Origin of the sequence: Allobosea sp. ASV33 (assembly GCF_016428755.1) — a bacterium.
GTDB lineage: Bacteria > Pseudomonadota > Alphaproteobacteria > Rhizobiales > Beijerinckiaceae > Allobosea.
Map to the genome: position 1 here is coordinate 1 of NZ_JAELTI010000014.1, position 56672 is coordinate 56672.

Here is a 56672-nt window from a genome sequence, read left to right on the forward strand (position 1 = left end):
CCCCCCCCCCCCCCCCCCCCCCCCCCCCCCCCCCCCCCCCCCCCCCCCCCCCCCCCCCCCCCCCCCCCCCCCCCCCCCCCCCCCCCCCCCCCCCCCCCCCCCCCCCCCCCCTCTTAATGACACGCCCCCCACCGAGATCTACACCGAAGGTTAATCGTCGGCAGCGTCAGATGTGTATAAGAGACAGATCCTGCCCTCGCCCATCACCCAAACGGGGCGGCCGTCCGGAGGTATGCTGGAGGTTGGGTGAGGGTCGGCGCCTGCGGGCGGGGGTTACGCCCTGCTCCCGGGAGGCTTCGGGGCACCGCCCTGGGGACACTACGGTCCCTGTGCGAGGAGCTAGCTGGAAGGCTCGGCCGGTGACGGACGGGCATGGCGACGGCGCGACGACCCGCTGAGGGAAACTGGCGCCGAAACCCGCCCATCCTGAACCACCTTTGCCCGATAAGCGCGGCCCGGAGCCAAAAGTCGCCGGAGGCGGAGCGCCACGGGGCGTGCGACGGGTGGCTCAATCCCGCCGCGCCGCAGCCTGGCTCAACGGTTGCGGATATCCCTCGCGCCTCGCGGCGCTCCGCCAGCCCCGCTCGTCCCCGCCGCGCATCCGCGCGGGCGGATGATCCTGCGTGCCTGACCCTAGGGAGACCCGCCATGCCGAAACGCCAAACCCCCCCCCGCCGCTATCCCGCCGATCACCGATTTCGAGAGCTGCCAGAGGGCGCGGCCGCTGATCCTGCGCCGTTTCGCCGACATTCTCGGCGTCTGGGAGGTTTGCGCGAACAAGGCCTGCAGCCGGGCGCGCAGTTGCCAGGGCCAGGACACGGCCTGCCTGCGCGCCTTCATGCAGGCGATCCCCGACCAGGACCGCCGGGAGATACGCTACGCGCTGGACAACCGCGCGGCCGGGCTCTCTCCCGGCGAGGCGATGGAGCAGGCGCAGGCCCGCGTCGCCGGGGAGATCGCACGGGACGGCGAATGACGGGCCGGCGCCCTTACGGAGCCACACGCGGGAACCCCTCTCCTGTAAGGAGAGGGGTAGGGGTGAGGTGCAGGCCCTAAGACCAGTCGAGCGCGGCAGCAGCAGCGGTGAGGTCGTGGCCAAGGCGTCCAACGGCTTACACCTCACCCTGCCCTCTCCTTACAGGAGAGGGTTCTCCGGTCGCGCTTCCCGCGCCCGATCGGTCACCCCCCCTCAGAACCGGTCGATGATCGTCACGCCCGTACCCTCGAAGCGGTCCATCGCCATCAGGGCGGGGATCGATTCGGCGAGGTCGATGCGGCGGCCGACGAGCTGCTGCGGCGTGAGCTTGCCGGCGCTGATCATGTCGAGCATCGCGCCATAGCGATGCGCCTGCATGCCGTGGCTGCCGAGGATTTCGAGCTCGTGGGCGATGACCTGCGCCATCGGGATCGGCGGCGTCGCCTGCTCCGCCAATAGCAGCCCGACCTGGATATGCTTGCCGCGCTTGCGCAGATTCGCCACCGAGTTGAAGCAGGTCTGGGGGTGGCCGAGCGCATCGAGCGAGACATGGGCGCCGCAGCCGGTGACGTCGCGCACGGCGGCGACAACGTCGGCTTCCGTTTTCGCGTTGATCGTCACCGCGGCGCCGACCTCGCGGGCGAGCTTCAGCTTGTCGTCGGAGATGTCGACGGCCACGACATTCGCGCCGAGCGCATTGGCGATCATGATCGCCGAGAGGCCGACGCCGCCGCAGCCATGCACCGCGACCCATTGCCCGCCCGAGACCTTGCCCTGGTCGACCACGGCGCGGAACGAGGTCACGAAGCGGCAGCCGAGGCTCGCGGCTGTGGCGAAATCGATCTCCTCGGGCAGGCGCACGAGGTTGAAATCGGCCCGGTCGATCCGGACATATTCGGCAAACGAGCCCCAATGGGTGAAGCCGGGCTGAAACTGGTCGTCGCAGACCTGCTGGTTGCCGGAATGGCATTGCGGGCAGGAGCCGCAGCCCGCGACGAAGGGCACGGTAACGCGGTCGCCCTCGCGGAAGCGCACGACGCTGCGGCCGACCGCGGCGATGACGCCGGCCAGCTCATGGCCCGGCACATGCGGCAGGCGGATATCGGGATCGTGGCCGACCCAGCCATGCCAGTCGCTGCGGCACAGGCCCGTCGCCTCGACCTTGATGATGACGCTGTGCGGCTCCGGGGTCGGGTCCGGCAGGATGCGCAGTTCGGGGGCCTGCCCGAAGGCTTCGTAGACGACGGCTTTCATGGGGCGGGCCCTCCTTGGTCAATCGCCCGTGTCATGGGGCAGCGCGGCGGGAAGCGTCAACCGCGACGCGCTGCGGCGGTGAGACGCCCTTAAGATTCCGCGCCTAGGGTGCATTCGCGTTCGGCCCGCCCTGCCGGCGGGCGTTTCGAAGACGGCCGCGAACCATTCATGAGCGACAGCGTCCACGGCGCGACGATCAGCGACAGCCACCGAGCCGCGGCCGAGCCCGGCATGCTCGGCGGCGTCCTCGCCGGCTGCGGGCTGTTCGTCCTGATGCTGTCGCTGCAGCCCTTCGCCGGCGTGCCGGAGCAGACGACGCCGGGCGAATCGACCGGAAACATCGTCAACCAGATCGGCTGGTTCGGGCTGGGCCTCGTCTTCCTCGTGGCGATGCTCGGGCTGACCCAGCGCGACGTGCTGGCGCGGCTTGGACTCGGCCGCTGGGCGATCGTCTTCGCCGTCGCGGCTTTGTCGACGCTGCAATCCTTCGATCCGACCGGCTCGCTGCGCGGTCTGCTGTTGACGGCCATCGTGATGATCGTCGTCGCCGGCGTGCTCGTCCTGCCCCGCGACGAGCGCAGTTTTGCCGTAGCGGCAGTCAATGCCTGCCTCGTGCTGCTGCTGCTGGTCTACGCGATGCTGGTCGTGGCGCCGCAGCTGGTGGTGCACAGCGCGGAAGGCGCCGAGGGCGTGCATGTCGGCGACTGGCGCGGGCATCTCCCGCACAAGAATTTCGCCGCGCCGGTGTTCTCGATCGTGGCGATGATCGGAATTTACGGCTGGCGCAGCGGCCTGCGTTGGCGGGGCGCGCTGATCGTCGCGCTGGGCGTCGTCTTCGTCCTCAACAGCGGCTCCAAGACGACGCTCGGATTCCTGCCGCTCGCGATCGGCGTGGTGGCGCTGGGGCGGATATTCGGGCGGCCGGGGCTGACGGTGCTGGTCCATCTCGTGCTGGTCGCGCTAATCGCAGCGCTGACCGTCGGCTCGGTGATGTCGCCGACCTTTTATGCGCTGCTCAAGGCCGTGATCTCCGACCCAACCTTCACCGGCCGCGACGAGATCTGGAAATTCGCCCTGCAGCGCATCGCCGAGAAACCGTGGCTGGGCTACGGCTATGCCAGCTTCTGGCAGACGCCGGCCGTGACTGGGCTGGAGGAGAATTTCGAGGCGAGCTGGGACATCCGCGGCATCGGCTCCGGCCATGACAGCTATCTCGATGCGGCGCTGACCTTCGGCGTGCCCGGTGCCGTGGTGATGATCTTCATCCTGATGGGCCTGCCGCTCCTCGATTACCTGCGGGCCTGCCGCGTCGCGGCCAACCGCCGTCTCGCCGATCTCTTCGTCATGATCGTGATCTTCATGACCTATATCGGCATGCTGGAATCGTTCCTGCTCAACCGGGCCGATCCGCTCTGGGTGCTGTTCGCGCTGGCGGTGACCGGCATCGGCCTGACCGCACGGATGCGGGCGAAGCCATCCGCATCCTGAACGTCCGCCCACTGGACAAGCCCGCCTTGTCCGGGGAAACAGCAGCCGGCCCGAACATATGCCGAGCGAGACATCCATGACCGATTCCCCGATTTCCCTTGGCCTCATCGGCGCCGGCATCATGGGCGAGCGCATGCTGCGCGCGGCGCTCGACCAGCCGGCGACGGCGCTACGCGTCTCCGGCATCTGGGACCCTTCCGCGGAGGCGATGGCACGGATTGGCGCCGTGCTGCCCTCGGTGGCACAGCAACCGGACGCCGCGGCCCTGATCGCGGCGAGCGATTGCGTCTATATCGCTTCGCCGCCCTCCTCCCATCTCGGCCATGCCCGTGCGGCCCTCGCCGCGGGCAAGGCCGTGTTCTGCGAGAAGCCGCTGGCCGTCGATGTCGAGGATGCCCGCGCGTTCGTGAGCGAGGCCGGTGACCGCGGCGCGGTGAACTTCCCCTTCGCGTCCTCGCCTGCCGTCGCGCGGCTGCGGGAATGGATCGAGTCCGGCGCGGTGGGCACGCCGCAGCGCGTGTCGATCGAGGTCGCCTTCGCGAATTGGCCGCGCTCCTGGCAGGTCGATGCCGCCGGCTGGCTCGACCGCACGGCGCAGGGCGGGTTTACCCGCGAGGTCGTCTCGCATTTCCTGTTCCTGACCCGCCGCATCGCCGGGCCTTTTTCCGATCTCGCAGCCAAGGCCGCCTATCCCGAAGCCGGCAAGAGCGAACGCCGGATCGAGGCGACGCTGAGCGCGGGCGCCCTGCCCGTCAGCCTGAGCGGCAGCGTCGGCACGACCCCGAAGGACGACCATAACGTCTGGACGCTGGAAGGGGATAAGGGGGCGGTCCGGCTCTGCGACTGGTCGCGCGCCGAGCGTCGCCTCGCCGATGGGAGCTGGCAGCCCGACCCCGACGCGCTCTCCCAGAACGAGGCGCGCCCGCTGGCGCTGCGCCGCCAGCTCGAAGGCGTGGCCAAGCTGACCCGCGGCGAGCCGCATCATCTCGCGACCGTGCGCGAAGCGTTCGATGTGCAGGACATCGTCGAGACGATCCTGAAAAGCACCTGAGGCGCGAACGGCATCCGAGCGGCCTTACCGCACGAGGCGCAAGGCCGCTCGTATGGCACAAATTTGCGACAAATCAGCCGAAAACCCGCTCCTTGGGATAATTCCACTCTACCGTGCAGATAATTCGAAAAAACCGACTACCTAATGTGAATTGAGCCGCACCCCGCCCATAGCGTAAAACCTCTGTTCGAAAGACCGAACGGGGATGGGCGTTATCGTGGCAGTTCTGAACGTCATCGATCGACAGGGCCGGAGCCATGAACTCGAAGCCGTCGAAGGCTGGCGGGTCATGGAAATCCTGCGCGACTACAAGGTCGGCATCGAGGGCGTCTGCGGCGGTTCCTGCGATTGCGGCACCTGCCATGTCATCGTCGCGCAGGAATGGGCCGAGAAATTGCCCGAGCCGCGCGACGAGGAGATCGACGCGCTGGACGAGTTACCATTGATCGAGGCGACCTCGCGCCTCTCCTGCCAGATCATCTGGGCCGACGATCTCGACGGACTGACGCTGACGCTGGCGGAGGCCGCGTGATGGCGGCTCAAGCGAAACGCGTTCCCCTGCCCGCGATCCTGCTCGCCAACGACCTGCTCGACGGCGATGTCGTCTTCGCCTTCGCCGACGGCGCCGGCCCGCTGGCCTGGACGCGGGACCCGGCGCTCGCCCTCGTCGCGACTGACGACGCTGCCGCCGACCGGCTCGAAGCCTTCGCTGCCGCCGAGCTCCGCGGCAACAGGGTCGTCGACGCCTATCTCGTGGACGTTGCCATCGAGAGCGGCAGCCCGGTTCCCCGCCATTTCCGCGAGCGCTTCAAGACGCTCGGCCCCAGCAATCGTCCCGATCTCGGCAAGCAGGCCGGAGACGGCATCGCCTCCGCGCCGAAGGGCTGATTTCATGTATCGTTACGATGAATTCGACGAGCGTTTCGTCCGGGAGCGGGTGGCCCAGTTCACCGATCAGGTGGCGCGCCGGCTCGACGGCTCGCTGACCGAGGACGAGTTCAAGCCGCTGCGCCTCAAGAACGGCGTCTATCTCCAGCTCCACGCCTATATGCTGCGAATCGCCGTGCCCTATGGCACGCTGAATTCGCGGCAATTGCGTCAGCTCGCCCTGATCGGCGAGCGCTATGACCGTGGCTACGGCCATTTCACCACGCGCCAGAACCTGCAGTTCAACTGGCCGAAGCTGCGCGACGTTCCTGAAATCCTCGGGCTGCTCGCCGATGTCGAGATGCATTGCATCCAGACCTCCGGCAACTGCATCCGCAACGTCACGGCCGACCATTTCGCCGGTGTCGCGCAGGATGAGATCGAGGACCCGCGCCCGACCGCCGAATTGATCCGGCAATGGTCCTCGGCCCATCCCGAATTCGGCTACCTGCCGCGCAAGTTCAAGATCGCTGTGACCGGCGCCGAAGCCGACCGGGCCGTGATCAAGGCGCACGATATCGGCCTGCGCCTGCGCCGCCATCCCGACACGCACGAGACCTGCTACGAGATCAGCGTCGGCGGCGGCCTTGGCCGCACGCCGATGATCGGCAAGGTCGTGCGCGACTACCTGCCCAAGAAGGACCTGCTCGCCTATCTCGAGGCGATCATGCGGGTCTATAATCTCGAGGGCCGGCGCGACAACAAATACAAGGCCCGCGTCAAGATCCTCGTCCACGAGATCGGCGCCGAGGAATTCACCCGCCGCGTCGAGGCCGAATTCGCGCAGCTTGACGGCCCCTCGATCAATGCCGATCCGGAAGAGGTCGCGCGCATCGCCGCCTATTTCGCGCCGCCGGCCTATGAGACGCTGCCGGCCGTCAGCAACACGCTGGAGGCGGCAAAGGCCGCGAACCCGGCCTTCGCCCGCTGGGTCGAGGTCAACACGGTTCCGCACAAGGCGCCGGGCTATACGGCGCTGACGATCTCGCTGAAGCCTCAGGGACAGGCGCCGGGCGACGCGACTAGCGAGCAGATGCGCCGCGTCGCCGATCTGGCCGAGCGCTATTCCTTCGACGAATTGCGCGTGACCCATGCCCAGAACCTCGTGCTGCCGCATGTGCGCCAGCGCGATCTCTTCGCGATCTGGCAGCAGCTCGGCGAGGCAGGGCTCGCCACCGCCAATGTCGGGCTCGTCACCGATATCATCGCCTGCCCCGGCCTCGACTACTGCGCGCTGGCGACGGCGCGCTCGATCCCGGTCGCGCAGGCGATCCAGAGCCGCTTCGCCGACGAGGCCCGCCAGCGCGAGATCGGCCCGCTCGGCATCAAGATCTCCGGCTGCATCAATGCCTGCGGCCATCACCATGTCGGCCATATCGGCATTCTCGGCCTGGAGAAGCGCGGCATCGAATCCTACCAGATCACGCTCGGCGGCGATGCTACCGAGAACGCAGCGATCGGCGAGATCCTAGGACCCGGCCTCGCCGCCGAAGAAGTGCCGGACGCGATCGAACGGATCGTCGGCGTCTATCTGGCCGCCCGCGCCGAAGGCGAGAGCTTCATCGACACTATCCGCCGCATCGGCCTCGCGCCCTTCAAGGCCGCCTTCCAGGAGACTGCCCGTGCCGCTGCTTGACCGGACCGGAAGCGCCGAGGACCGCTGGACGCGCAGCGAGGGCGCGGCGATCGGGAATATCCCGGCCGCGCTCGTGCCCTGGGAAGTGCTGGTCGAAGCGCTCGATGCGCAGGAGGCCGAGCAGGTGATCGGCGTGATCCTGCCGAATTCCGTGCCCTTCTTGGCTCTGGCCCCCTTCCTGCCGCGGCTGGCGCTCGTCGCCATCACCTTCCCCGCCTATGCGGACGGCCGCGGCTTCAGCCTCGCCCGCCAGATTCGCCGCGCCGGTTTCGCGGGCGAGATCCGCGCCAGCGGCCCGCTGATCGCCGACCAGTTCGCCTATGCCCTCTCCTGCGGCTTCGACACGATCGAGCTGCCGGAGGCGAACGCCGCGCGCCAGCCGGTGCCGCAATGGCTGCATGCCAGGGATTCGTTCAGCGCCACCTATCAGCGCGGCTATGGCGAGACCGACCGCAACATCCTCGACCAGCGCCGGGCGGCGAGAACCGCGCGCCCCCTCGCAGCGGAGTGAGCATGACGATCTCGACCGCGACCCATCGTTCCATCGAGCGTTCCCGCCCTTCCGTGGCCGTCGATGAAGACGGCCCGGACGACGCTTTCGAGATTCTGCCTGCAAGCGAGGCACGCGGGCGCTGGTTCGATCTCGGCTTTCGCCTTATCATCCTGGCACTGGCCGCGCTGTGGCTGCTGATGCCGCCGGCCGGCGGCGGGCACCGCGCGGCAGACGAGAAGGCCGTAGCGACGACACGATGACCGACAGACAGCCCCAATCCACCGCGGCGCGGATCGAGCCGCTGGCGACGCTGCCGCTCTTCCACAAGCTGGGCGGGCGCAAGGTCGTGCTCGCCGGTGCAACCGAAGGCGCGCTGTGGAAGGCCGAATTGCTCGCGGCGACCGGGGCCGAGCTCCATGTCTTCGCCGCTGGCGAAGAGGCGCTGTTTGCGGGGCTGGCGCAGGGCGAGATCGGCCATCGCATGCATATCCATGCCCGCACCTGGCAGGCCGACGATCTCACCGATGCGGCGATCGCGGTTGCCGATATCGACGATGCCGATGCGGTCCGCGCCTTCGTCGCGGCGGCGCGGCAGGCCGGCGTGCCGGTCAATATCGTCGACAAGCCCGAGCATTGCGATTTCGCGTTCGGTGCGCTGGTCAACCGCTCGCCGCTGATCGTCGCGATCTCGACCGATGGTGCCGCGCCAGTCTTCGGCCAGGCGATCCGCACCAAGATCGAGGCGCTGCTGCCGCCCGGACTGAAGAACTGGGCGCAAGCGGCCGCCGACTGGCGCCCGGCAGTCCAGGCCCGCGAACTGCCCTTCGCGCTGCGACGCGCCTTCTGGGAACTCTTCGCCGGCAAGGCCATGGCCGAGCCGGAGCGCGCGCCGAATCGAGACGACGAGGCCGAGCTGTTCGCGAAGCTTTCCCGGATCGAGGCCAACCATGACGGCAAGGGCCGCGTCACGCTGGTCGGCGCCGGCCCGGGCGACCCGGAGCTTCTGACGCTGAAGGCGATCCGCGCCCTGCAGAGCGCCGACATCATCCTCTATGACGATCTCGTCTCGCCGGGCGTGCTGGAGCTGGCGCGGCGCGAGGCCAAGCGCATGCTGGTCGGCAAGACCGGATACGGCCCCTCGGTGAAGCAGGGCGACATCAACGCGCTGATCGTCTCGCTGGCTGTCCAAGGCAAGCATGTCGTGCGCCTCAAAGGCGGCGACCCCGGCATTTTCGGCCGCGCCGGCGAGGAGATCGAGGCCTGCCATGCTGCCGGCATCCCGGTCGCGATCGTGCCGGGCATCTCGGCAGCGCAGGGTGCGGCCGCCTCGCTTGGCCTGTCGCTGACCCATCGCGACCATGCGCGGCGCCTGCAATTCGTCACCGGCCATTCGCGCAAGGGCGATTTGCCCGAGGATCTCGACTGGCGCGCCATGGCCGATCCGGCCGCCTCGACCGTGATCTACATGGCGCGGGCCACCCTGCCCGGCTTCCGCGAACGCGCCATCGCCGCGGGTCTTGACCCGCAGACGCCGGCTGTGGCCGTGCTCGCCGCGACGCGCCCCGATGAGCAGCGTGTCGCCGCGACGATCGCGGACCTGCCGGAGCGGCTCGGCGAATTGCCGGCGAGCGGCCCCGTCCTCGTCCTGCTCGGCCATGCCTTCGGCCCGGCGCTTGCTGCCGCCAACCTGACCGAAGATCGCCGCCGGGCCTGATCGCGCCCGGCGTCGCCGCAGGGTGGAACGCCATCGCCGGAGATGCGTTTTCTCCTCCGGCGCCCGAATTTGGAAGGCGCCCATTGCGTTAGGTCATTGAGACAAGGACGACAATTCAGTACGTTTCGTTTGTTTTTCAGAACGGATCGAGGCTTCGAGCCTCGCCGTGAACGCAACGGAGCCCTGACATGACACGACCCGTGTTTCCCCGCCTTCTCCGGGCCGGCCTTGTTCTGGGGGCCTTCACGCTCTGCTTCGGCGTCGTCGCCGGAGCCCGCGCCCAGACCGAGCTCCTCAACGTCTCCTACGACCCGACCCGCGAGCTCTATCGCGATATCAACGCGGCTTTCATCGCCGAGTGGAACGCGAAGAACCCGGACAAGAAGATCAGCACCATCCGCCAGTCGCATGGCGGCTCGGGCGCGCAGGCCCGCACCGTGATCGACGGGCTCAATGCCGATGTCGTGACGCTGGCCTTGGCGGGCGATATCGACGCCGTCGCTGAGCGCTCGAAGAAGCTGCCGCTCGACTGGCAGAAGCGCCTGCCGCATAATTCCTCGCCCTATACCTCGACAATCGTCTTCCTCGTCCGCAAGGGCAATCCGAAGGCGATCAAGGACTGGGGCGATCTCGTGAAGCCGGGCGTGCAGATCATCACGCCGAATCCGAAGACCTCGGGCGGAGCCCGCTGGAACTATCTCGCCGCCTGGGCCTATGCCGAGAAAGCCTTCAACAAGGACGAGGCGAAGGTGCGCGACTATATCGGCAAGCTGCTCGCCAATGTCCCGGTGCTCGACACCGGCGCGCGCGGCGCGACCACGACCTTCACCCAGCGCGGCATCGGCGATGTCTTCCTGTCCTGGGAGAACGAGGCCTTCCTCGCCTTGAAGGAATTCGGCGCCGACAAGTTCGACATCGTGGTGCCGAGCCTGTCGATCCTGGCCGAGCCACCGGTCGCGCTGGTCGATGCCAATGTCGACGCCAAGAAGACCCGCGAGCAGGCGCAGGCCTACCTCGAGTTCCTCTACACGCCGAAGGGGCAGGCGATCATCGCCCGCAATTTCTACCGCCCCCGCAATCCCGAAGCCGCCGACGCCAAGGACATCGCCAATTTCCCCAAGGTCGAAATGGTGACGATCGACGACGCCTTCGGCGGCTGGAAGAAGGCGCAGCCGACCCATTTCGGCGATGGCGGCACCTTCGACCAGCTCTACAAGCCGGCACGCTGAGGACCTGTCCATGACGGCGGCGACGACGACCTTCCGCTGGCGCGAGCCGAGCATCCTGCCCGGTTTCGGGCTGGCGCTCGGCATCACCGTGACGGCGTTGTCGCTGATCGTGCTGATCCCGCTGGCGGCGCTGTTCCTGAAGGCCGCCAGCGCCGGCCCCGCCGATATCTGGGCGGTAGCGAGTTCGCCGCGCACGCTCGCCGCGCTGAAGCTCTCCTTCACGGCGGCCCTGTTTGCGGCGCTGGTCAACGCGGTTTTCGGCCTGATCCTGGCTTGGGTTCTGGTGCGCTACGACTTTCCGGGCCGGCGCCTGATCGACGCCGCCGTCGACCTGCCCTTCGCCCTGCCGACGGCGGTCGCCGGCATCTCGCTGGCGGCGATCTACGCACCGAACGGCTGGGTCGGCTCCCTGCTGGCACCGCTTGCCTTCAAGATATCCATCCCCTTCACCGATCTCTCCTTCGGCTTCGACGGCAAGGTTGCCTATACGCCGCTCGGCGTGATGGTGGCGCTGATCTTCATCGGCCTGCCCTTCGTCGTGCGCACCGTGCAGCCGGTGCTGGAAGAGCTGCAGAGCGATGTCGAGGAAGCCGCGGCGCTGCTCGGCGCCAGCCGCTCCCGCACGATCTTCCGGGTCGTGCTGCCGCAGGTCCTGCCGGCCCTGATGACCGGCTCCATCCTCGCTTTCGCGCGAGCCGTCGGCGAATACGGTTCGGTGATCTTCATCGCCGGCAATGTGCCGATGGTCTCGGAGATCGCGCCGCTGCTGATCGTGATCCGGCTGGAGCAGTTCGACTATGCCGGCGCTGCCGTGGTCGCGACGATGATGCTGCTGATCTCCTTCACGCTGATCCTCGGCGGCAACCTGATCCAGGCCCGCGCCCGCCGGAGGTTCGGCGATGTCTGACACGACCCTGCCCTCCGCCTCGGCCTCGACGAAGCCTCGCGGCACCAGCCGGGCGCGCGGCGAAAGCCCCGCCGTGCAGATCGTGCTGATCGCGGTTTCGCTCGCCTTCCTGCTGCTGTTCCTGCTGCTGCCGCTGGTCACGGTCTTCGTCGAGGCCGCCGCCAAGGGCTGGGAGGCCTATCGCGCCGCGATCACCGAGCCCGATGCGCAAGCCGCGATCCGTCTGACATTGCTGGTCGCGGCGATCGCGGTGCCGTTCAACGTCGTCGTCGGTATTGCCGCCGCCTGGGCCATCGCCAAGTTCGAATTCCGGGGCAAGGATCTGCTCATCAGCCTGATCGACCTGCCCTTCTCGGTTTCGCCGGTGATCTCGGGCCTCGTCTTCGTACTGCTCTTCGGCGCCCAAGGTTATTTCGGGCCGTGGCTCCAGGCCAACGACCTCAAGATCGTCTTTGCCCTGCCCGGCCTGATCCTGGCCACGGTCTTCGTCACCTTCCCGTTCGTGGCGCGCGAGCTGATTCCGCATATGCAATCGCTCGGCTCGTCCGACGAGGAGGCGGCGATGACGCTCGGTGCCTCGCCCTGGCGCGTCTTCTTCTCGGTGACGCTGCCGAACGTGAAATGGAGCCTGTTCTACGGCGTCCTGCTCTGCAATGCCCGCGCGATGGGCGAGTTCGGCGCGGTCGCGGTGGTCTCGGGCAAGATCCGCGGCCTGACCAACACGATGCCGCTGCATATCGAGATTCTCTACAACGAGTACATGGGCGCTGCCGCCTTCGCGGTGGCCTCGCTGCTGGCGGGGCTGGCGCTGGTCACCCTCGTGCTCAAGACCCTGCTCGAATGGCACTATGGCGATGTGATCGCCGCCAGCCGCCATCACTGACCCACAGACGAAGGATTTCTCGCCATGTCGGTCGCCGTCACCATCGAGACCATCGAAAAGCGCTTCGAGAACTTCCCGGCGCTGCGGGGCGTCTCGCTCGATATCCAGCCGGGGGAGCTGGTTGCGCTGCTCGGTCCCTCGGGCTCGGGCAAGACCACGCTGCTGCGCCTCATCGCCGGGCTGGAGGAGGCCGATCGCGGCCGCGTGCTGTTCGGCGAGACCGATACGCGCGAGCTCTCGCTGCGCGATCGCCGCATCGGCTTCGTCTTCCAGCAATACGCGCTGTTTAAGACGATGAACGTGGCCGAGAATATCGGCTTCGGCTTGAAGTCCCGGCCGCGGCACGAGCGCCCGAGCAAGGACGAAATCCGCAAGCGCGTCAGCGGTTTGCTGGACCTCGTTCAGTTGCCGGGACTGGAAAAGCGCTATCCGAGCCAGCTCTCAGGCGGCCAGCGCCAGCGCGTCGCGCTCGCCCGCGCGCTCGCCATCGAGCCGCGGGTGCTGCTGCTCGACGAGCCCTTCGGCGCGCTCGACGCCAAGGTCCGCAAGGACCTGCGGGCCTGGCTACGCGAACTGCACGGGCGCACCGGCCACACCACCGTCTTCGTCACGCATGACCAAGAGGAAGCGCTGGAGCTCGCCGACCGTGTCGCGATCCTCAACGAAGGGCGCATCGAGCAGGTGGGCTCTGCCGACGACGTCTACGATCATCCGGCCACGCCCTTCATCTGCGAGTTCCTGGGCGAGGTGAACAAGCTGCCGGTCAAGGTCGTCGGCAGCCAGGCCTTCTTCGGCGACCGGCCGGTGCTCGGCGGATTGTCGCAGAACCAGGGCGGCCCGGCCTCGCTCTATGTCCGGCCGCAGCACCTGCGCATCGTCGACGAGACGCCCCTCGCCTTGCCCGGGACGGTCGAGCATCTGCGCCGGAACGGGCCGATCCGCCGGGCGGAGGTGGCTGTCGAGGGGCTCAAGAAGCGGCTCGAGGTCGATCTCGCCAGCCAGGTTGCACCGGCGATCGGCGAGCGGATTCGCCTGCGCATCACCCATGGAAATCTGTTCGCGGCGGCGTGAGGAACCGGGGCGTCATTCCGGGGCATGGCGCAGCCATGAGCCCGGAACCCAGAACCGATGCCCTTCGGAAAGGAAGCTCCCTTGCTCGCCCTTATTCCGGAGATCGCATCGGTTCTGGGTTCCGGGCTCGATCCTTCGGATCGCCCCGGAATGACGGGAGGTTGCGCAGCACAATTCCCGCCATCGCGGCAGCGTCATGAAGCCGCCCTCGCCTCGGCAGACCCGTCAGGCTATGCCTGTCGCATAGCAGATCACGCCGACAGGAGATCGCGATGAAAGCACGCGCGAAATGGGTTGATGGGATGGCCTTCATGGGCGAATCCGGCAGCGGGCACGCCATGATCATGGACGGCGCGCCGGAATATGGCGGGCGCAATCTCGGCATCCGGCCGATGGAGATGCTGCTGATCGGGCTCGCCGGCTGCACGGCTTTCGATGTCGTGGGGATGATCAAGAAGGGACGCGAAAACATCACCGGCTGCGAGGTCGATGTGGAGGCCGAGCGCGCCACGACCGATCCCAAGGTCTTCACCAAGATCCACCTCGCCTACCGCATCACCGGCAAGGGCCTGTCGCACGCCAGGGCGGAGCGGGCCGTCACATTGTCGAAGGAAAAATACTGTTCGGCTTCGATCATGCTCGGGGCGACCGCAGAGATGAGCTACAGCCTCGAAGTGATCGACGAACTACGGAAGGAGGCTGCTGAATGAGCCGCACTGAATTCGCCGGATTGATCACGCCGGAGGCGCTGGCCGAAAAGCTCGGTGCCGAGAACCTCGTCATCATCGATATCCGTACCGCCGCCGACGGCGCGAAGACCGCCTTCGAGGCCGGTCATATTCCCGGTGCCGTACACTCCGACTATGCCGCCGACGGCTGGCGCGCGAAGATCGGCAATGCGCCGGGCATGCTGCCGCCGCTCGATCATCTCGCCGCGCTGGCGGGGCGGCTCGGCATCAAGCCGCATGACGATGTCGTCATCGTTCCGGCCGGCACGGCTGCAACCGATTTCGCCGCGGCGGCGCGGGTCTACTGGACGCTGAAATTCATCGGCCATGGCCAGCAGGCCATCCTCGACGGCGGCTTCAAGGCCTGGACGGCCGATCCGAAGCGCCCGGTCGAGACCGGCGCCTCCAAGCCGAAGAGCGCGGCCCCCTATCCGGTCGTGGCGCAACAGGCTTTGCGCAGCACGGCGGATTCGACGCTCGTCGCTGCCAGAAGCAAGCAGGCGAGCCTCCTCGATGCGCGGGGCCCCAGCTATTTCGAGGGCCACGAGAAATCGGCGGAGGCCGCGCGCGCCGGCCATATCCCCGGCGCGATCCCGCGCGACTATGCCGGCGCCTTCGAAGGCGGCAAGCTCAAGGCGCCCGGCGAGCTGGCGAAGCTCTACGCGGCCGTGCCGCAGGGTCCGGTGATCTCCTACTGCAATACCGGCCATTCCGCCGCGGCGAACTGGTTCGTGCTGTCGGAGGTTCTGGGCCGCGACGAGGTCGCGCTCTATGACGGCTCGATGACCGACTGGACGCAAGATCCCGACCGTCCCGTCGCGACCGGCAAGGCGGCCTGAACCGCTTTCGATTGCAAATCAGGCTAAAAAGGTTCAAAGGAAGCGCCGATCGCGTGCCACGCGCGCGGCGCTTCCTGACATTCTGGACATAAGCCATCAGCCGATGAACGCCGTCGCGCCGAAAATCTCCTTCGTTTCGCTGGGCTGCCCCAAGGCGCTCGTCGATTCCGAACGGATCATCACCTCGCTGCGCTCCGAGGGCTACGAGCTCTCGAAGAGCCATGCCGGGGCCGACCTCGTCATCGTCAATACCTGCGGCTTCCTCGACTCGGCCAAGGCGGAATCGCTGGAGGCGATCGGCTCGGCCATGGCCGAGAACGGCAAGGTCATCGTCACCGGCTGCATGGGCGCCGAGCCCGAGCAGATCCGCGACGTCTTTCCGAACGTGCTCGCGATCACCGGCCCGCAGGCCTATGAGAGCGTCGTCTCGGCCGTGCATCAGGCGGTGCCGCCGAAGCACGACCCCTTCGTCGATCTCGTGCCCGACCAGGGCGTCAAGCTGACGCCGCGGCACTACGCCTATCTCAAGATTTCAGAGGGCTGCAACAATCGCTGCACCTTCTGCATCATCCCGAAGCTGCGCGGCGACCTGGTCTCGCGGCCGATCGGCGACGTGCTGCGCGAGGCCGAGAAGCTGGCCAAGGCGGGCGTCAAGGAATTGCTGGTGATCTCGCAGGACACCAGCGCCTACGGGCTCGACATCAAGTATGCGCCGTCGATGTTCAAGGATCGCGAGATCCGCACCCGCTTCTTCGAGCTTGCCCGCGAACTCGGCCAGATGGGGATGTGGGTGCGCCTGCACTATGTCTATCCCTATCCGCATGTCGACGAGGTGATCCCGCTGATGCAGGAAGGGCTCGTGCTGCCCTATCTCGACATTCCCTTCCAACACGCCTCGCCGAACGTCCTGAAGGCGATGAAGCGCCCGGCCCATCAGGACCGCACGCTCGACCGCATCCGGAAGTGGCGCGACATCTGCCCGGACCTCGCCATCCGCTCGACCTTCATCGTCGGCTTCCCCGGCGAGACCGAGGAGGATATGGACATCCTCGTCGACTGGCTGAAGGAAGCGAAGCTGGAGCGCGTCGGCGCCTTCAAATACGAGCCGGTCAAGGGCGCGCCCGCCAATGATCTCGGCCTCGCCCTCGTCCCCGAAGAGGTCAAGGAAGCCCGCTGGCACCGCTTCATGAAGGCGCAAGCCGAGATTTCCACCCGCATCGTCAAGGCCAGGGTCGGCAAGCGCATCCAGGTGATCATCGACGAGGCCGGTCCGACCGTCGCCAAGGGCCGCTCGAAATGGGATGCACCGGAGATCGACGGCAATGTCTACGTGGCGAGCCGCCGCCCGCTCAGGGCCGGCGACATCGTTACCGTGAAGATCGAGCGCGCCGACGCCTACGACCTGCACGGCGTCGCGGTCTGAACAGGCACATCCTCAGTTGAAGGTACAGAGCCGTCGGATGACGCGGCCGTTTCGGTCGCGCGCCGTGCCGAGGCTGCTGCAAGAATCGCTCGCCATGACGGTTTCGGCCTGCTCCACCTGCCGGGGCGGCTCGCTGCAGATGCCGCTCGTGCAGCCGGTCTGGGCATAGCGCAGGCGAACCGGACCGGGGACGCGCACGCGGCCCTGCTCGGCACCCTTCAGGATCGCTTCGGCCGGGGTGGCGGCTCCGCCGGTTCCCTTGGCCTGCTGGGCCAGCGCGACGCCCGAAAGGGCGATGACGGCGACGAGGAAAGCGGCGGTCTGAAACTTGGACGACATGAGCGTCGGGTCCCGAATGGTCGCCAGCATGCGCTGACATCCATTCGTCGCGACAGGTCATGTCCGGGTTCACGCCCCGTTGCAAAAATGCACCCGGATGACCGGGCGCATCGCTCGCACTTGCGTCATTCCCGGGCTTGGCCCGGGAATCTCATGACCAGAGATCTCTGGTTTCCGAGATGCTCGGGTCGAGCCCGAGCATGACGGCCCTGGTCAGGGAATGAGAACGGTCGAACCCGTGGTTCCACGCGACTCGAGCGCCCGGTGCGCGTCCGCCGCGTCCTTCAGCGGGAAGGTCGCGTTGACCGGCACCTTGACCTTGCCGCTCAGCACCGCGTCGAACAGGTTCTTCGCCATCGCGATCATCGTTTCGCGCTTGGCCGTGTGCGTGTTGAGCGTCGGGCGGGTGACGTAGAGCGAGCCCTTGGCGGCGAGGATGCCGAGGTTGAAGGATTCGACCGCGCCCGAGGCATTGCCGAAGCTCGCCAGCAGGCCGAAGGGCTTCAGCGTGTCCAGCGACTTCATGAAGGTGTCCTTGCCGACGCCGTCATAAACCACGTCGCAAAGCGCCCCGCCGGTGATCTCCTTCACCCGCGCCGCGAAATCCTCCTCGCGGTAGTTGATGACGTGGTCGACGCCATGCACCTTGGCCAGCTCCGCCTTCTCCTTCGAGCCGACGGTGCCGATCACGGTCGCGCCCAGCGCCTTGCCCCATTGGCAGAGGATGAGGCCGGTGGCGCCGGCGGCGGCATGGACGAGGATCGTGTCGCCCGGCTTCACCTTGTAGGTCCGGTGCAGCAGGTATTCGGCCGTCAGCCCCTTCAGCAGCATGCTGGCGGCAGCCTCGTAGGAGATGCCCTCGGGCAGCGCGACGACGGAGGCCGCCGGCACGATGCGTTCCTCGGCATAGGCGCCGAGGCCTGCGACCACCGCAACGCGGTCGCCCGGCTTGAACTCGGTGACGTTGGGGCCGACGGCGAGCACGTCGCCGGCGCTCTCGTTGCCGAGCGTGAACGGCATCTGCGGCGCGGGATAGAGGCCCGAGCGGAAATAGGTGTCGATGAAATTCAGGCCGATCGCCCGGTTCCGGATCAGGATTTCGCCGGGGCCGGGCTGCGGCAGGGTGACGTCCTCGAACTGGAGGACCTCGGGGCCGCCGGTCTTGTGGGCGCGAATGGCTTTGACCATGAAAGCATCTCCTGGGGATGAATGCCCCGACCATAGTTCATCGCGCGGGAAAGGCATCCGTGCCCAATGCAGAACGCACCTTGCGACTTTGCGGCCCGTGGCCAAAGCGGGGCGCATCGGCTAGCCAAGAGCGATGAACACGGACACTGCCGATCAGGTCGATATCGCCATCGTGGGCGCCGGCGCCGTCGGGCTGGCAGCCGCGCTGGCGCTGAGCCGCCAGGGGCGCCGCGTGGCCCTGCTCGGCCCGGTGGCAACGCCGCGTGACGGGCGCACCGTCGCCCTGCTCGACGGCTCCTGGCGGATGCTGGCCGAGCTCGGCGTGCAAGACGCCTTGTTGGAAAAGGCGGCGCCGCTTGAGGTGATGCGCCTCGTCGACGATAGCGGCAGCCTGTTCCGCCAGCCGCCGGTCGAATTCCGCGCATCAGAGATCGGGCTGGAGGCCTTTGGCTGGAATATCGAGAATGCCGACCTGACCGGGATCCTCGCCGAGAAAGCCGGTGTGCTATCCGGCCTGCGCATGATCCCTGGCCTCGTCCGGGCGATCGAACCGGAGGCGGATAGTGTGCGGCTTTCCGGTGACGGCTTCGCACCGCTGAACGCCCGGCTCGTCGTCGGTGCGGATGGGCGCAATTCGCAGGTGCGCGCGGCGGCGGGCATCGAGAGCCGCGACTGGCGCTATCCGCAGATCGCATTGACCGCAATCTTCGAGCACCGCCGCGATCATCGGGAAACCTCGACGGAGTTCCATACCCGCAAAGGCCCCTGCACGATTGTGCCCCTGCCCGGCCGGCGCTCCTCGCTGGTCTGGCTGCTCGACCCGGAAGAGGCGGAAGCCGTCGCCGCGCTGGACGATGCCGCCTTCGCCCGACGCGTCGAGCGGCAGGTGCAGTCGCTGCTCGGCGCGATGACCGTCTCGGGTCCGCGCGGCAAGGTGCCGATGGGCGGGCTCTCGGTCGAGCGCTTCGGTGCCGGCCGGATGGCGCTGATCGGCGAGGCCGCGCATGTCTTTCCGCCGATCGGCGCGCAGGGGCTCAATCTCGGCCTGCGCGATGTCGCGGCGCTGGGGGAGGCGCTGGCGGGAGCGGCGGATGCCGGGGCGCCCAGCGTCATCGCCGATTACGACAGGGCGCGGCAGGCGGATGTCCGTTTGCGCACGGGCGCGGTCGATGTGCTGAACCGCACGCTGCTGACCGATCTGCTGCCGGCCGACCTGATGCGCGGCGCCGGACTGCTGGCGCTATCGCGGATCGGCCCGCTGCGAAGGCTCGTGATGCGGCAGGGGCTGGCTGGCGGCGCGGCTCGTTAGGCGCTGGTCGGCACTCGATCACGACGGCTCAAACGATTGTCATTCCGGGGCGCGCCGCAGGCGCGAACCCGGAACCCACGACCGGGTGAGACATTCGGTGCCTCGTTGCGGGCCGCTCGCCCAATCGTGGGTTCCGGGTTCTTCGCTGCGCGAAGCCCCGGAATGACAATCGTTCGTCAGGCCTCCCCCCAAAACCGTCCGCGTATCCGCGCCGCTCGCCGCGACCTTGCGCAAGCCCGCCGCCTGCTCGCGGAAGACGGGCGCCAGCGGCAGGGGCGTCGAGACGAGGCGGCGGCCACCGGGCTCCTCGACCTGCGCGTCGAGCAGGCCGCGCGCCGACATCTGCGGATCGGACACCGCCTCCTCCAGCGTGCGCACCACCGTGCAGCAGCAATCGAGCGGTTCGACCACGGCGCGCCAATAGGCGGCGCTTTCGCTGGCGACGATGGCGGCGATACCCGCACGCGTCGCCTCCGGATCGCGGCGATCGTCGCGCAGGCGTTCGTCGAGGCCGATGCCTTCGCAGAACCCCTGCCAGAATTTCGGCTCGATCGCGCCGACCGCGAGGAACCAGCCATCGGCCGTGGCATAGAGACCGTAGCGCGGGCTGGCGCCGGTCAACAGTCCCTCCCCGCCATCGGGAAAGGAGCCGGTCACCTGCCCCTGCGCCAGCCCGTACCAGGCGAAGGTCGGCATCGCATCGGCCATGGCGATGTCGAGATGGCAGCCCTGGCCGGTACGGTCGCGCTGGCGCAACGCCAGCAGGATGTTGAGCACGGCCGGCATGGTGCCGCCGGCAATGTCGGCGACGAGCGGCGGCGGCAAGGGCGGCGCCTCGCCGCGCTTCAGAGATTGGCCGAGCAGCCCGCCGAGCGCCTGATAGTTGATGTCGTGCCCGGCCTCCTGCGCGCGCGGGCCGTGCTGGCCGTAACCGCTGATCGAGCAATAGATCAGGCGCGGGTTGATGGCTTTCAGCGCCTCATGACCGAAGCCGAGCCGCTCCATCACACCCGGCCGGAACTGCTCGATCAGGATGTCGGCCCTGGCGATCAACGGGGTGAGCGTCGCCAGCGCATCCGGCGCCTTCAGGTCGAGCTCGACGCTCTCCTTGCCGCGGTTGAGCACCGCGAAGGGCGCCGCCGTCTCGCCGAAGCGCGGCGGGAAGCCGCGCATGTCCTCGCCGCCCGGCCGCTCGATCTTGATGACGCGCGCGCCGGCCTCCGAGAGGAAGAGGCTCGCCAGCGGCCCGGGCAGGAGCGTCGAGAAATCGAGGACCAGCAGGTCGTCCAGCGGCAGCATCGGCACCCTCAGTGAAACAGGTCGGCCGCTATCCTGCCCGTCTTCACCAGCCACAGGAAGCCCGACAGCGTCACCATCGACACGATGGTACCGACGAGGATGCAGGCCGAGGCGCGCTCGATCCCGACCTTGTACTGGGTCGAGATGACGAAGATGTTCAAGGCCGGCGGCAGCGCCGCCATGATGATCGCGGCATAGATCCAGTTGGTCGGGATGCCGCCGATGGCCGAGAGCAGCACCCAGACCAGGAGCGGATGCAGCAGGAGCTTGATGAAGACCAGCGCCGGAACGCCAGCCGGCATGCGCTTCATCGGCCGGAGCGCCACGGTGACGCCGAGCAGGAAGAGCGCGCAGGGCGCAGCCGCCTGCGACAGCCACAGCACCATCCGGTCGAGCGCCACCGGCAGTTCGAACTTGAGATAGCTGGCCAGCACGCCGGCCAGCGTCGCGACGTTAAAGGGATGCGTGATGACCCGCCAGGCGACCTCACCGGCGGTCGCGAGCAGGCTCTTCTTCTCGACGCCGGCGACCGCCATCAGCAGCGGGACGAGCGAGAACAGCAGCACGCTGTCGAAGACGAAGATCAGCACCACGGGCGCGCTCGCCTCCGGCCCGAGCGCCGCCAGGATCAGGGGCGGCCCCATATAGCCGATATTCGAATAGGCCCCGGCGACGCCCTGCATCACCGCCTGCGGCAGGTCACCCTTGGCAGCCTTCAGCCCGATCACGAGCGACAGGCTGAAGGCGCAGAAGGTGGCGAAGGTCGTGCCGGCGATGAATTTCCAGTTGGCGAGCTCGCTCAGCGGCTTGTCGGCGATCAGGCGGTAGAACAGCGGCGGCAGCGCGACATAGATCAGGAAGAACTGCAGCCAGGCGAGCCCCTCTTCCGGCAGCCGCTTGTAGCGGCCGATGGCGAAGCCGAGCAGGATCAGCCCGAAGAAAGGCGCGACCAGATTGAAGATGCTGAGAAGGTCGGCCATCTGGAAACGAGGGATCCTGGCGTCGAGGCGGCCCCGAAAGGCCCGGCGATCGGCCCGAGCCTAAATCCCGATCGCAATCAGTTGGCAATCCCCTCATTCCGCCTTGCGCCATGCCCTGACAGCAAGGCGAGGGGGCGGTTCACGAGCGCGGTCAGAGCCGACTTTGTCCAGCGCTGCGCGGCGCGCTCGAAGAAACGCCAGATCAGCCAGGAGAGGACGATCAAGCCCAGCGTCACGGCCATCACCAGCGTCAGAGGCTGTAACGCATGCCCCGCGTGGTTGAAGGCGACGTAGCCGATATGCTGATGGAGCAGGTAGAGCGGATAGGTCAGGCCTCCGATCGCCAGCATCAGGCCCGAGGGCAAGGGCAGGCGCGGGAAGCGGATGGCGGCGGCGACGGTCGCGATGATTGCGATGCAGGAGGCCGCAACGACGAGGTCGCTGTAGGCGACCCCATAGTTCTCCCGATTCCACTGCGCGAGTTGCAGCGACTGGAAGGTCGCCGCCGCCGTGCAGAGCGCCAGCAGAGCAAGAGTCCTGCGATCATAGCCATCGCGGAAGGCGGCATAGAGGATAAGGCCGGCACAGAAGAAGCCGCTCTGGTCGGTCAGGAGCAGGTAGCGCATCACGCCGCTGGAGATCGTGGCGCGGTCGATGACCGAGATCAGCAGCCAGCCGATGACGATCGCCGGGTAATTCGCGCGCTTGAACCAGCCCGCCGCCATGAAGGCGAAGACCCAGGCGTAGAAGACGACCTCGTAGAAGATCGACCAATAGGAGCCGTCGAGCGCCTGCTTTCCGAGCAGCTCCGGCTTGATCGCGAGATTCGCCGCCCATTGGCCGAGTGTCGCGAGCTGGCGCGGAGCGCCGAAGGCCACGACCACGAGGAAGGTGATCGTCATGCACAGCACGAAGGTCGGATAGATGCGCGCGAAGCGGGCGATGCCGAACTGGAGCGGGGTGCGACCTTCGGCGGAATAGGCGATGACGAAGCCGCTGATCACGAAGAACAGCTGCACGCCGAGATACCCGTATTTCAGCACGGGCTCATACGCCGGCAATGAAACATCGGTCAGGCCGAGCGTCAGGCCGCGAAAACCGAAATGGAAGAACAGCACCGCCAAGGCCGCCAGCAGGCGCAGCGCGTCGAGGGTTTCGAGCCGCAGGCTCGGGGCGGCGTTTTCCGGCTCGGTCATGAAACTCGCATGTCGCTCACTGGACGGGCGGCGCCGGCCTTTCCAGCGTCGAATTCCCGCAACCATAGCCGATCGGCGCGGCTTGGGCGGGACAAAGCCCGGCGATGGTTACCCATCTGCGATGTCTCTTGGTTCTGACGATCTCTTCCGTCTCGGAAAAGGCCAAGAGGCAGCAAGATAAAATACCCAGGAATTTTAACCTACCCCGATCGCAAGGAATAATAACCTAGGCACATTATCCGCCTGCCTTCGAAAGCATCATGGACGGGCCGCGGCGATCTGGTTCACAATGCTGCAACGCAAAACGGAGCCGCCGATGACGACCAGGACGCCGCGCCAGTTCTTCCGCCCGCTCGCGATCGGCGCGCCGGAGCCCTTCCGCGAATTGCCGCAGCGGCTGGAGCGGATGATCCATTTCGTGCCGCCGCATCTGGAGAAGGTGCGCGCCAAGGTCGGCGAGCTCGCCGGACAGGTCGATATCGTGCTCGGCAATCTCGAGGATGCGATTCCCGTCGAGGCCAAGCAGGCCGCGCGCGAGGGCTTCATCACCATGGGCAAGGCCGTGGATTTCGGCAAGACCGGCCTGTGGACACGCGTCAATGCGCTGAATTCGCCGTGGTTCCTCGACGATATCACCGCGATCATGGCCGAGATCGGCGGCAAGCTCGACGTCGTGATGGTGCCGAAGGTCGAGGGTCCCTGGGACATCCATTATGTCGACCAGTTGCTGGCGCAGTTCGAGGCGCGGCACCAGTTGCCCAAGCCGATCCTGATCCACGCCATCCTGGAGACGGCCGAGGGCGTCAAGAATGTCGAGGCGATCGCGACCGCCTCGCCGCGCATGCACGGCATGAGCCTCGGTCCGGCCGACCTCGCCGCCTCGCGCGCGATGAAGACGACCCGCGTCGGCGGCGGCCACCCCGAATACAAGGTGATCGCCGACCCCTCCCCCGATGGCGGGCCGCGCGCGGTCGCGCAGCAGGACCTCTGGCACTACACGCTCGCCAAGATGGTCGACGCCTGCGCCGCGGCCGGGATCAAGCCGTTCTACGGCCCCTTCGGCGATTTCAGTGACGAAGCCGCCTGCGAGGCGCAGTTCCGTAACGCCTTCCTGCTCGGCTGCGCCGGCGCCTGGACGCTGCACCCCTCGCAGATCGCCGTCGCCAAGCGCGTCTTCAGCCCCGATCCGGCCGAGGTCGCCTTCGCGAAGCGCATTCTGGAGGCGATGCCGGACGGCTCCGGCGCCGTGATGATCGATGGCAAGATGCAGGACGATGCCACCTGGAAACAGGCGAAGGTGATCGTCGACCTTGCCGTGCAGGTCGCCGCGCGCGACCCCGATCTCGCCGAGCGCTACGGAATGTGATGGGACAGCCGGCCACGATCGATTGATTTCGACGCATTTACGACGCATTGCTTGCGCAAGGCGGCAAGACCTAAGCCGGCGGCGCATCGGCCGGCTCACGATGGATCAGTCATGGAAGCGCGTTCGGCCAAGTTCAGGATCGGGCAGGTGGTCAAGCACCGCATCTACCCGTTCCGCGGCGTGATCTTCGACGTCGACCCGGTCTTCTCGAATACCGAGGAGTGGTGGATGGCGATCCCGGAAGCCATGCGCCCGTCGAAGGACCAGCCCTTCTACCACCTCTTCGCCGAGAACGAGGAGGCGGAATATGTCGCTTATGTCTCCGAACAGAACCTCGTCGACGACGATTCCGGCGAGCCCGTGCGCCATCCCCGCGCCAGGGAATTCTTCCGGCGCGACCGCAAGGGCCGCTACAAGCTGGACCGCGCCGACCTGAACTGAGGCTGGCGGCCTTTTTGAAGCCCCCGGTTGTCATTCCGGGGCTTCGCGTCAGCGAAGAACCCGGAACCCACGACCGGGCGAGCCGCTGGCAAATACGTATCTAGTGCCCCACCCAGTCGTGGGTTCCGGGTTCGCGCCTGCGGCCCGCCCCGGAATGACAACCGTGAAGCACCCCGCAAAAAGGCCGGCCCCGCGAGGGACCGGCCTTTTCTGTTTCAGGCTATCGCGCCGCCGATCAGGGCTTCGGCGGGGTCGCGGGCGCGGCAGGTGCGCCGGGGGCCGGGGCGGCGGCACCGCCGGCGCCGAGGCGCTGGCGCAGCTCTTCCTGGCGCTTGCCGAGCTCGTCCTGGAGCTGCTTCTGCTGGTCCTCGAGCACCTTCGGGTCGATCGCGGCGCCGTCGAAGCCCTTGGCGAAATCGGCCAGCGGGATGGTGAAGGTCAGCTCGCGACCACCCTGGTTCTGGACGCTGACGTTCAGGTTCGTGCCCTTCTTCATCGCGTTGATGAAGTCGTCCTTGACCTGCGATTCGGCGAAGCAGCCGTTCGGGAAGCAGATGGCGTAGCGGCCGCCGGTCGGCTGCGCCGTGTCGACACCGAAGCGGATGCCGGGCTGCAGCAAGAGGCCGAGCGGCATCAGGAAGCGCACGATCTTGTTGGCGTCGCCCTTCACGTCATAGATCGCGACGGCGAGCACCGGCTGGCCCTGATCCGAGACGAAGTCGCGGGTGGTGTAGCAGATTTCCTTGTTGGCGCCCGGATCCTTGCCGCAGACCTTGGTCCAGCTGGTCTGGGACGGCTCGGGCTTGACCTGGACGACGGTCGGGCCGGTCGGTGCCGCGCCGCCGGGCTGGGCGGGAGCTGCAGGCTGCTGGGCGGGGGCGGCCGGACGGGCCGGAGCCGGGCGCTGCGCCGGGGCCTGGGCGAAGGCCGCGACGGGCGCGAAGCCGATGGCCGTGCTGAGCACGAGGCCGAGCGCACGAGATGACAGGCGATACGAAGCGGACATTCCTTGTCTTTCCTTACCAAGCGAATTCGGGATCACGACTTCGCAAGCCGCGCGCGTCACCGCTGATGGCCCAATCGCATGGGGCGCAGGCCATCGCAAGCCGTGCACATCAAGACCGATTGAGGCGTTTGAATGACACCCTGCCCTCGCCTTTAGCGAGTCCGCACCGAGGATTCCAGCCCGAATAGCTGCGTGACCCTGCTGCTCCCATGCTATTCTTGCGCAGGGAATCAGGTCGTCCGATGGAATTTCTTCGATTGCCCCAGGCGGTCAGCCGCCGCGGGGTCAACCTCCTGCTGGCTTTGGCCCCGTTCGCCGTCCTGGCGCGCGGGCGCAGCGCCTTGGCTGATTCGGCCCCGTTGCAGCATGCCATCGCGATGCATGGGCAGCCGGCTCTGCCGCCCGATTTCGCGCATCTGCCCTATGCCGATCCCAAGGCGCCAAAGGGCGGGCGTATCGTCATGGGCATCCAGGGCACGTTCGACAGCCTGAACCCGCTCGTCGTTCTCGGCGTCGCGCCCGATGCCGTGCCGAAATATGTTCAGCAGAGCCTGCTCTACCGCTCGGCCGACGAGCCCTTCACGGCTTACGGCCTGCTCGCCTCCGGCGTTTCTCTCGATGCCGACCGCAAGAATCTGGCCTTCGAGATCGACGAGCGCGCCCGTTTCTCGGACGGCAAGCCGGTCACGGCCGAGGACGTGATCTTCACCTTCGAGATGCTGAAGACGAAGGGAAAGCCCTTTCACCGCTCCAGCCTCGGCCGGGTGACCAAGGCCACGGCGCCCTCGCCCCGGCGCGTCGAATTCGAGCTCGGCGACGGCTCCAACCGCGAATTGCCGTTGGTGATCGGGGCGATGCCGATCTTCGCGAAGCATGCGACCCAGCCTGAGACCTTCGGCGAAACCAGCTTCAAGCCGGCGCTCGGCTCCGGCCCCTATATCGTCGAGGAGGTGCGGCCGGGCGAGGCGCTCGTGCTGCGGCGGCGCAAGGATTTCTGGGCCGAAGACCATCCGCTGACGCGCGGGCTCTATAATGCCGACGAGATCCGCTACGATTTCTACCGGGACTCGAATGCGCTGTTCGAGGCGTTCAAGGCCGGGCTCTACGATGTCCGCATCGAGGGCGACCCGACGCGCTGGATGACCGGATACGACGTGCCGGCCGTGCATGACGGACGCATCCGGCGGGAAACCCTGCATTTCGACACGCCCAAGGGCATGACCGGCCTCGTCTTCAACACGCGCCGGCCGATCTTCTCGGATATCCGGACACGCGAGGCGCTGGGGCTGCTGTTCGATTTCGAATGGGTCAACCGCAACCTGTTCCACGGCGTCTATCGCCGGGCCGGCAGCTTCTTCTCCGATTCCGAGCTCTCGGCGCTCGGCCTTCCCGCCGATAGCCGCGAGAAGGCGTTGCTCGCCGCCTTCCCCGGCGCGGTGCGCGAAGACATCCTCGCCGGCAGTTGGAGGCCGTCCGAGACCGACGGCTCGGGCCGCGACCGCGAGCCGGCGCGCAAGGCGCTCGATCTGCTCAAGGCCGCCGGCTACATCCTGCGCGAGGGCGTGCTGCGCAATGGCAAGGACGAGCCCTTCGCCTTCGAGATCACCGTCACCAGCCGGCCGCAGGAGCGCCTCGCGCTCAACTATGCGCAGTCGCTCGCCCGGCTCGGCATCGCCGTCTCGGTGCGCCTGATCGACGACGTGCAGTATTGGCGCCGTCTGTCGGCCTTCGATTTCGACATGATCCAGTGGACCTGGCCGGCCTCGGCCTCTCCCGGCAACGAGCAGATCGGCCGCTGGGGCTCGGCCAATGCAGCCCGCAACGGCGCGCTGAACTATGCCGGCGTGAAATCGCCCGCGGTCGATGCCGTATTGCAGGCCATGCTCGGCGCCCGCGAGCGCGAGGATTTCGTCGCGGCAGTGCGCGCACTCGACCGCTTGTTGATCTCCGGCTTCTACGTCGTGCCGCTGTATTATCTCCCGGACACCTGGATCGCGCTGGCGCGCGGGGTAGTCATGGCGGGGCGGCAGCCGGCCTATTTCCTCTCCAACGAGCTGCTGGCCCGCCTCCCGGCGGCCTCGGCCCCCGCGAACTAGGGTTTGTCGATGCGGGCAGAACAGGACGAAGCCTCAGCCTTGCTCGACGGTCTCGATCTCGACACTTTGCTCGCGGCTCTGACCCGCAACCGCGGCTATGATGCGGCCTTGCGCGATCCGCCGGGCCGACGCGGCTGGAGCGACGTCACGCCGGGCTCGATCAATTTCCTCGATCTCGACGAACGCATCGACCGGCTGGCGCGGCTGCTCGCCATCAACAAGGGCACGCCGGGCGCGAGCGTCGCGATCCTGGCGCCGCTGGGGCCGGAGGCGATCGTCTCGATCCTGGCCAGCCTGCGCGCCGGCCTCTCCCCCCTGATGCTGCCGCTGCACGGCAACGAGCTCGAACTGCTCAAGCTGATCGAGGCCTCCGGCGCGGTGATGGCGCTCGGCGTCAGTCGCGTCGGGCCGCTGCGGCCGCTGCTGATGTTGCGCAACCTCGCGATGCGGGCCTTCGGCACGCGCTTCGTCGGCGGCTTCGGCCCGGACGTGCCCGACGGCGTCGCCCCGCTCGACATGCTGATGGCCAATCCGACGCTGCATCCGCTGCCGCAGCTCACCGAGCGGCCGGTGCTGCAGATCGCCGACGGCGTCTCGCTGCAGGGGCCGATCGCGCTGCCGGAGCGGGAACTGCTCGGCAAGGCGCTCGACATCTCGCGAGCGCTGAAGCCGACCGTCTCCTCGCGCATCGTGACGACGCTGGTCGGCGGCGATCTCGCCGCGCTGGCGAGCGGGCCGGGCGTGGCGATGCTGAGCGGGCTCGAACTGCTGCCGCTCGGCCTGTTCAACCTCGGCGACCTTCAAGCCTGCATCGAGGGTGGGCGCAGCGTCCATCTGGTCCTGCCCGGTGCGATGGAGCCGGCGCTGGCGCATTCGCGATTGGCCGGACACCCGGCGCTGGCAAGCCTCGTCTTCGTGCATCGCGCGACGGAAGCGCGCAGCCTTCCCGCGATCGACCGGCCCGACGTCGCGATCGTCGATATCGAGGCTCATTCGGCCGGGGAGATCACCGTGAACAAGCGGCAGGGACTTTCGGCCGCCTGACAGCATTTTTTCGCGGAACTTTCCGGCCGGCTTCGCGTCTAGTTCGGGGGCGTCTTATTTGGAGTGGCAGCCATGCTCGCCGCCGGCCTCGTCCTTCTGTCCCTGTCCAGCACGCCCGTGATCGCATCCATCGTTCCTGTCGCGGATTCGCCGCCGCGCTTCGACATCGCCGCCTCGTGCCGCGATGTCGGCAAATCGGGCATCAATGTCGGCCGCCCCGCCAGCGCCTGCCAGGCCGACGAGGAAAAGGCGCGCGATTCGCTCACGGCGCGCTGGGGCGAATTCAAGCCCGCTGCCCGAACGAATTGTGTCGAAGGGGCGAGCTTCGGCGGACCGCCGAGCTATGTCGAGGTGCTCACCTGCCTGGAGATGAAGAAGCCCTGACGGTGGGTCGCGAATCGGAATCGCGAGTTCAGCGCAGTTCGAGGACCTAACACCGAAACTTTGCAAAGATGGCCTTACGTGACGGTCGGGCTTGTCCCGACCGTCACGTCTTTTGCGGTCGGCTGGCAGGACGTGGATGCTTGCCACAAGGGCGAGCATGACGACGGGTGGCCCGAAGGACCGCTCGGCTCAGGCGGGAGTTGCCTTCCCGCGCCCGCCCCGCGAAGCTCGCTGCTCGATCGCCGGAGACCGCTGCCATGCTTCGCCTTTGCCTTGCCCTTCTCGCAACCGCCCTGCTTGCCGGCGGGGTGGCGGAACCCGCGCTCGCCAGCCCCCAGGCCTGTGGCGAGCTCTGGACGGCCCGCAACGAGATCTACAAGGCGCAGGGCTATTGCTTCCGCACGCAGCGCGCGATCGCGGCTTTCGGCAATGCCGGCTGCCAATACGACAATATTGAGGACGTGCCGCTCTCGGCCCATGATCGCCGGGCCGTCGCCGACATCGTCCGGCAGGAGCGGAGCCTGCGCTGCCCGCGCTGACGCCGATTGCCTGTGGAAGGCAGGGCTGCTCTGCGTCCAACGCGGGAAACGCCATGCTAGAAGCGCCGGCCGCACATCCGCGCCCGATCCAACCCGACGATTCAGCGCCCGCATGACCACAGCAATCGAGATGGGGACGACAAGGACCGGCGAGCCCGGTCTGATCGATCTCGCCGAATTGCTGGCGACGCGCCTGCTCGTGCAGGGCAATTCAGGCTCGGGCAAGTCGCATCTGCTGCGCCGCCTGCTGGAGCAGAGCGCGCCGCTGGTGCAGCAGGCGATCATCGACCCCGAGGGCGATTTCGTTTCGCTCGCCGACCAGTTCGGCCATGTCGTGGTCGATGCCGAGTGCGGCGAGGCCGAGTTGCAGCGCGTGGCGCTGCGCGTGCGCCAGCATCGCGTCTCGGTGGTGCTGAACCTCGAGAACCTCGAAGCCGACGAGCAGTTGCGCGCGACAGCGGCCTTCCTCGGCGGCTTGTTTGATGTCGACCGCTCGCTCTGGTTCCCGATGCTGATCGTGGTCGACGAAGCCCAGCTCTTCGCGCCGGTGATGGCGGGCGAGGCCTCGGACGAGGCGCGCCGGCTCTCGCTCGGCGCCATGACCAACCTGATGTGCCGCGGCCGCAAGCGCGGGCTTGCCGGCGTGATCGCGACGCAGCGCCTTGCCAAGCTCGCCAAGAACGTCGCGGCGGAAGCCTCGAACTTCCTGATGGGCCGCACCTTCCTCGACATCGACATGCAGCGCGCCGCCGACCTGCTCGGCATGGATCGCCGTCAGGCCGAGATGTTCCGCGACCTCGAACGCGGGCAGTTCGTCGCGCTCGGCCCTGCCCTGTCGAAGCGACCGCTGCCGATCCGGATCGGCACGGTCTCCTCGGTTGATCGCGGCAGCGCGCCGGGGCTGATGCCGCTCCCCGAGCAGGCGCCGGAGGAAGCCGGCAAGCTGATCTTCACGCGCGGCGAGGACGAGCCGCTGCCGATGGCCCGGCCGGTGCGCCCGGCGCCGCGCCCGCGGCCCGACCCGACCGAGGTGCTGCGCCGGATCGAGACCTATCGCCCTGCCGCGCTGCCCGAGCCGGAACCGGAGATCGAGCTGGAGCCGGCAGAGCGCGAAGCGATCATGACCGAGATCCTGCGCGAATTGATGGGCGACCCCGAGGCGCGCTCGCGGCAGGTTGCCGTGCTCTATCAGGATTTCACCGTGCGCTGCCGCATGCGCCGGCTTGGCCGCACGCATCTGAGTCTCGAAGAATTCCGTCGCAGGCTCGCCGTAGCCCGCGCCGGCGTCAGCGACAGCGTCGCGACGAGCGAGGGCTGGCAGGCGGCGGTGGAAGCCTCCGCCACGCTGCCGGAGGATCTGCAGAGCCTCTTCCTCTACATCGCCCGGACCGCGATCGAAGGCCGGCCCTGCCCCAGCGATGCCGAGCTTGCGGAAGTCTATGGCAGCGCCTCGCCGAGCCGAGCGCGACGCGTGCTCAGTTATATCGAGGAGCGCGGGCTGATCGTCTGCCATGTCAATTTCCGCGGCCAGCGCACGCTGGCGCTGCCGACGCTCGGCGTCGAGACCGCGCCGGGACTGGCCCAGCCGCGCACGGCAGGGATGCCGCGCAGCGCGCGGGGGTAAGGCGAGGAGCCTCCAACGTCATTCCGGGGCAAGCGCACAGCGCTTGAGCCCGGAACCCAGAAACTATGCCGTTAGTCGTGACGCAAACCTGCCGTTCGACCTGCTCCGGAGCGCTCATCGGTTCTGGTTTCCGGGCTCGGCCCTGCGGGCCGCCCCGGAATGACGGATAGAGTTCGCGAGCGTGCCGCGATCTCCGCCTCGAAACTTGACCACCCCGCCCCCGAACGTGCATGACCTCAAGCCGCATTCACGGGTTCGGCCATGCGCGTTCTGTTGATCGACAACTACGACAGCTTCACCTGGAACCTGGTCCATCTCATCGGTGGACTGGGCGCCGAGGTCGATGTCTGGCGTAACGACGCGCTCACCGTCGACGCGGCGCTTGCCGGCGATCACGACGCGATCGTGCTCTCGCCCGGTCCCTGCACGCCCAACGAAGCCGGAATCTGCCTGGACCTTATCCGCGAAGGCGCTGGCAAGAAGCCGATCTTCGGCGTCTGCCTCGGCCTGCAGGCGATGGGCCAGGCCTTCGGCGGCCAGGTCGTGCGCGCGCCCCTTCCGATGCATGGCAAGGTCTCGCCGATCCGCCACAAGGCGCGCGGCCTGTTCCGCGGCATCAACGGGCCGCTGCAAGCAACGCGCTATCATTCGCTCGTGGTCGAGCGCGCCTCCTGCCCCGATGTCTTCGAGATCGAGGCGGAGAGCGATGACGGCCTGATCATGGCGCTCTCGCATCGGGAGCTGCCGGTCCACGGCGTCCAGTTCCATCCGGAGAGCATCGCCTCCGAGCATGGCGCGACGATCCTGCGGAATTTCCTCGATCTCGCGGAGCGATGGCAGAGCGAACGCGAAGCCTCCGCCCTGACCCTTTCAGCCTGATTCCGCAGAGTTCCTATGGACGATTTCAAACCCTTCATCGCCAAGGTCGCGACCGGCGCGACGCTCTCCCGCGAGGAAGCGCGCGACGCCTTCGACACCATCCTTTCGGGCGAAGTGACGAACGCTCAATCGGCCGCCTTCCTGATGGCGCTGCGCGTGCGCGGCGAGACGATCGACGAGATCGCCGGCGCGGTCGGCGCCATGCGCGGCAAGATGCTGCCGGTGAAGGCGCCGGCCGAGGCGATCGACATCGTCGGCACCGGCGGCGATTCCTCCGGCTCCTATAATGTCTCGACGCTGGCTTCGATCATCACCGCGGCTTGCGGCGTGCCGGTCGCCAAGCATGGAAACCGCGCGGCGTCCTCGCGCTCCGGCGCCGCCGACGTGTTGACCGCGCTCGGCGTCAAGGTCGGGCTCGACCCGGCCGCGACCGAGCGTTGCATCCGCGAGGCCGGCGTCGGCTTCATGTTCGCGCCGACGCATCACGCCTCGATGCGCCATGTCGCGCCGGTGCGCACCGAGCTCGGCACGCGCACGATCTTCAACCTGCTCGGCCCGCTTTCCAACCCGGCCGGCGCCAAGCGCCAGCTCATCGGCGCCTTCTCCGAGACCTGGCTGGAGCCGATGGTCCAGGTGCTCGCCTCCTTCGGCTCGACCCGCGTCTGGGCCGTGCATGGCTCCGACGGGCTTGACGAAATCACCACCACCGGCCCAACCCGCGTCGTCTCGCTGGAGAACGGCAAGATCGAGAGCTTCTCGATCAGCCCCGCGGATGTCGGTCTCGAGCTGGCCAAGCCCGAGGTGCTGCGCGGCGGCACGCCGGAGGAGAATGCGGCGGCGCTGAACGCCGTGCTCGCCGGGGAGAAGACCGGCTTCCGCGATATCGCCGCCTTCAATGCGGCTGCGGCGCTGCTCATCGCCGGCAAGGCCCAAGATCTGAAGGACGGTTTCGCCCAGGCGACGGCCGCGCTCGATTCCGGCAAGGCGAAGGCCGTGCTCGCGACGCTCGTCAAAGCCTCGAATGCGTGAGGCCGGCATGACCGATATCCTCGCCAAGATCGAAGCCTATAAGCGCCAGGAGATCGCCGCCGCGAAAGCCGCGGTACCGCAGGCGGAAATCGAACGCCGGGCGCGCGCGGCCAGCAAGCCGCGCGGCTTTGCCGACGCGCTGGCGGGCAAGCTCGCGCAGGGTACGCCCGCGCTGATCGCCGAGATCAAGAAGGCGAGCCCGTCCAAGGGGCTGATCCGCGCCGATTTCGACCCGCCCTCGCTCGCCCGCGCCTATGCGGCCGGCGGCGCGGCCTGTCTCTCCGTCCTGACCGACGCGCCCTCCTTCCAGGGCCAGCCGGACTTCCTGACCGCAGCGCGCGAGGCCGCCGGCCTGCCGGCTCTGCGCAAGGATTTCCTCTACGAGCCCTATCAGGTCTACGAGGCCCGCGCCTGGGGCGCCGACTGCATCCTGATCATCATGGCCGGCGTCGACGACGCTACTGCCAAGGCTCTGAACGAGACCGCGCGCGAGCTCGGCATGGACGTGCTCGTCGAGATCCATGACGACGCCGAGCTCGACCGGGCGCTCAAGCTCGAAAGCCGCTTGCTCGGCATCAACAACCGCGACCTGCGCAGCTTCAATGTCGATATCGCGGCGACCGAGCGGCTGGCGCCGCGCGTACCGGCCGACCGGATCGTGATCAGCGAGAGCGGCATCTTCACCCATGACGACATCGCCCGACTCAACCGGATCGGCGTCAACAGCTTCCTCGTCGGCGAAAGCCTGATGCGGCAGGCCGACGTCACCGCCGCGACGCAGGCGCTGCTCACCGGCAAGGCCGTCGCTGCGTGAGCCGGCTCAGCCATCTCGACGCCCAAGGCCAGGCGCATATGGTCGATGTCGGCGGCAAGGCCGAGACGACCCGCATGGCGATCGCCGAAGGCCAGGTCGTCATGGCGCCGGAGACGATCGCGATCGTGCGCGACGGCAACGCCAAGAAGGGCGACGTGCTCGGCACTGCGCGCCTCGCCGGCATCATGGCGGCGAAGCGCACGCATGAACTGATCCCGCTCTGCCACCCGCTGCTGCTCAGCAAGATCACCGTCGAGTTGGAGATCGACGAAGCCTTGCCGGGCGTGCGCGTGCGCGCCGAGGTGAAGATGAAGGGCCAGACCGGCGTCGAGATGGAGGCGCTCACCGCCGTCTCCGTCGCCTGTCTCACCGTCTACGACATGGTCAAGGCCGTCGACCGGGCGATGCGGATCGAGAATATCCGCCTGCTGCACAAATCCGGCGGCCAGTCCGGCGATTACGAGGCTAAGCAGATATAATGGCGCTCACCCCGGTCCCCGTCGCGCGCAAGGCGCTGCTCGACAGCATTCCGGGGCCGACAGGGGCCGAAACCCTACCGCTGGCGCAATGCGCCTGGCGGGTGCTGGCCGGCGAGGTCAAAGCGCTCCGAACCCAACCGCCCTTCGCCAATTCCGCCATGGACGGCTACGCCGTGCGCGGCGACGAGATGGCGGAAGGCGTCTCGCTGACAGTCATCGGCGAATCCGCCGCCGGCCGGGCCTATGACGGCGCGGTCGGGCCGGGACAGGCCGTGCGCATCTTCACGGGCGCGCCGATGCCTGAGGGCGCCGACACCATCCTGATGCAGGAAGACGCGGACGGCGTCGGCAGCCCGGTGATCCGCGTGCGTGTGCCGCCGGCCAAGGGCAAGTTCCTGCGTGCCGCCGGGCTTGATTTCCACGAAGGCGACGTGCTGCTGCAAGCCGGGCGCGTGCTCGACAGCGCAGCGCTCGGGCTCGCCGCCGCGATGGGACATCCTACCCTGCCGGTCCGACGCAAGCCGCGCGTCGCGATTCTCGCCACCGGCGATGAGCTGGTGGCACCGGGGGAACCGGTGGGGCGCGACCAGATCGTCGCCTCGAACTCGTTCTCGCTCGCCGCGCTGGTCGAGAAGGCCGGCGGCACCGTCCTCGATCTCGGCATCGCCCGCGACGACCATGCTGATCTCTCCGCGAAGATCGGCAAGGCGTGCGAGGCCGACGCCGACGTTCTGATCACGCTGGGCGGTGCCTCGGTCGGCGCCCACGATCTCGTGCAGGAAGCCCTGACGCGGGCCGGCATGGCGCTCGGCTTCTGGAAGATCGCGATGCGGCCGGGCAAGCCGATGATGACAGGGCGGCTCGGACGCATGGTCGTGGTCGGGCTGCCAGGCAACCCGGTCTCCTCGATCGTCTGCGGCCATCTCTTCGTGCTGCCCTTGATCGAGGCGCTGCTCGGCATCGCCGATGCGGATCGCGACCGCAGCATCCCCGCCATTCTCGACCGCGACATGCCAGGCAATGACGAGCGCGAGGACTATCTGCGCTCAGAACTGGCGCTGACTGCCGATGGCTGGGTCGCGATGCCTTTCGACCGGCAGGATTCCTCGATGCTCGGCACGCTGGCGAGGGCGCAGGCCCTGACGATCCGGCCTGCCCATGCCGCCCCGGCGAAGAAGGGCGATGCCTGCCGAATCCTGCCCTTGCGGTAAGAGGGCTCTCCCCCTCCCGCTCAGCGTCATTCCGGGCGAAGCGAAGCGCAGACCCGGAATCCATCGTAGAGCATGACGTCCTTCGATGGATTCTGGGTCGGCGCCGCTGACGCGGCTTGTCCGGAATGACGGCGCGTTTTTCGATTGCCGGCTTATGCTTCCGCACGGCAAGGCAGCTTGCGGAACACAAGCAGAACGCGTATGGTGTTCGTGCTTTGTTTCGAATCTGCGCATTGAGGGGCTGGCGGCGACCATGCTGACACGCAAGCAACACGAACTCCTGCGCTTCATCCAGGAACGCTTGCGCGAAAGTGGCGTGCCGCCCTCCTTCGACGAGATGAAGGACGCGCTCGACCTGCGCTCCAAGTCCGGCATCCACCGCCTGATCATGGCGCTGGAGGAGCGCGGCTTCATCCGCCGCCTGCCGAACCGGGCGCGCGCGCTCGAAGTCATCAAGATGCCGGACGGGCTCGGCGCGCCGCAGCCGCGTCCGCGCTTCAGCCCGGCCGTGGTGCAAGGTGGCCTCGGGGCGCAGCCCAGCGTTGCCAAGCCGCGCCCTGCCGCTGCCGAAGACGATAGCCGTCACGCGATCGCGATTCCGGTCATGGGCCGCATCGCGGCGGGCACGCCGATCTCGGCGATCCAGAGCCGCAGCCACACCGTCTCGCTGCCGCCGGACATGCTGGGTTCCGGCGAGCACTACGCGCTCGAAGTCCGCGGCGACTCCATGGTCGAGGCCGGCATCCTCGACGGCGACACCGTCGTCATCCGCCGCCAGGACACGGCGAATACCGGCGATATCGTCGTGGCGCTGATCGACGACGAGGAAGCGACGCTGAAGCGCCTGCGCAAGCGCGGTTCCTCGATTGCGCTCGAAGCCGCGAACCCGGCCTACGAGACCCGCGTACTTGGCCCGGACCGGGTCAAGATCCAGGGCCGCCTCGTCAACCTGATGCGGCGTTACTGAAGACGCTCGGTATCGGCCTCGGCTTCGGTATCGACGGTTGGTGCCGGCTGCGCGATGGCAGGCTGATTGGCGGGGCGCGTAGTTGGCTCGGCCGCTCGGCGTTCGCGCCGGCGGGTCCAGGGTCGATCGGCCGCGTTCGGCTCGGAGACATGGCTGCTCCAGCCCGATGCCGTGCGGTAGAGCGAGGTTGCGCCGTCGCGCGATAACGCCATGCGCTCGACCAGCTTGGCCTTGCAGGCGCCGGTCCAGGGGATGGCGGCGACCACGAGATCGGCCCGCAGGCAGTCCTCGATGATGGCGAGCCGTTTGCGCGTATAGGAGATCGTGCGCTTGTCGGCCGTCTGCGCGACGCAGGCCAGGCGGTCGCAGGCGATGCCGGCACGCAAGCTGGGATCGTCGGGCGAGCGGCTGTCGCCATCGGCGGCGAGCCATTGCTGCAGGACGAAGCGGCTGGGCTTGCCCGCGATGGCGAGGCGCCCGTCCGGGCCGCGCACCGCCAGCCCCGACCCGTCGCGCTCGATCAGGATTTCCGGTCGCTCCGGCTTGCCGGCGATGGCAACGCCGCCGATCAGGGGCAAGACCGCGAGCCAGCGCCAGGCCGTGGTCCAGAGCGTCAGCCAGAGCAAGGTCAACGAGAAGCAGCCGAGCACTGCCGGGCCGAAGGCCGCGACCGTCACCGTGGAGTGGTCGATGGTCGCGACCCAATGCGCGACCTTGAGCACGGCATCGGAGGCGAGCCCCATCAGCGCCCAGGCCGGCCAGTCCAATCCAAAGGGGTAGGCGAGCACGCCGAACACCGCCGCCGGCATGACGAAGAGCGAGACGAAGGGCAGCGCCATGGCGTTGCCGAGCAATCCGAACGGGTTGAAGGTCTGGAAGTGATAGGCGCCAAAGGGCGCGGTCGCGGCGGTCGCCAGCATCGTGGTGACCACGATGCCGAGGGATGCCGTCCAGATCGGGCCAAGCGGCCAGGGTAAAGTGGACGGCGGCTCGGACCGGTCCCTCCTCTCCCAGCGCTCGGCAAAGGCGATCAAGGCAGCGACGGCGCCGAAGGACATCTGGAAGCTCGGCCCGAGCAGCGCTTCGGGCTCGCGCAGCAACACGATGATCGCGGCGAGCGCGAGATTGCGCATACTGAGCGCGGCGCGATCGACTAGGATCGCGCCGAGCATGACCAGCGTCATGATCAGCGAGCGCTCGGTCGCGACGTCGCTGCCCGAGAAGATGCAATAGCCGGTCGCGCCGACCATCGCCGCGACCGCCGCGATCTTCTTGACCGGCCAGTGCAGCGCCGCCGTCTGCGACAGGGCCAAGAGCGCGCGGACCAGCCAGAAGATCGTGCCGGCCGCCAGCACCATGTGGAGGCCCGAGATCGAGACGATGTGATAGATGCCCGCGGCGCGCAGGTCGTTGTTCGTGGCTTCGGTAATCAGCCCGCGCTTGCCGGTGACGAGCGCGGCGGCGACCGCACCGCCCTGCCCGCCCCCGACATCGGCGATGCGTTTGGTCAGAGCGTTGCGGGCGCGATCGATCATCACGTCGATCGCAAGACGCGTCGGCATCGGATAAGGCGCCGGCGCGAGCGCGATCTTGCCGGAGATGCTGCCGACCGCGCCGATCCCGCGGAAGAAGGCGTCGCGGCCGAAATCATAGCCCCCCGCCCGCGCCGGTCCCGGCGGCGGCAGCAGGCGCGCGGTCGCGACGATATGATCGCCCGGCGCCACCGCACCGGAGCGCATGCTGACCCGGACCCGCTTCGGCCTGATATCAGCCGGCACATTGGCGAGATCGGTGACCAGCAGCACGATCCGCGCGCCATTGTCGCGGGCCTCGACGCTTTCGACGAAGCCGGAGAGCTTGCCGATGCGCGAGCGCTCCAGCATCGGCGCGGCGATATCGGCCGTGCGCCAGACCCCGGCGGCGAAGCCCGCGAAGGCCGCCGCCGCCGCCAGGCAGGCCATCGATGCGAGCGGGCGCAGGCGCAGGATGAAGGCGGCCGCGCTGCTGAGGCCCAAGCCGAGCAGCGGCGCCCATAACGCCGGCTCACGATCGGCCGCGAAATAGAGGAGGATGCCGACACCCATCGCGATCGGCAGCCAGAGGAAGGGCCGGCGCCGCTCGACCTCCAGCGCGAAGCCTCGCTGAAGATGCAGCCAAAGCTGCCGAAGCAGGGGACGAAAGCTCGCCACCGGTGGGACTACGACGCCGAGTCGAGCCGGCAAGGCATCAGCGCGCGCCCCGCGCCGGCCTTGTGCCCGCTCCTGCCCCGGCGGTGCCGGCTGCATCGCCCGCCTCCCCTGCCGGCGCAGCGATTTGACCGCTTAGCGTTTCCGGCAAAGCCATGTTACAGGGCGCGCGCCGGTTGTCATGTCACGACTTGTGTCATGTCACGACCTGGCCCCTTCCCCTGTCTAGTCCCGGACGGCCCCGCCGCCCGGCCGGAGTTCCCTCCCATGAGCAACGCCGTCATCACGCGCTTTGCGCCCTCGCCCACCGGATTCCTGCATATCGGCGGAGCCCGGACCGCGCTGTTCAACTGGCTCTATGCCCGCCGGCAAGGGGGCAAGATGCTGCTGCGCATCGAGGATACCGACCGGGAACGCTCGACCGATGCGGCGATCGCCGCGATCCTCGACGGGCTGGAATGGCTCGGCCTCGATTGGGACGGCCAGACCGTCTACCAGTTCCAGCGCGCCGCGCGGCATCGCGAAGTCGCCGAACAGATGCTCGCCAACGGCCGGGCCTATCACTGCTACGCGACGCAGGCCGAGCTCGAGGAGATGCGCGAGAAGGCGCGCGCCGAGGGCAAGCCGCTGCGCTATGACGGGCGCTGGCGCGACCGCGATCCGGCAACCGCGCCGGCCGGCGCCAAGCCGGTGATCCGCCTCAAGGCGCCGCAGACCGGCGAGACCGTGGTCAATGACGAGGTCCAGGGCCGCGTCGTCTGGCAGAACGAGAATCTCGATGACCTCGTGCTGCTGCGCTCGGACGGCACGCCGACCTACATGCTCGCTGTGGTGGTCGACGACCACGACATGGGCGTGACCCATATCATCCGCGGCGACGACCACCTGACCAATGCCGCCCGCCAGACCCAGATCTACGACGCGCTCGGCTGGGACGTGCCGAGCATGTCGCATATCCCGCTGATCCACGGGCCTGACGGCGCCAAGCTCTCGAAGCGCCATGGCGCGCTCGGCATCGACGCCTATCGCTCGATGGGCTATCTGCCGGCGGCGCTGCGCAACTATCTGGTGCGGCTGGGCTGGAGCCATGGCGACCAGGAGGTCTTCTCCACGCAGGAGATGATCGACGCCTTCAACCTGTCCTCGATCGGCCGCTCGCCGGCGCGCTTCGACTACGCCAAGCTGGAGAACCTCAACGGGCTCTACATGCGCCAGTCGAGCGACCAGGACCTGCTCGCTGCGCTCAAGGTCATCCTGCCGGAGATCGGGCCGGCGCGCGGGCTGGATTCGACGCTGTCGCCGGAGCTGGAGGCGAAGTTCCTCGCCGCCATGCCCGGCCTCAAGGAGCGCGCCAAGACGCTGATCGAACTGCTCGACAGCGCGTTCTACCTCTACGCCCAGCGCCCGCTGCAGCTCGACGACAAGGCCAAGGGCCTGCTCGACGAGGCCGCCCGCCAGCGCCTGCCGCAGATCGCCGCGAAGCTCGCCGCCGTCGAAGACTGGTCGCCGGCGCCGCTCGAAGCGGCGGTTCGCGCCTATGTCGAGGAAAGCGGGCTGAAGCTCGGCCAGGCGGCGCAGCCTCTGCGCGCCGCGCTGACCGGCCGCGCGATGTCGCCCGGCCTGTTCGACGTCATGGCCGTTCTCGGCCGGGACGAGACGCTGGCGCGGCTCGCCGATCAGGCTGCCTGAGGAGCGTCGATCCGGGTTTAGCAGGCCCGGAAAAGCCTATCTGCTCTCCGCTCAATGCTCCCGTCGCCGCCCTGAAAAAGGCGGCGGCGCGGCTCCTCGCGCAGATATGAGCGCAGCGCGGTTCCAACCACCTTTTGGCTCGGTTGAATGCACTGCGCAAATGGTCTAGTGACGCGCAAGTGCATTGCAACGCGACTGCGCGGGCATGTGCGAATATTGCTTGTAGATCAGTTACATGGACCGCCTTCTCCCTTCCCTTTCCGACATCTGCCCGTCACATGGCGGCCTTCGGATGAGAGATGCCCGGCGCGCAAGCGCGGAGAGGCGAAACCGGGGCTGAACAGCAGCGAGCCTTGAAAGGATCGGTATCGATGAGCGGAAATACCAGCCAGCTCCAGGTCGGCGACAAGACCGTCGACATGGCGATCAAGGAGGGGTCGGTCGGCCCCGCCGTCATCGACATCGCCAAGCTCTACGCCCAAACCGGCATGTTCACCTACGACCCCGGCTTCACCTCGACGGCGAGCTGCGAGTCGCAGATCACCTATATCGACGGCGACAAGGGCGTGCTGCTCTATCGCGGCTTCCCGATCGAGCAGCTCGCCGAGCACGGCGATTTCCTCGAGACCTGCTTCCTGCTGCTCGAGGGCCAGCTGCCGACGGCCGCGCAGAAGGCCGATTTCGACTATCGCATCACGCGCCACACCATGGTGCACGAGCAGATGGCCCGCTTCTTCCAGGGCTTCCGCCGCGACGCGCATCCGATGGCGGTGATGGTCGCCTCGATCGGCGCGATGTCGGCCTTCTATCATGACTCGACCGATATCTCGGACCCGCACCAGCGCATGATCGCCTCGATGCGCATGATCGCGAAGGTGCCGACGCTGGCCGCGATGGCCTACAAGTACTCGATCGGCCAGCCCTTCGTGTATCCGCTGAACTCGCTCGACTACACTTCGAACTTCCTGCGCATGTGCTTCGCCGTGCCGGCCGAGGAGTATAAGGTCAACCCGGTTCTGTCGCGCGCGCTCGACCGGATCTTCATCCTGCATGCCGACCACGAGCAGAACGCCTCGACCTCGACGGTGCGCCTCGCCGGCTCGTCCGGCGCCAATCCCTTCGCCTGCATCGCGGCCGGCACGGCCTGCCTCTGGGGCCCTGCCCATGGCGGCGCCAACGAAGCCGCGCTCAAGATGCTCGAGGAGATCGGCTCGGTCGACAACATCCCGAAATACATCGCCAAGGCGAAGGACAAGAACGATCCGTTCCGCCTGATGGGCTTCGGCCACCGGGTCTACAAGAATTACGACCCGCGCGCGAAGATCATGCAGAAGACCACGCATGAGGTGCTGAACGAGCTCGGGATCAAGGACGACCCGCTGCTCGACGTCGCGGTCGAGCTGGAGCGCATCGCGCTCTCGGACGAGTACTTCATCGAGAAGAAGCTCTATCCGAACATCGACTTCTATTCGGGCATCACCCTCAAGGCGATGGGCTTCCCGACCTCGATGTTCACCGTGCTCTTCGCTGTCGCCCGCACGGTCGGCTGGATCGCGCAGTGGAAGGAAATGATCGAGGATCCCTCACAGAAGATCGGCCGCCCGCGCCAGCTCTATACCGGCTCGCCGCAGCGCGACTACACGCCGATCGGCCGCCGCTGATCGCAGCCTTCCGGGATCGACGACCAGGGCGCGGTGGTTTCCACCGCGCCCTTATTGTTTCAGATGATTGATGTTTTCGGCGCGGCTGATCCCGCGGACCGGCCGGATAAGATCGGATCATTCACGGAGACCCGTTCATGACCGAAAGCCGCCTTTTCGACCGCCGCTCCTTCCTGATCGCTGCCGGGGCTGCCGGCCTTGCCGGCACGCACGCGCGCGCCCAGGCCAATTTCCCCAGCCGCCCCATCACGCTGATCGTGCCCTTCGCGGCCGGCGGCTCGACCGATATCGTCGCGCGGCTCGTCGGCCAGAAGATGGGCGAAATCCTCGGCCAGAGCGTGGTGATCGAGAACCGGGCCGGTGCCGGCGGCAATATCGGCTCCACGGCCGTCGCCCGCGCGCAAGCCGACGGCTACACGCTCCTGCTCGGCACCATCTCGACCCATGCGCTCAACCCGGCGATCCTGAAGACGGTCACCTTCGACGCCGTGAAGGACTTCACCCCGATCTCGCTGCTTGCGATCGTGCCCAACGTGATGGTCGTGCATCCGGACTTCCCGGCCAAGACGGTCAAGGAGGTGCTCGAGGTGCTGAAGGCCAATCCGGGCAAGTACTCCTACGCTTCATCCGGCGTCGGCACGCCGCTGCATCTCTCGGGCGAGCTGTTCAAGTCGCTCGGCGGCGTGCAGATGAACCATGTGCCCTATCGCGGCGCCGGGCCGGCCCTGAACGACGTGGTCGCGGGCGCGGTGCCGATCATGTTCGACAACCTGCCCTCCTCCGCCGGCTTCATCCGGAACGGCCAGCTGAGGGCGATCGGCGTCACCACCAAAGCGCGCGTGTCCTCCTTCCCGGACCTGCCGACGATCGCCGAGGGCGGCCTTGCGGGCTACGAGACCTATACCTGGAACGCGCTGTTCGGCCCCGCCAACATGCCGCGCCCGATCGTCGAGAAGATCAACCAGGCCGCGAACCAGGCGCTGAAGGACGAGACCGTCAAGAAGAAGCTCAACGATGTCAGCGCCGACATCGTCGGCTCGACACCGGAGCAGCTCGGAGAGCACGTCAAGGTCGAACTCGCGAAATGGGCGCCGATCGCCAAGGCATCGGGCGCCGTCGTCGAGTAAACCGGATCAGGCTTCCAGCGCCTCGCGGCCTTTCCGCGAGGCGACCACTTCCAACGCGGCCGCAACCGCATTCGCCGCCGGGCTCGGCCCGGCGGAGCGCATGATCGTCTCGACCTCGGCGAAGCCATCGAGCTGTTCCCGGCGCTTTTCGCCCTCGGCCAGAGCGGCGAACAGGCGGCTGCTCAGGACTTCCGCCGAGGCCTCCTCCTGGATGAATTCCGGGACGACGCTGCGGCCGAGGATGAGATTGGGCAGGATGACGCTCGGCAGCTTGACCAGACGCCGGGCCAGGAAGGCTTCCCAGTTGGCGCCGCGATAGGCTGCGACAGTCGGCACCTGGGACAAGGCGAGCTCAAGGGTGACAGTGCCCGACGCCGCCAGCGCGGCGCGGGCTTCCCGGAAGGCCGCGAGCTTGGCCGGCTCGCCGATCACGATCTCCGGCTTGACCGGCCACCGCGCCGCCGCCTCCGCGATCATCGGCCGAAGCCGCTGCACCGCCGGCAGGACGAAACGGGCGCCCGGCAGCGCGGCTGCGACCTTCGCCACCGCCTCGCCGAAGACCGGCATCAGGTGGTGGATCTCGGAGCGCCGGCTGCCCGGAAGGACGAGCACGAGCGGCCGGTCGATATCGTCGCGGCGGCGCTGCTCCTCCGGATCGGGGCGCATCTCGGCGAGGCGCTCCATCAGGGGATGGCCGACATAGACGGTCTCGGGACCATGCAGGCGCGCTAGCGCGGCAGGCTCGAACGGCAGCAGGGCGAGGATGCGGTCGACATGCGGCGCCATCCGCCGGGCGCGGCCGGAGCGCCAGGCCCAGACGCTGGGGCAGACCCAATGCACGATCGGGATGGAAGGCGCGCGCGCCCTCACCTTCTTAGCGACGCGCAGGCAGAAATCGGGGCTGTCGATCGTGAGCAGCAGATCCGGCTGGAACGCCGCGATGCCGCGCGCCGCATCCTCCATCCGCCGCAGCAGCAGCGGCAGGCGCGCGATCACCGGGCCGAAGCCCATCACCGCGATATCGGCCTGGGGAAAGAGCGATGCGAGCCCGGCTTCCGGCAGGCCGTGATCGCCGACCCCGCAAAGCTCGACCGGGCGATCGCCGAGCCGCTCGCGCAGCGCGGCGAGAAAGCGCAGGGCCAGGGCATCGCCGGATGCTTCGCCGGCGATGATGGCCAGGCGGAACGGCCGCATCAGGGAAAGCCCTCGACGAAGAGGCCGAGCTGGTCCGCCTGACGGCCAAGGGCCGCCCGATCGCCGACCAGGACGGCGCCGGCCCGGACGCCGATGCCGGAGAGCCCGGCCTCGGCGATGTGACGCAAGGTGTCCGGCCCGATCGCGGGCATGTCGACGCGCAAGTCCTGGCCCGTCTTCGGCACCTTCACCAGGAAGCCGTCGCCCTTGCCGATCTTGAGGCGCCCACGCGCCACCATGTCCGCAACCCGGCGGATCATCGCATCCGTTCCCTCGGCCGCCTCGATCGCGACGACGCGGTGATCGGCGAGGATCGCCGCCTGCCCGACATCGAAGGGCGACAGCGTCGCCAGCAAGGCGAAGCCGCGCTCCAGCTCGGAACGTTGTTCGGAATTGGCCTGCTTGCGGCCTAGCGTGCCAAGCGGCGCCGTCATCTCCGGCGCGATATCGGCCGGGCCATGAACGCGAAACCCCTGCATCTCGAAGAAGCGGACCACGCCGCGCAGCAGATGGTCATCGCCGCCCTGAAAGGCCTTGGCGAAATGCGGCAGGTATTTCAGCGTCGAAACCTCGGGGCGCAGCGAGCCGAAGCTCGGCCGCGGCAAGGCCCCCAGCATCACGAGATCGGCGATGCCGCGTCGGCGCAGCTCTTCGAGCAGGCTACCGAGTTGGCCGAGGCGATATTGCCTGACGTCCGCCCGCTCGCCGAAGGCTGCGGGATCGGCCGCGCCCTCGAGCGCTGCGATATAGGGGCGCTCGCCCCGGGCAGCGAGGATGCCGGCCAGCCGTGGCGGGAAGTCGCCGCCACCGGCGATCATCACGAGCGGCCCAGGCGTGGCGACTGCACCGGTCGGATTGCCGGCCTTCACCGCTCGGCGACGGTGGCGTCCCGGGGCGTGCAGAGCGCCTTGTCGCCGCCTTCCCTGATGAAATTCAGGATCTCGTGAACCAGGGGATCCTCGCTGAACTCCGCCGCGACATCCTCGACACGCTCGGTCAAGGTTCCCTCGGCCGCGAAAAGCGACCGATAGGCACGTCGCAGCTCGTGGATCTGCTCGCGCGTGAAGCCGCGCCGCTTGAGGCCGATGAGATTCAAGCCGACAAGATGGGCGGGGTTGTCACGAATGGTACCGAACGGAATGACATCGCTCAGCACACCGGCTCCGCCGCCGATGAAGGCGTGGTCGCCGATACGGATGAACTGCTGCAAGCCCGCGCCACCGCCGACAATGACGTAGTTCCCGATCGTGACATGACCGGCGCACATCACGTTGTTCGAGAAGATGATGTTGTTGCCGAGGCGGCTGTCGTGGCCGACATGCGAATTGGCCAGGAAAAAGCAGCGATCGCCGACACTGGTGATCATGCCGCCGCCTTCCGTGCCCGGATTCATGGTGACGCCCTCGCGGATCTGGCAATCCGCTCCGATCGTCAGCGTCGAGGGCTCGCCGCGATACTTCACGTCCTGCGGCGGATGGCCGATCGAGGCGAAGGGGTAGATTCGCGTGCGCGGGCCGATCGTTGTGCGGCCCGCGACAACGACGTGGCTGACGAGCTCGACGCCGTCGCCCAGCACGACATCGGGACCGACTGTGCAGAACGGCCCGATCTTCACGTCGGCGCCAAGCTGCGCCTTCGGGTCGACGAGCGACATGGGATGGATGGAGACGCTCATCGAGACGCTGCCCTGCTCCTGAACCGACCCGACGCTCAAACGACCATCGCCGAGATTTCGGCCTCGGCCACGAGCACGCCGTCGACGCGCGCCTCGCCGCGATAGAAGAAGATGTTGCGCTTGCGGGCGAGCTTGGTGAGGTGGAAGCGGATCTGGTCCCCGGGCGTAACCGGCTTGCGGAATTTCGCCTTGTCGATCGTGGTGAAGAGGACGGTCTGGACCGGCTTCTCGTCCGAACCACGCGCGTTCACGACCAGAACGCCGGCCGTCTGGGCCATCGCCTCGATCATCAGCACGCCCGGGAACACCGGCCGCTCCGGGAAATGGCCCGTGAACTGGGGCTCGTTGACCGTCACGTTCTTGATGCCCACGCCGGACGTGTCGCCATCGATCTCGACGACGCGATCGACCAGCAGGAACGGGTAGCGGTGAGGAATGCTGGCCATAATCTTCTGGATGTCGATCACACCCAGTGCCGTCGTCGCCTCGCTCATGGTCTGTCTTCTCCCGCGTGCCCTCGCCAGGCCGCGCCTTCAATTCACGTCAGCAGCCGGAAGCAGGCAAAGCGCCTGCAACCTGCCGCGATTTCAAAGCCTTCCGCCGCTTTGCCGGAAACCGAGCGGGTTCGGCAACAAGATTCTCCGCATCCGAAGCAGAAAGAGCCAGTACAACGGTGAAAATGCCGGCCTAGCCCTGCGCTGCGCCGGGCTTCTTGCCACGATTGGCCACCAGCGTCTTGAGCAGCGCGGTTTCGCGCGCCCAGCCGAGTGCGGGCTGGGCCGGATAGCCGCCATAGCGCGCGCCGCGCGGAACATCGCCGGCGACGCCGCTCTGCGCCGCGATCTGCGCGCCCGCGCCGATCACGAGATGGCCTGCGAGCCCGACCTGACCGCCGAGCACGACGAAATCCTCGAGCGTCGAGGAGCCGGCAAGGCCGGTCTGGGCGCAGATCACGCAATGGCGCCCGATGACGCAGTTATGGCCGATCTGGACGAGGTTATCGATCTTGGTGCCCTCGCCGATCACCGTATCGCGGCTGGCGCCGCGGTCGATCGTGGTGTTGGCGCCGATCTCGACATCGTCCTGGATGATGACGCGGCCGATCTGCGGCACCTTCATGTGCCCCTTGGGACTCATCGCGAAGCCGAAGCCGTCCTGCCCGATCCGCGCGCCGGGGTGGATGATGACGCGGTTGCCAATCAGGGACGCCTGAATCGTGCTGCCAGCGCCGATCGAGCAATTGCGCCCGATCCGGACCTGCGGGCCGATCACGGCATGCGAGGCGACCACGGTGCCAGCGCCGATCTCGGCGCCCGGGCCGATGACCGCGCCGGGATCGACGGTGACCCCCGCTTCGAGAACGGCGGTGGCATGAACGATGGCACCCGGCGCGACGCCCTGCGAGCCGAAGATCGATTCAGGCCGTAGCGCACTCGGGAAGCAGCGCGCCATGACCTTCGCGAAGGCATGATAAGGCGCCGGCGACAGCAGGGCCACGGTTCCGGCCGGAACACGATCGGCAAAACGGGGCGAGACGATGCACAGGCCCGCCTTGGTCGCCGCGAGCGCCTCCGTGTATTTCGGATTGTCCATATAGGCGAGATCGGCCGGACCGGCTGTCTCGAGGGCGGCGATGCCGTCGAGCTTGCGGGCGGGCTCGACGCCCCCCGGCAAGGTGCCGCCTGAAATGCTTGCGACCTCGCCGAAATCCAGCGAGGTCGCGAACGGGAAGAAAACGGGCTCTGCCATGATAGGGTCCGAAGCGGGCCGGATCGCCAGGCGTCCTGCCGACGCGGACATGGCGACCCATCCTTGTTATCGCACCGGCTTACCCGAAAAGCGGAAACCACTTTTCGGGCCGGTGCTGCGCCCCGCTTACGTCAGAAGCGGGTGCCGCCCGAGAAACGGAAGGCCTGCAGGCGGTCTCCGCCATACTTGCCGACGAGGCCGGTCTGCGGGTTGATGCCGATCTGACCGTCATCCTTGGTCAGGGCGTAAGCGTAGTCGAACCGGATCGGCCCGAGCGGCGACGCCCAGAGCAAGCTGACACCCACCGACGAGCGCAGGATGTTCTTGTCGCGGATACAGCCGATGTTCGACTGGGCACCGCCGGTCAAGACATTGTACTGGCGCGCCTCGGAGCCGGCCGGGCAGGCATAGGCCACCGATTTCGAGCCGCCGTCATAGTTGAACAGCGTACCGGCATCGGCGAAGACCGCGCCACGCAGGCCGATATCACGCGGCAGGCCCCAGATCGGGAACTGCAGTTCGACCGTACCGCCGAAATAAGTGGTGCCGCCGACCGCGTTGGCCGTGGGATCGTTCAGGACGTCGCGCGGACCGATGCCGGAGGGCGCGAAGCCACGCACCAGCGACGGGCCGAGGAAGTAGTGATCGACCATGCGCAGGTTGCCGCTGGTCGCCTGGACGTGACCGCCCTGGACGCGCAGGAAGCCGACCACGTCGTCGAAGATCTCGCGGTAGTAGCGAGCATCAGCCGCGATACGGAGGAACTTCGAGTCGCCGCCGACACCAGCGAATTCCGGCTTCAGCTCAGCCGAGAAGCCGTTGCGCGGGTTCTGGAGGCTGTCGAGCGAGTTGTAGTTGAAGTTCAAGCCGACGAGCGAGGTCAGGGTGGTGCCCTGAGCCTCCTTGACTGCGACCGTCGCCTCGCCGTTGGTCACGCAGTTATAGGCGTCGGCCGCAGTGGCGCCGACCGGCGTGATGCCGGCGATCGGCAAGGAACAGTCGTTATAGGGACGGCTGACCGTGTTCGGAATCTTGATCTCGGTCGTGTAGATCGAATAGCGCGGCGTAACCGAGAACTCTTCCGTGATCGGGAAGGTGAAGCGAACCTGACCGCCCGTCACGCGGCTCTCGAAGCGGCCGGTGTTGTAGTTGTCGTTGTACTTCGAGAACAGGTCGATGCCGGCCGCAACGCGGTAGCCCAGGAAATAGGGCTCGGTGAAGGAGAAATCGATGCCCTGCGTGCGCTGGCCCATCGTGCCGGCGATACGGACGAACTGGCCACGGCCCAGGAAGTTCGATTCCGACAGCGAGACTTCGCCGATGACGCCGTCCGAGGTCGAATAGCCGCCGGCGATCGAGAAGGAGCCGGTCGCCTTGTCCTCGACGTCGATGTTGACGACCACGCGGTCCGGCGCGGAGCCGGGCTCGTTGGTGATGCGGACCTTGTTGAAGAAACCGAGATTGTTCAGGCGACGCTCGGCCCGGTCGACCATGACCTTGTTGTAGGCATCGCCCTCGCCGAGATCGAGCTCGCGGCGGACGACATAGTCGCGGGTACGGGTGTTGCCGCGCACGTTGATGCGCTCGACATAGACCCGCGGGCCCTCGTCGATGACATAGGTGATGCCGATCTGGCGGCCCGAGGCATCGCGGTCACCGCGCGGACGAACCTGCGCGAAGGCGTGGCCGCGGCGAGCCACTTCCGTGGTGATCGCAACCAGCGACTTCTCGACCGCCTCGGCATTGTAGGTATCGCCCCGCGAGGTCGCGACATAACGCTGCAAGGCAGCGGCATCGACATCGCTCAACGCGGAATCGACCGTGACGTTGCCGACCTGGTACTGCGGGCCTTCGCTCACCTGAATGTCGATGACCCAGCCGCCGGCCGCATCGTCGAAACGGGCGCTGGAATTGGTGATCTGGAAATCGGCGTAGCCGTTCTTCAGATAGAAGCGGCGGATGAGATCCATGTCGGAATTGATCCGATCCGGATCATAGACGTCCGAGGTCTTGATCCAGCTCAGGAAGTTCGATTCCGTCGAGGTCATCAGCCCGCGCAGGCGTCCGGCCGAATAGGCCTCGTTGCCGGCGAAGTTGATCGACTTGATGCCGGTCTTGCTGCTCTCGTTGATGGTGAAGACGACATCCTCACGACCGTTCGGGAGCGGCGCGACGCGACCGCTGACCGAGGACAGCCCATAGCCGGACCGCTTGTAGGCCTCGCGCAGGCGCTCGACGTCGGAATTGATCAGCGCCTGGCTGATCGGACCGCCCGCGCGCGTCTGCACGATCTGGGAGAGCTGCTCGCCCTTCAGCTTGCGATTGCCTTCGAAGGCGACGCGATTGACCGTGCCGCCCTGTTCCTTGACCGAGACGACGATCTGCGCGCCGCGGCGGTTGACCTGCACGCTGCTGAACAGGCCGGTCGCCATCAGGCTCTCGCGAATCTCCTGCGGATTGTCCCGGCCGACCGTGTAGGAGCGGATCGTCTCCGCATCGACACGCCGGTTGCCGTTGACAACCACGGCCTGCGCGAAAGCCACACCACCACTCACGGCCAACATCAAAGCCGAAAGTCCGATCGATCGAGAGAGCCGCATCTTGCTCGTCCGGCTCTGTTGGGTCGACGTCATCGGGTCGCCTATTCCATCTCTCTGGTCACCACCCCAAACGGGGACCACCATCTCTCGACGGCAGCACGGGGACATTGCGGTTCAATCGCTTCTACAAAGTTTCCAGCAGGGTGCAAACCGCGATCATCGTTAATAAAGCGTTTTTAGGAATCTCGTTGCCGACAGGCCACGCGGCATGCCGTTTTTCCGCCGCAAAGTGCGCCAGCGAAGGCGTTTCAGAGCATGCCGCGAACGTGGACGATATCGTTCCAGGTGACGAACAGCATCAGCATCAGCACGAGCGCCAGGCCCAGCCGGAAACCGATCTCCTGCGCGCGGGGGCTCAGAGGCCGGCCGCGCAAGGCCTCGTAGAAATAGAACAGCAGGTGTCCGCCATCGAGCATCGGCACCGGCAGGAGATTCATCAGCCCGATCGAGACGGAGAGGATCGCGGCGAGGTTGATCAACCCGAGCAAGCCGCCATTCGATGCGACGATCCCGGAGACCTGCGCAATCCGAATCGGCCCCGACAGCTGGTCGGTCGACTCGCGCCCGGTCAGCAGCTTGGCGATGTAATCATAGGTCCGCGTCACGACGAACCAGGTTTCGACGAAGCCTGCCTGCGCGGATTCGACCAATCCGAATCGTTGCGTCTTCCAATCCTCGGGGCGCGGCGAAGCCTTCACCCCGATCACGCCGATGCGTTGCGTACCGAGCTGGGTCTTCATCTCGGTGAGCGAGGGCGTCACCGGCACCGTCACGGTGCCGCCGTCGCGCTCGATCGAAACCTCGAGGCGTTCGTCGGGCCGGGTCGAGACGATACGCTGCATGTCGGAGAAGCTGGCGATCTTCTGGCCGTCGATGGCGATCACGATGTCGCCCGCCTTCAGTCCCGCCTTCTCCGCCGCGCTGCCGGCGACGACGGCATCGACGCGCGGGATGAGCACCTGCTTGCCGAAGAAGAAGGCCGAACCGGCGAAGATCAGGATCGCCAGCAGGAAATTCGCGATCGGGCCGGCCGCGACGATCGCCGCCCGCTCGGGAAGGGACTGCGCCGGGAAGGAGCGCGCGCGTTCCTGCGCCGACATCCGGCTGACCGCGGCATCGTCGGGCGCGCTGGAAGCATCGGCATCGCCGGAGAACTTGACGTAACCGCCGAGCGGGATGAGCGCGAAGCGCCAGCGCGTGCCGTGCCGGTCGTTGAAGCCGAAGAGCTCACGGCCGAAGCCGATCGAGAAGGTCTTGACGTCGACCCCGCACCAGCGGCCGACCAGGAAATGCCCGAGCTCGTGGACGAAGACGACGATGGTCAGAACGAAGAGGAACGGCAGCAGATAGCCAAGCAGGAAATGCCCGGCGTTCCAGAGCGATGCTGCGAATTCCATCAAATGATCTCCCGGGGTCCCGACAGCCTAGAGCCGGATATCGACAAGGCAACAAGCCAATCGGATTGGCGTGCGGCTTTAGGTGGCAGCGAACCGCGCTTGCGACAAGAGCGCGGCGGCCTTCCGCCTCGAATCTTGGTCAATGGCAAGCGCCTCGGCGACATCACCAGGCGCGCCCGCCCCGGCGGCAGATTCCGAACAGACCGCCTCGACCAGCGCGGCAATATCGGGAAAGCGGAGCCGGCGCTCCAGGAAGGCCGCGACCGCGACCTCGTTGGCGGCGTTGAGGATCGCGGGCATCGCGCCGCCTTCGCGCAAGGCGGCCATCGCCAGGCCGAGCGACGGGAAGCGGACGAGATCCGGACGCTCGAAGCTGAGCGGTGCCGTGAGCGCCAGATCGAGAAAGCGCGGCGGCGGTGCGTCGAGACGGCCGTCGATGCCGAGGCAATGCGCCGCCGCGACCCGCATGTCCGGCACCGCCATGCCGGCGCTGACCGAGCCGTCGCGGAAGGTGACGAGGCCGTGGACGATCTGCTGGGGGTGGACGAGCACGTCGAGCTGGTCCGCCTGCAGATCGAACAGGAAGCGGGCTTCGATCAGCTCCAGCCCCTTGTTCATCATGCTGGCCGAGTCGATCGTGATCTTGGCGCCCATCGCATAGTTCGGGTGCTTCAGGGCCTGATCGGGCGTGGCCGCGGCGATGCGCTCGGCGGTCCAGGTCCGGAAAGGGCCGCCCGAGGCCGTCAGCGTCATGCTGCGGACCGATGAGAGCGGCTCGGCGCCGAGCACCTGGAAGAGGGCGTTATGCTCGGAATCGAGCGGCAGGATCCGGGCGCCGACCTCGGCTGCGCGCGCCATCACGGCCGCGCCGGCGCAGACCAGGCTTTCCTTGTTGGCGAGTGCGATCGTCCGGCCCGGCAGCAGCGCGGCAAAGGTCGCTTCCAGTCCGGCAGCGCCCGAGATCGCGCTGACGACGATATCGGCCGGGCGGTTGACCGCCTCCAGAACGGCCGAACGCCCTGCCCCGCTGGCGATCCCGGTACCCGACAGGGCCTGTTTCAGCGCCACGCCACCAGCGGCGTCAGCCAAGGCGGCGAAGGATGCCCCGACCTCGATCGCGGTCCGGGCGAGCGCCCCGGCATCCCGGCCGCCGACGACCGTCGCGATCGACAGGCGCTCGGGATTCTCGGCGACCACGTCGCGAACCGACTGTCCGACGGAGCCTGTCGCTCCCAGAAGCGTGACGCTGCGCACGGATATCGGTCTCAAACGTTGAGGTGCAGGGCGAAGAGCGCGAAGCCGGCGAGCACCAGTACCGCCCAGTAGCCGTCGAGCCTGTCGAGGAAGCCGCCATGGCCGGGGATGAGCTTGCTCGAATCCTTGGCATCGAAGCGGCGCTTCAGCGCGGATTCGAACAGGTCGCCCGCCTGGCTCACGACCGAGCCGGCGAACGAGGCCGCGATGACCGGCCCGGCAGCCGTCACCGCCTGTAGCCCCGGCATCAGGCGCCAGACGAGATAACCGCCGACCATGCCCGCGACGGCGCCGCCGATCGCGCCGGACCAGGTCTTCTTCGGGCTGACCGCCGGCATCAGCTTGGGGCCGCCGAGCTTGCGGCCGGTGAAATACGCGGCGATGTCGGTGAGCCAGACGACGGCGAAGCTCCACAGGATCAGCGCGAGGCCGATGGCGGGAAGGTCGCGCAGGGCCGGCGTGACCAGCGCGAAGGCCAGCGCATAGGCGACGCCGCACAGTTCGAGCGCCAGGCGCGAGCGCACGAAGGGCGTCGCCAGCGCGCCGAGCAGGGCCGTGGCGGAAGCCGTGCCCGCGAGCGCCGCGGGGCTTGCGGGAGAGAAGGCCAGCGCTATCCCGGCGAGGACCACGCCGATGCCACCCGGGATCGCATTGCCGCGGCCGATGATGGCGAGCCATTCATAGGCGACGAGGCCGGCGACGAGGACCCAGACCAGCCGGAAGGGCCAGCCGCCCCAGATCGTGACCAGCAAGATCAGCGCTCCGAGGACCAGCGCCGAGACGACCCGCAGCCTCAGCTCGGAGTTCGCGCGCGACGCAGGGGAATCTGGCGCATTCACGCGACGCCCACGCTGCGGTCGGAGGGTGCGGCAAGGCCGCCGAAGCGGCGCTCGCGCTGGCGGTACTGGGCGAGCGCATCCTCGAAGGCGGCGCGGTCGAAATCGGGCCACATCACCGGGGCGAAGATGAACTCGGCATAGGCCGCCTGCCAGAGCAGGAAATTCGAGATGCGCGTCTCGCCGGACGTGCGGATGACCAGCTCGGGATCGGGGATGTCGTGGGTGTCGAGATGGCCAGCGATCGCGGCCTCGTCGATAGCGGCCGGGTCGATCCGCCCGGCTGCGGCCTCCGCCGCCAGCCGGCGCGTCGCCCGCATGATCTCGTCGCGGGAGCCGTAGTTGAAGGCGATCGCCAGCACGAGGCCGGTATTGTTGCGGGTGCTGGTCTCGGCATGCTCGACGAGGCGGCGCAGATCGGCTGCGAGATCGTCCCGGCTGCCGATGATCCGCACCCGGACATTGGCGGCCGAGAGCTCGGCCAGGTCCTTCTCGACGAAATGCTTGAGCAGCCCCATCAGGAAGGAGACTTCCGCGTAGGGGCGGCGCCAGTTCTCGGTCGAGAAGGAGTAGAGCGTCAGGAACCGGATGCCGAGGTCGCTGGCGTTGCGGACCGTGCGGCGCAGCGCCTCAAGCCCGCGGCGATGGCCCTCCTGCCGCGGCAGGCTGCGCATCTGCGCCCAGCGGCCGTTGCCGTCCATGATGATGGCGACATGGGCCGGGTTGGACACGCCTGCGTCGCGCTGACCGGATGACATGCGGATGAGCCTCGCTCGGCTGCGGCCGTAGGAGCGCGGGAGGTCTCCCGCGCAGGAGATCAGACGTGCAGGATTTCCTTTTCCTTCGCCGCGAGCGCCTGGTCGATCTCGGCGATGTGCTGGTCCGTCGCCTTCTGGACGAGGTCGGAATTGCGGGCGGCATCGTCCTTGGTCATGTCGCCGTCCTTCTCCAGCTTCTTGACGACGTCGATGCCATCGCGGCGGACATGGCGCACCGAGACCTTGGCCTCCTCGGCATATTTATGCGCGACCTTGACCATCTCCTTGCGGCGCTGCTCGTTCAGCTCGGGGATGCGGATGCGCAGCACCTGGCCTTCCGTCTGCGGGTTGAGGCCGAGATCGGATTCGCGCACGGCCTTGTCGACGGCGTTGACCATCGAGCGGTCCCAGACCTGGACGCTGAGCAGGCGCGGCTCCGGCACGGAGACGGTGGCGAGCTGGCTCAGCGGGGTGCGGGCGCCATAGGCCTCGACCATGATCGGGTCGAGCATGTTTGAGGAGGCGCGGCCGGAGCGCAGCGAGGCGAGGTCGCCCTTGAAGGACTGCACCGCACCGGCCATGCGGCGCTTGATGTCGGCGAGGTCGAACGTCGTCTGGGCCATTTCAATCGGGACCTTGCAGGTAATTCAAAATCGGCGAGACCATGGCGGCGGGGCCGCGCAGGGTCAAGATCAAGAGCTTCGAACAGCATTTTCCCCCGCGATGAGCAAGGGAAAAGCGTCGATGCGGGCAGATCATGGCCGGGTCGCGGCGCAACCTACTGGTTCGCAGCCTCCCCATGCCCATCTCCACCGTAGGGGCTGGCCTGCCCGCCTGCCAGCGCCGCCCGCACGCAACCGTGGAGAAAAGACGTGCCCCGCCTCAACCGCATCGTCGAGACCGCGCTCTATGTCGACGATCTCGACCGCGCCCGCGTCTTCTACGAGGACAAGCTCGGCCTCGCGCCGCTGCTCAAGACCAAGACCCTCTTCGCCTATGATATCGGCGGATCGACCGTGCTGCTGCTGTTCCAGCGCGGCGCCTCGCTGCAGACGCAGAGCGCAGCCGGCGGCACCATTCCCCCGCATGACGGCAGCGGGCCGCTCCACATCGCCTTCGCGATCGATCCCGACGAGCTGGCAGCCTGGGAAGCGAAGCTGGAGCAGCTTGGCATTGCCGTGGAAGGGCGCATGCAATGGGAGCGCGGCAGCACGAGCCTGTATTTCCGCGACCCGGACGGGCATCTGCTCGAACTGGCGACGCCGGGCCTGTGGCGGACTTATTGAATTGTCGCCCGTCGGGCTTTCGCCGTCATGCTCGGGCTTGACCCGAGCATCTCAGGCCGAAGGAGGCTCCAGCATCTCGCTTTCGGGAGATTCTCGGGTCAAGCCCGAGAATGACGCCCTGTCCTGCTCCGTCAGAAATCCCTGTGCCCCGATATATGCCGCCGCTCAGGGCGTGACGTAGGTCGCCCTGCCCTCGCCGCGCAGCACCGCTGCCAGCATGCCGGGCTCGGCGATCGAGAAGACGACGATGGTCAGGCTGGCGTCGCGGGCGAGCGCGAAGGCGGCGGTGTCCATCACCTTGAGGTCGCGCTTGATCGCGTCCTCATGGGTCAGCGTGTCGTAGCGGGTCGCGGTCGGGTCCTTCTTGGGATCGGCGCTGTAGACGCCGTCGACCTGCGTCGCCTTGAGGAGGTGGCTGCAGCCGAGCTCGGCCGCGCGCAGGGCCGCGCCG

At 67.6% G+C, this 56672-nt stretch carries 54 protein-coding genes (1 of these 54 running past the window's edge); 34 read left to right on the forward strand and 20 right to left on the reverse strand.

Annotated elements, in window-relative coordinates; genetic code table 11:
- The first annotated feature begins 838 nt into the window (after positions 1–838).
- Positions 839–976, forward strand: a complete 138-nt coding sequence (locus JHD80_RS06545; RefSeq protein WP_199085566.1) for a hypothetical protein — start codon at positions 839–841, stop codon at positions 974–976.
- A 213-nt stretch (positions 977–1189) separates the two neighbouring features.
- Here JHD80_RS06545 and JHD80_RS06550 read toward each other — a convergent pair whose 3' ends face one another.
- Complete coding sequence (locus JHD80_RS06550) at positions 1190–2230, reverse strand: zinc-dependent alcohol dehydrogenase family protein (RefSeq protein ID WP_199085567.1); 1041 nt, start codon at positions 2228–2230, stop codon at positions 1190–1192.
- 168 nt (positions 2231–2398) lie between these two features.
- On the opposite strand from JHD80_RS06550, the gene JHD80_RS06555 reads away from it, so the two are divergent.
- The 15 genes from JHD80_RS06555 (at position 2399) to rimO (ending at position 16619) form a co-directional block, all read left to right on the forward strand.
- Positions 2399–3718 (forward strand): O-antigen ligase family protein, encoded by a 1320-nt coding sequence (locus tag JHD80_RS06555; protein ID WP_199085568.1) that lies wholly within the window; start codon positions 2399–2401, stop codon positions 3716–3718.
- 76 nt (positions 3719–3794) lie between these two features.
- Positions 3795–4769, forward strand: a complete 975-nt coding sequence (locus JHD80_RS06560) for a Gfo/Idh/MocA family protein (protein ID WP_248311421.1) — start codon at positions 3795–3797, stop codon at positions 4767–4769.
- Positions 4770–4986: 217 nt separating this feature from the next.
- Positions 4987–5301: a 2Fe-2S iron-sulfur cluster-binding protein gene (locus tag JHD80_RS06565; protein ID WP_349237221.1), complete on the forward strand. Its 315-nt coding sequence runs from the start codon at positions 4987–4989 to the stop codon at positions 5299–5301.
- On the forward strand, positions 5301–5657 hold the full coding sequence (locus JHD80_RS06570; protein WP_199085571.1) for a DUF2849 domain-containing protein: 357 nt from the start codon (positions 5301–5303) through the stop codon (positions 5655–5657). The genes JHD80_RS06565 and JHD80_RS06570 overlap by 1 nt, the downstream gene beginning before the upstream one ends.
- A 4-nt stretch (positions 5658–5661) precedes the next feature.
- Complete coding sequence (locus JHD80_RS06575) at positions 5662–7332, forward strand: nitrite/sulfite reductase (RefSeq protein WP_199085572.1); 1671 nt, start codon at positions 5662–5664, stop codon at positions 7330–7332.
- Positions 7319–7843: a DUF934 domain-containing protein gene (locus JHD80_RS06580; protein WP_349237222.1), complete on the forward strand. Its 525-nt coding sequence runs from the start codon at positions 7319–7321 to the stop codon at positions 7841–7843. The genes JHD80_RS06575 and JHD80_RS06580 overlap by 14 nt, the downstream gene beginning before the upstream one ends.
- A 2-nt stretch (positions 7844–7845) precedes the next feature.
- A complete protein-coding gene (locus JHD80_RS06585) occupies positions 7846–8085 on the forward strand; it encodes a hypothetical protein (RefSeq protein ID WP_199085573.1) in 240 nt (79 codons plus the stop codon).
- Entirely contained in the window at positions 8082–9539 is a 1458-nt protein-coding gene (cysG, locus tag JHD80_RS06590) for a siroheme synthase CysG (protein WP_199085574.1), read from the forward strand. Before JHD80_RS06585 ends, cysG begins: the two co-directional genes overlap by 4 nt.
- 188 nt (positions 9540–9727) lie before the next feature.
- On the forward strand, positions 9728–10768 hold the full coding sequence (locus tag JHD80_RS06595) for a sulfate ABC transporter substrate-binding protein (RefSeq protein WP_199085575.1): 1041 nt from the start codon (positions 9728–9730) through the stop codon (positions 10766–10768).
- Positions 10769–10778: 10 nt separating this feature from the next.
- Positions 10779–11675 carry a sulfate ABC transporter permease subunit CysT gene (locus JHD80_RS06600; RefSeq protein ID WP_199085576.1) on the forward strand — a complete coding sequence of 299 codons (897 nt, stop codon included), beginning with the start codon at positions 10779–10781 and terminating at the stop codon, positions 11673–11675.
- Positions 11668–12558: a sulfate ABC transporter permease subunit CysW gene (cysW, locus tag JHD80_RS06605; protein ID WP_199085577.1), complete on the forward strand. Its 891-nt coding sequence runs from the start codon at positions 11668–11670 to the stop codon at positions 12556–12558. The genes JHD80_RS06600 and cysW overlap by 8 nt, the downstream gene beginning before the upstream one ends.
- Positions 12559–12582: 24 nt before the next feature.
- Positions 12583–13629 carry a sulfate/molybdate ABC transporter ATP-binding protein gene (locus JHD80_RS06610; protein WP_199085578.1) on the forward strand — a complete coding sequence of 349 codons (1047 nt, stop codon included), beginning with the start codon at positions 12583–12585 and terminating at the stop codon, positions 13627–13629.
- Positions 13630–13901: 272 nt separating this feature from the next.
- Positions 13902–14339: an OsmC family protein gene (locus JHD80_RS06615; RefSeq protein WP_199085579.1), complete on the forward strand. Its 438-nt coding sequence runs from the start codon at positions 13902–13904 to the stop codon at positions 14337–14339.
- Entirely contained in the window at positions 14336–15196 is an 861-nt protein-coding gene (locus tag JHD80_RS06620) for a sulfurtransferase (protein WP_199085580.1), read from the forward strand. The genes JHD80_RS06615 and JHD80_RS06620 overlap by 4 nt, the downstream gene beginning before the upstream one ends.
- 103 nt (positions 15197–15299) lie before the next feature.
- Complete coding sequence (gene rimO / locus JHD80_RS06625; RefSeq protein WP_199085581.1) at positions 15300–16619, forward strand: 30S ribosomal protein S12 methylthiotransferase RimO; 1320 nt, start codon at positions 15300–15302, stop codon at positions 16617–16619.
- Positions 16620–16631: 12 nt separating this feature from the next.
- Here the strand turns inward: rimO and JHD80_RS06630 are convergent, their stop codons facing one another.
- Positions 16632–16958, reverse strand: a complete 327-nt coding sequence (locus tag JHD80_RS06630; protein WP_199085582.1) for a hypothetical protein — start codon at positions 16956–16958, stop codon at positions 16632–16634.
- A 213-nt stretch (positions 16959–17171) separates the two neighbouring features.
- The gene (locus JHD80_RS06635; RefSeq protein WP_199085583.1) at positions 17172–18146 is read right to left on the reverse strand and encodes a quinone oxidoreductase family protein; all 975 of its coding nucleotides are present in this window, start codon (positions 18144–18146) and stop codon (positions 17172–17174) included.
- 133 nt (positions 18147–18279) lie between these two features.
- Between JHD80_RS06635 and JHD80_RS06640 the strand changes: the two genes are divergently transcribed.
- Entirely contained in the window at positions 18280–19455 is a 1176-nt protein-coding gene (locus tag JHD80_RS06640; protein ID WP_199085584.1) for a UbiH/UbiF family hydroxylase, read from the forward strand.
- 39 nt (positions 19456–19494) lie between these two features.
- On the opposite strand, the gene JHD80_RS06645 is transcribed toward JHD80_RS06640, so the two are convergent.
- From JHD80_RS06645 to JHD80_RS06655, 3 genes are all read right to left on the reverse strand, one after another.
- Positions 19495–20754: a CaiB/BaiF CoA transferase family protein gene (locus JHD80_RS06645; protein ID WP_199085585.1), complete on the reverse strand. Its 1260-nt coding sequence runs from the start codon at positions 20752–20754 to the stop codon at positions 19495–19497.
- A gap of 8 nt (positions 20755–20762) precedes the next feature.
- The gene (locus JHD80_RS06650) at positions 20763–21734 is read right to left on the reverse strand and encodes an AEC family transporter (RefSeq protein ID WP_199085586.1); all 972 of its coding nucleotides are present in this window, start codon (positions 21732–21734) and stop codon (positions 20763–20765) included.
- A gap of 77 nt (positions 21735–21811) precedes the next feature.
- Positions 21812–22930, reverse strand: a complete 1119-nt coding sequence (locus tag JHD80_RS06655; RefSeq protein ID WP_199085587.1) for an acyltransferase family protein — start codon at positions 22928–22930, stop codon at positions 21812–21814.
- A 316-nt stretch (positions 22931–23246) separates the two neighbouring features.
- Between JHD80_RS06655 and JHD80_RS06660 the strand changes: the two genes are divergently transcribed.
- Both JHD80_RS06660 and hspQ read left to right on the forward strand, forming a co-directional pair.
- Positions 23247–24296: an HpcH/HpaI aldolase/citrate lyase family protein gene (locus JHD80_RS06660; protein ID WP_199085588.1), complete on the forward strand. Its 1050-nt coding sequence runs from the start codon at positions 23247–23249 to the stop codon at positions 24294–24296.
- A 111-nt stretch (positions 24297–24407) separates the two neighbouring features.
- Positions 24408–24737, forward strand: coding sequence for a heat shock protein HspQ (gene hspQ, locus JHD80_RS06665; RefSeq protein ID WP_199085589.1), 330 nt, complete (start codon positions 24408–24410; stop codon positions 24735–24737).
- Positions 24738–24972: 235 nt separating this feature from the next.
- On the opposite strand, the gene JHD80_RS06670 is transcribed toward hspQ, so the two are convergent.
- A complete protein-coding gene (locus JHD80_RS06670; RefSeq protein ID WP_199085590.1) occupies positions 24973–25743 on the reverse strand; it encodes an invasion associated locus B family protein in 771 nt (256 codons plus the stop codon).
- Between the two features lie 341 nt (positions 25744–26084).
- Between JHD80_RS06670 and JHD80_RS06675 the strand changes: the two genes are divergently transcribed.
- From JHD80_RS06675 to lexA, 11 genes are all read left to right on the forward strand, one after another.
- The gene (locus tag JHD80_RS06675) at positions 26085–27839 is read left to right on the forward strand and encodes an extracellular solute-binding protein (RefSeq protein ID WP_248311422.1); all 1755 of its coding nucleotides are present in this window, start codon (positions 26085–26087) and stop codon (positions 27837–27839) included.
- Between the two features lie 9 nt (positions 27840–27848).
- Positions 27849–28883: an AMP-binding protein gene (locus JHD80_RS06680; RefSeq protein WP_199085592.1), complete on the forward strand. Its 1035-nt coding sequence runs from the start codon at positions 27849–27851 to the stop codon at positions 28881–28883.
- Positions 28884–28955: 72 nt separating this feature from the next.
- Complete coding sequence (locus JHD80_RS06685) at positions 28956–29267, forward strand: hypothetical protein (protein ID WP_199085593.1); 312 nt, start codon at positions 28956–28958, stop codon at positions 29265–29267.
- 257 nt (positions 29268–29524) lie between these two features.
- On the forward strand, positions 29525–29806 hold the full coding sequence (locus tag JHD80_RS06690) for a YARHG domain-containing protein (protein WP_199085594.1): 282 nt from the start codon (positions 29525–29527) through the stop codon (positions 29804–29806).
- 112 nt (positions 29807–29918) lie between these two features.
- The gene (locus JHD80_RS06695) at positions 29919–31430 is read left to right on the forward strand and encodes a helicase HerA domain-containing protein (RefSeq protein ID WP_199085595.1); all 1512 of its coding nucleotides are present in this window, start codon (positions 29919–29921) and stop codon (positions 31428–31430) included.
- 261 nt (positions 31431–31691) lie between these two features.
- Positions 31692–32309 (forward strand): anthranilate synthase component II, encoded by a 618-nt coding sequence (locus tag JHD80_RS06700; RefSeq protein WP_199085596.1) that lies wholly within the window; start codon positions 31692–31694, stop codon positions 32307–32309.
- A 15-nt stretch (positions 32310–32324) separates the two neighbouring features.
- A complete protein-coding gene (gene trpD, locus JHD80_RS06705; RefSeq protein ID WP_199085597.1) occupies positions 32325–33338 on the forward strand; it encodes an anthranilate phosphoribosyltransferase in 1014 nt (337 codons plus the stop codon).
- A 7-nt stretch (positions 33339–33345) separates the two neighbouring features.
- Complete coding sequence (trpC, locus tag JHD80_RS06710) at positions 33346–34152, forward strand: indole-3-glycerol phosphate synthase TrpC (RefSeq protein WP_199085598.1); 807 nt, start codon at positions 33346–33348, stop codon at positions 34150–34152.
- Positions 34149–34631 carry a cyclic pyranopterin monophosphate synthase MoaC gene (gene moaC, locus JHD80_RS06715; protein WP_199085599.1) on the forward strand — a complete coding sequence of 161 codons (483 nt, stop codon included), beginning with the start codon at positions 34149–34151 and terminating at the stop codon, positions 34629–34631. Before trpC ends, moaC begins: the two co-directional genes overlap by 4 nt.
- Positions 34631–35842, forward strand: a complete 1212-nt coding sequence (locus tag JHD80_RS06720) for a molybdopterin molybdotransferase MoeA (protein ID WP_199085600.1) — start codon at positions 34631–34633, stop codon at positions 35840–35842. Before moaC ends, JHD80_RS06720 begins: the two co-directional genes overlap by 1 nt.
- A gap of 253 nt (positions 35843–36095) precedes the next feature.
- Complete coding sequence (gene lexA, locus JHD80_RS06725) at positions 36096–36809, forward strand: transcriptional repressor LexA (protein WP_199085601.1); 714 nt, start codon at positions 36096–36098, stop codon at positions 36807–36809.
- Here the strand turns inward: lexA and JHD80_RS06730 are convergent.
- Positions 36803–39094 carry a ComEC/Rec2 family competence protein gene (locus tag JHD80_RS06730; protein ID WP_199085602.1) on the reverse strand — a complete coding sequence of 764 codons (2292 nt, stop codon included), beginning with the start codon at positions 39092–39094 and terminating at the stop codon, positions 36803–36805. The genes lexA and JHD80_RS06730 overlap by 7 nt on opposite strands.
- Positions 39095–39262: 168 nt before the next feature.
- On the opposite strand from JHD80_RS06730, the gene gltX reads away from it, so the two are divergent.
- The 3 genes from gltX to JHD80_RS06745 all read left to right on the forward strand — a co-directional run bounded on the left by gltX (position 39263) and on the right by JHD80_RS06745 (position 43472).
- Positions 39263–40684: a glutamate--tRNA ligase gene (gltX, locus tag JHD80_RS06735; protein WP_199085603.1), complete on the forward strand. Its 1422-nt coding sequence runs from the start codon at positions 39263–39265 to the stop codon at positions 40682–40684.
- A 371-nt stretch (positions 40685–41055) separates the two neighbouring features.
- Entirely contained in the window at positions 41056–42345 is a 1290-nt protein-coding gene (gene gltA / locus JHD80_RS06740; RefSeq protein WP_199085604.1) for a citrate synthase, read from the forward strand.
- A gap of 137 nt (positions 42346–42482) precedes the next feature.
- Positions 42483–43472: a Bug family tripartite tricarboxylate transporter substrate binding protein gene (locus tag JHD80_RS06745; protein ID WP_199085605.1), complete on the forward strand. Its 990-nt coding sequence runs from the start codon at positions 42483–42485 to the stop codon at positions 43470–43472.
- Positions 43473–43478: 6 nt separating this feature from the next.
- On the opposite strand, the gene lpxB is transcribed toward JHD80_RS06745, so the two are convergent.
- The 11 genes from lpxB to frr form a co-directional block, all read right to left on the reverse strand.
- Entirely contained in the window at positions 43479–44666 is a 1188-nt protein-coding gene (lpxB, locus tag JHD80_RS06750; protein WP_199085606.1) for a lipid-A-disaccharide synthase, read from the reverse strand.
- The gene (locus JHD80_RS06755; protein ID WP_199085607.1) at positions 44666–45535 is read right to left on the reverse strand and encodes a UDP-2,3-diacylglucosamine diphosphatase LpxI domain-containing protein; all 870 of its coding nucleotides are present in this window, start codon (positions 45533–45535) and stop codon (positions 44666–44668) included. Before JHD80_RS06755 ends, lpxB begins: the two co-directional genes overlap by 1 nt.
- A complete protein-coding gene (gene lpxA / locus JHD80_RS06760) occupies positions 45532–46341 on the reverse strand; it encodes an acyl-ACP--UDP-N-acetylglucosamine O-acyltransferase (RefSeq protein ID WP_199085608.1) in 810 nt (269 codons plus the stop codon). The genes JHD80_RS06755 and lpxA overlap by 4 nt, the downstream gene beginning before the upstream one ends.
- 35 nt (positions 46342–46376) lie before the next feature.
- A complete protein-coding gene (gene fabZ, locus JHD80_RS06765; RefSeq protein ID WP_199085609.1) occupies positions 46377–46835 on the reverse strand; it encodes a 3-hydroxyacyl-ACP dehydratase FabZ in 459 nt (152 codons plus the stop codon).
- Positions 46836–47028: 193 nt separating this feature from the next.
- The gene (lpxD, locus tag JHD80_RS06770; protein WP_199085610.1) at positions 47029–48090 is read right to left on the reverse strand and encodes a UDP-3-O-(3-hydroxymyristoyl)glucosamine N-acyltransferase; all 1062 of its coding nucleotides are present in this window, start codon (positions 48088–48090) and stop codon (positions 47029–47031) included.
- A 131-nt stretch (positions 48091–48221) separates the two neighbouring features.
- The gene (bamA, locus tag JHD80_RS06775) at positions 48222–50723 is read right to left on the reverse strand and encodes an outer membrane protein assembly factor BamA (protein ID WP_248311423.1); all 2502 of its coding nucleotides are present in this window, start codon (positions 50721–50723) and stop codon (positions 48222–48224) included.
- A 215-nt stretch (positions 50724–50938) separates the two neighbouring features.
- Positions 50939–52087: an RIP metalloprotease RseP gene (gene rseP, locus JHD80_RS06780; protein ID WP_199085611.1), complete on the reverse strand. Its 1149-nt coding sequence runs from the start codon at positions 52085–52087 to the stop codon at positions 50939–50941.
- A 78-nt stretch (positions 52088–52165) separates the two neighbouring features.
- A complete protein-coding gene (gene dxr, locus JHD80_RS06785) occupies positions 52166–53341 on the reverse strand; it encodes a 1-deoxy-D-xylulose-5-phosphate reductoisomerase (protein WP_349237223.1) in 1176 nt (391 codons plus the stop codon).
- A gap of 11 nt (positions 53342–53352) precedes the next feature.
- Positions 53353–54093 (reverse strand): phosphatidate cytidylyltransferase, encoded by a 741-nt coding sequence (locus JHD80_RS06790; RefSeq protein ID WP_248311424.1) that lies wholly within the window; start codon positions 54091–54093, stop codon positions 53353–53355.
- A gap of 83 nt (positions 54094–54176) precedes the next feature.
- Complete coding sequence (locus JHD80_RS06795) at positions 54177–54935, reverse strand: isoprenyl transferase (protein WP_199085614.1); 759 nt, start codon at positions 54933–54935, stop codon at positions 54177–54179.
- A gap of 59 nt (positions 54936–54994) precedes the next feature.
- Positions 54995–55558 (reverse strand): ribosome recycling factor, encoded by a 564-nt coding sequence (frr, locus tag JHD80_RS06800; protein ID WP_199085615.1) that lies wholly within the window; start codon positions 55556–55558, stop codon positions 54995–54997.
- Positions 55559–55807: 249 nt separating this feature from the next.
- Here frr and JHD80_RS06805 point away from each other — a divergent pair, with 249 nt between their 5' ends.
- A complete protein-coding gene (locus tag JHD80_RS06805; protein ID WP_199085616.1) occupies positions 55808–56221 on the forward strand; it encodes a VOC family protein in 414 nt (137 codons plus the stop codon).
- A 165-nt stretch (positions 56222–56386) separates the two neighbouring features.
- Here JHD80_RS06805 and pyrH read toward each other — a convergent pair whose 3' ends face one another.
- Positions 56387–56672: the final stretch of a UMP kinase gene (gene pyrH, locus JHD80_RS06810; RefSeq protein ID WP_199085617.1), read on the reverse strand. 422 nt of this gene lie beyond the right edge of the window; only the last 286 of its 708 coding nucleotides appear in the window; its start codon lies beyond the right edge, outside the window — the gene reads right to left on this strand; it ends in the stop codon at positions 56387–56389.

What these genes read in the sequence shown, in the direction of transcription:
- JHD80_RS06595 (WP_199085575.1), top strand. Translation starts at nt 9,728, where the DNA reads ATGACACGACCCGTGTTTCCCCGCCTTCTCCGGGCCGGCCTTGTTCTG.
- lpxA (WP_199085608.1), bottom strand. Translation starts at nt 46,341, where the DNA reads ATGAGCGTCTCCATCCATCCCATGTCGCTCGTCGACCCGAAGGCGCAG.
- JHD80_RS06630 (WP_199085582.1), bottom strand. Translation starts at nt 16,958, where the DNA reads ATGTCGTCCAAGTTTCAGACCGCCGCTTTCCTCGTCGCCGTCATCGCC.
- JHD80_RS06620 (WP_199085580.1), top strand. Translation starts at nt 14,336, where the DNA reads ATGAGCCGCACTGAATTCGCCGGATTGATCACGCCGGAGGCGCTGGCC.
- rseP (WP_199085611.1), bottom strand. Translation starts at nt 52,087, where the DNA reads ATGGAATTCGCAGCATCGCTCTGGAACGCCGGGCATTTCCTGCTTGGC.
- JHD80_RS06655 (WP_199085587.1), bottom strand. Translation starts at nt 22,930, where the DNA reads ATGACCGAGCCGGAAAACGCCGCCCCGAGCCTGCGGCTCGAAACCCTC.
- frr (WP_199085615.1), bottom strand. Translation starts at nt 55,558, where the DNA reads ATGGCCCAGACGACGTTCGACCTCGCCGACATCAAGCGCCGCATGGCC.
- JHD80_RS06560 (WP_248311421.1), top strand. Translation starts at nt 3,795, where the DNA reads ATGACCGATTCCCCGATTTCCCTTGGCCTCATCGGCGCCGGCATCATG.
- JHD80_RS06650 (WP_199085586.1), bottom strand. Translation starts at nt 21,734, where the DNA reads ATGGCCGACCTTCTCAGCATCTTCAATCTGGTCGCGCCTTTCTTCGGG.
- JHD80_RS06635 (WP_199085583.1), bottom strand. Translation starts at nt 18,146, where the DNA reads ATGGTCAAAGCCATTCGCGCCCACAAGACCGGCGGCCCCGAGGTCCTC.
- trpD (WP_199085597.1), top strand. Translation starts at nt 32,325, where the DNA reads ATGGACGATTTCAAACCCTTCATCGCCAAGGTCGCGACCGGCGCGACG.
- lexA (WP_199085601.1), top strand. Translation starts at nt 36,096, where the DNA reads ATGCTGACACGCAAGCAACACGAACTCCTGCGCTTCATCCAGGAACGC.
- rimO (WP_199085581.1), top strand. Translation starts at nt 15,300, where the DNA reads ATGAACGCCGTCGCGCCGAAAATCTCCTTCGTTTCGCTGGGCTGCCCC.
- cysG (WP_199085574.1), top strand. Translation starts at nt 8,082, where the DNA reads ATGACCGACAGACAGCCCCAATCCACCGCGGCGCGGATCGAGCCGCTG.
- lpxD (WP_199085610.1), bottom strand. Translation starts at nt 48,090, where the DNA reads ATGGCAGAGCCCGTTTTCTTCCCGTTCGCGACCTCGCTGGATTTCGGC.
- JHD80_RS06730 (WP_199085602.1), bottom strand. Translation starts at nt 39,094, where the DNA reads ATGCAGCCGGCACCGCCGGGGCAGGAGCGGGCACAAGGCCGGCGCGGG.
- JHD80_RS06700 (WP_199085596.1), top strand. Translation starts at nt 31,692, where the DNA reads ATGCGCGTTCTGTTGATCGACAACTACGACAGCTTCACCTGGAACCTG.
- gltA (WP_199085604.1), top strand. Translation starts at nt 41,056, where the DNA reads ATGAGCGGAAATACCAGCCAGCTCCAGGTCGGCGACAAGACCGTCGAC.
- JHD80_RS06685 (WP_199085593.1), top strand. Translation starts at nt 28,956, where the DNA reads ATGCTCGCCGCCGGCCTCGTCCTTCTGTCCCTGTCCAGCACGCCCGTG.
- trpC (WP_199085598.1), top strand. Translation starts at nt 33,346, where the DNA reads ATGACCGATATCCTCGCCAAGATCGAAGCCTATAAGCGCCAGGAGATC.
- JHD80_RS06575 (WP_199085572.1), top strand. Translation starts at nt 5,662, where the DNA reads ATGTATCGTTACGATGAATTCGACGAGCGTTTCGTCCGGGAGCGGGTG.
- JHD80_RS06680 (WP_199085592.1), top strand. Translation starts at nt 27,849, where the DNA reads ATGCGGGCAGAACAGGACGAAGCCTCAGCCTTGCTCGACGGTCTCGAT.
- JHD80_RS06795 (WP_199085614.1), bottom strand. Translation starts at nt 54,935, where the DNA reads ATGTCATCCGGTCAGCGCGACGCAGGCGTGTCCAACCCGGCCCATGTC.
- gltX (WP_199085603.1), top strand. Translation starts at nt 39,263, where the DNA reads ATGAGCAACGCCGTCATCACGCGCTTTGCGCCCTCGCCCACCGGATTC.
- bamA (WP_248311423.1), bottom strand. Translation starts at nt 50,723, where the DNA reads ATGACGTCGACCCAACAGAGCCGGACGAGCAAGATGCGGCTCTCTCGA.
- JHD80_RS06745 (WP_199085605.1), top strand. Translation starts at nt 42,483, where the DNA reads ATGACCGAAAGCCGCCTTTTCGACCGCCGCTCCTTCCTGATCGCTGCC.
- JHD80_RS06610 (WP_199085578.1), top strand. Translation starts at nt 12,583, where the DNA reads ATGTCGGTCGCCGTCACCATCGAGACCATCGAAAAGCGCTTCGAGAAC.
- JHD80_RS06660 (WP_199085588.1), top strand. Translation starts at nt 23,247, where the DNA reads ATGACGACCAGGACGCCGCGCCAGTTCTTCCGCCCGCTCGCGATCGGC.
- JHD80_RS06545 (WP_199085566.1), top strand. Translation starts at nt 839, where the DNA reads ATGCAGGCGATCCCCGACCAGGACCGCCGGGAGATACGCTACGCGCTG.
- fabZ (WP_199085609.1), bottom strand. Translation starts at nt 46,835, where the DNA reads ATGAGCGAGGCGACGACGGCACTGGGTGTGATCGACATCCAGAAGATT.
- JHD80_RS06615 (WP_199085579.1), top strand. Translation starts at nt 13,902, where the DNA reads ATGAAAGCACGCGCGAAATGGGTTGATGGGATGGCCTTCATGGGCGAA.
- JHD80_RS06585 (WP_199085573.1), top strand. Translation starts at nt 7,846, where the DNA reads ATGACGATCTCGACCGCGACCCATCGTTCCATCGAGCGTTCCCGCCCT.
- JHD80_RS06645 (WP_199085585.1), bottom strand. Translation starts at nt 20,754, where the DNA reads ATGCTGCCGCTGGACGACCTGCTGGTCCTCGATTTCTCGACGCTCCTG.
- hspQ (WP_199085589.1), top strand. Translation starts at nt 24,408, where the DNA reads ATGGAAGCGCGTTCGGCCAAGTTCAGGATCGGGCAGGTGGTCAAGCAC.
- JHD80_RS06670 (WP_199085590.1), bottom strand. Translation starts at nt 25,743, where the DNA reads ATGTCCGCTTCGTATCGCCTGTCATCTCGTGCGCTCGGCCTCGTGCTC.
- JHD80_RS06720 (WP_199085600.1), top strand. Translation starts at nt 34,631, where the DNA reads ATGGCGCTCACCCCGGTCCCCGTCGCGCGCAAGGCGCTGCTCGACAGC.
- JHD80_RS06695 (WP_199085595.1), top strand. Translation starts at nt 29,919, where the DNA reads ATGACCACAGCAATCGAGATGGGGACGACAAGGACCGGCGAGCCCGGT.
- JHD80_RS06600 (WP_199085576.1), top strand. Translation starts at nt 10,779, where the DNA reads ATGACGGCGGCGACGACGACCTTCCGCTGGCGCGAGCCGAGCATCCTG.
- JHD80_RS06550 (WP_199085567.1), bottom strand. Translation starts at nt 2,230, where the DNA reads ATGAAAGCCGTCGTCTACGAAGCCTTCGGGCAGGCCCCCGAACTGCGC.
- JHD80_RS06555 (WP_199085568.1), top strand. Translation starts at nt 2,399, where the DNA reads ATGAGCGACAGCGTCCACGGCGCGACGATCAGCGACAGCCACCGAGCC.
- JHD80_RS06570 (WP_199085571.1), top strand. Translation starts at nt 5,301, where the DNA reads ATGGCGGCTCAAGCGAAACGCGTTCCCCTGCCCGCGATCCTGCTCGCC.
- JHD80_RS06690 (WP_199085594.1), top strand. Translation starts at nt 29,525, where the DNA reads ATGCTTCGCCTTTGCCTTGCCCTTCTCGCAACCGCCCTGCTTGCCGGC.
- lpxB (WP_199085606.1), bottom strand. Translation starts at nt 44,666, where the DNA reads ATGCGGCCGTTCCGCCTGGCCATCATCGCCGGCGAAGCATCCGGCGAT.
- JHD80_RS06640 (WP_199085584.1), top strand. Translation starts at nt 18,280, where the DNA reads ATGAACACGGACACTGCCGATCAGGTCGATATCGCCATCGTGGGCGCC.
- cysW (WP_199085577.1), top strand. Translation starts at nt 11,668, where the DNA reads ATGTCTGACACGACCCTGCCCTCCGCCTCGGCCTCGACGAAGCCTCGC.